This window comes from Blautia sp. OF03-13 (genome assembly GCF_003460685.1).
Classification (GTDB): domain Bacteria; phylum Bacillota; class Clostridia; order Lachnospirales; family Lachnospiraceae; genus Fusicatenibacter; species Fusicatenibacter saccharivorans.
The window spans coordinates 115344-173014 of record NZ_QTVR01000001.1; the positions used below are offsets into that span (position 1 = coordinate 115344).

The window sequence follows — 57671 nt, forward strand, 5'->3', positions numbered from 1 at the left end:
AACATCGCAAAAAACATGATCAGAAAGATTTTTGACAGCTCGGTCGGCTGAAACTGAAAGCTTCCGATCTGAATCCAACGGGTCGCACCAAACGTGTTTTTTGCGGTAGAACCGCCGAGATAAAGAACGCCAAGCATCATCAGATTTCCGATGTAAAGAACCCAGTAAAAATTCAGAAGCCAGCTATAGTCAAGCAAAGAGACAATAATCATGATGACTACGCCCAATACGACTCCGATGGCCTGTTTTTTCTGGTCTGCACTGTCTGCACTTCCGATCAGAAGCACACCAATAATGCTGATGGCAATCAGAAGAATGACCAGCCGGAAATTATAATTTTTCAGCTTATATCGTCTTAACATGATACTCCTCGTTTCTTTTCAATGGTATTTTCGCTGTCAGTATGACAGGGGTTGTTTGTGTAATGGTGACGGAAATTTCATCCGCCTCAACGGTAAGGTATTTTCCTGCAGCAGCAGAAAGATCATTTTTCAGCATCTGAAGCGATGCCGGAGAACAGTTCAGACGTTCTGCCATTAAAAGATTGGACAGACGTTCTTTTGCAACGAGGCCGGAGTGCGGCTTTCTGCCTGAAAATAAACCCATACCAGTTCCCTCCTATCGCCCGAATACGCGGCGGAAAAATCCCTTTTTGCTGTCAAGATCCAAGTAGGGAACACTCTCCCCGAGGATCCTGTGGCTGATATTCGTAAAGGCTTCTCCTGCCTTGGAACCGCTTCCAGCGATCGCTTCGCCCTGGTTGGTGGCGATTACTACCTGCTCATCATCGGGCAGAATGCCGAGCAGCGGAACAGCAAGAATTTCCTGTACATCATCCACCGACATCATTTCACCGCGTTTTACCATATCCGGCCGGATACGATTGATGACAAGAGAGATATCCCTCAGATCCTGCGCCTCCAGAAGGCCGATGATGCGGTCCGCGTCCCGGATGGCCGAAACCTCCGGCGTAGTCACAACAATTGCCTTATTGGCACCGGCAACTGCATTTGCAAATCCCTGCTCAATGCCTGCCGGACAGTCAAGAAGAACAAAATCAAAGCTCTGTTTTATTCATCGCAGAGTTTTTTCATCTGCTCGGGCGTTACGCTTGTCTTGTCCCTCGTCTGGGCAGACGGGAGAAGGTAGAGCTGCTCGTACCGTTTGTCGCGGATTAGCGCCTGCTTCATCCGGCAGTTGCCCTCCACAACATCCACAAGATTGTAGACAATCCGGTTTTCAAGGCCGAGCACGACATCCAGGTTTCGAAGACCGATGTCGGTATCTACCATCACAACTTTCTTTCCAAGCTGTGCCAGCCCGATTCCGATATTTGCTGCGGTTGTCGTCTTTCCGACGCCGCCTTTTCCTGATGTAATTACAATGACTTCACTCATCTGGAACCTCCTTGTTGAAAACTGTTCTGCATTTTCATGCCGCAGGATGCGTCCAAACCTTTGTTTAAAAACGCATCCTTTCTCTTTTGCAGCTTTCTTCCCAGGCTTCGTTTCTGCCGGAAAAATTCCTTAGTCTGCTCTCACGCTTGCAACACCGTTGGAGTTTGCCTGACCGGACAGAATATCGTCTGAGAGGCCATAGTAATAATCTAAGATATCCTTAGCTACCAACTCTGCGTTCATAGAAGAATATCCAAACGGAATGCGGACGGCAAGAGCAATATCGTCTCTGCTCTCATAGTGAGAGAAGCCGATAAACAGTCCATGGTTTGCACGTGTACGGTCTTCCTGCGCGGTACCGGTTTTTCCGGAAAGCTCTACCGGCCAGGATTCCGGGAAAATGGCCGCATTGGATACGCTGATTACTTTTCGCATGCCTTCGTGTACCAGATCCCAGATGTTGGAATCAACATCCATTTCTGAATTTACCGTCGGGCCGAAATCTGCGCCCATATCGATGTCATTGCCATCCGAATCCGTTGCTTTCTGCAGAAGGGAAAGATTATAAACCGTACCGGAATTTGCAATCGTTGTGACATAGCGTGCAAGCTGTGTCGTCGTATAGTTGTTGGTACCCTGACCAATCGAGGAAGGGATCGGGAGGGAATCGGTTACATTCGGATCGGTTTCCGAAATTTCGATTCCAGTCTTTTCATCCAGCTTAAACATATCGGCATATTTCTGGATCATTTCCAGAGAGCGCTTCTGTTTAAAGGTGCCGTTCTCATCGAGTCCCAGACGATATCCAAGCGTACAGAAGAACACGTTGCAGGAGTTCTGGATGGCACCGACAATGTTCAGATCTCCGTGGCCGCTCAACTGATGGCAGTGGACATAGTCAGATTCGTTGACAAGTCCTTCCCCGAACAGACCGTTGCAGTTGATGGTACTGGTCGGAGTAATTATGCCTTCGCTTAATCCGGCAACCGCCATCAGCGGTTTAAAGGTGGAACCAGGAGCCGTCTTCTGCTGGGTTGCTTTGTTGTACAGCGGGCTGGATTCATCGGTATTCAATTTTGCCCAGTATGCGGTATCCATCTGGTTTGCCAGGCGGTTGTTGTCGTAGCCAGGATAGGAAACACAGGCTAAAATAGCACCGGTATTCGGGTCCGTAATGACAGCAGAACCGGAACACGGATCGAGTGCAAGCTGTGCCGGGGTGATTTCCAGTTTGGCGATTTTATCGGACAGAAGCTGGAACGGTGTCATATTTCCTGCAACATAAGCGGCATAATCGTCATCCTCTTTCGTCAGAAGGTTCTGATCATACATCAGATTGCAGATATCATAGCCATCGAGCATATCCTGCAGCAGCATATAGTGATACATCTTTTTTGCAAATGTTGTATTGTTTGCCAGACGGTCCAGAATAACCTCCGTCAGCTTCTGATAAACCTCCTGAGAATCCAGGTAGGCATCATCCTGCGTCAGTGCTGAGACATCAATCCAGTTCTGGCTTGCCGCATACGTCAGATAATCACGAAGAGAAATCGTTCCGTCATTCCATGCCTGATAGGTGGCGTCTTTCTCATCAATTGCTGTTGAAGAAAGAATACCCATCGTACTGGAAAGCAGCTTATCCACGATGAAGGTCTCATATTCCTGCATTTCATCGCTAAGGTCGTTGTAAACGGTTGCTGTTTCAACGGTTAGTTCCTGCGTAATCTCGGCAAGCACCTGCTGGAGCTTCTGCTGGAACAGTGCATAGATCCGCTGCTCACGCTCCGTGGCATCCGCCGCCGAGAAATGGGAAATATCAATCGTGCTGTTTTCGATCAGTGCATTGTATACATCGTAAATTGGAATCGGAACGGCATCCGTATTGGCAAGTGTTGAGGTATCAACGGATTTTACATCACTCAGATACTGTTTCAGAATGCCGGCAATTCTCTGTTCCAGAATTTTATATACCGCAATCTGCAGGTCATAATCAATCGAAAGATAGACGTTATTTCCCTGTTTTGGCTCAACCAGGGATCCTTCTACCGTTTCCAGCTCTTTTCCGACGTTATTAACGATAATCTCTTCTGATCCGTCGGTTCCCTGAAGGATTGTCTCCATATACTGTTCCAGACCAGATTTTCCGACGATGGATTCCGTGGAATACGTTTCTTCTTTTCCCTGGCTCTTCAGCTCTTCATTCAGTTCTGTCAGCTCGTCTGAGGACGCCTGGCCCGTATAACCGATCAGAGAGGAAAAATACTTTCCGTCATAATATACACGCTCGGAATCTTCCGAAATGCTGACACCCTGCAGAACATCTTCATTCTCTGCAATCGATGCAGTTGTATTGCTGCTGACGCCGGAAGCAACTGTCACGCGGACATACTTCTGATAATTCGTCTGTTTCATCTTATAGCGGATCACCAGAATTTCCAGACGCTCCTGATTGGAAAGAGAAAGGACCGCATTTCCGGATTCGTCTGTCTGGTATGGAAGACCATACTCTTCAAAATCTTTGGCAGAATATGCGTATTTTTCATCGTCAGAATAGGCATCCAGGCCAAAGCCGTCCGGTCCGGCAAGAAATGTCATCAGCGTTTCGGCACTGGAACTCTTCTGTTCTGCCGTCATATCGTCGATTTTCTTCTGTCCATAAATGTCTGCACGGAAACGGTCGCGGGTCGTTCCCTCTTCACCTGTAAAAACAAACGCACCGTTCTCATCCACTTCAATCGGGAAGGTGCTGGTGTCAATCGAGTCTCCGTTTGCACGAATCAGCTTACAGAGACGATAGAGTTCTGCGTTCAGAGAGAGAATACGTTCTTTTGTCGTGTTGTACGTTCCGTTATCCTCGATGGTTACGGAGTAGGAAACCTTATTTCCAGCGATCAGTTTTCCGTTCCGGTCATAAATATTTCCTCTTGTACTATCAAGGGTTCTGGTTTTTGTGATTTGCAGTTCAAAATTATCCGCATACTCTTCTCCATGCACCACCTGCAGGATAAAAAGTCTTCCGATCAGGACGGCAAACATAGCAAGGAAAACCACACCAAGCAATAGGGTGCGGTTTTCACCGAGTCTGCGGAAAAGTTTTCTTATCTTCTTAGCCATGGCGACTGTTGTCCTTCCATTTCATTTTCGGTCAGTTTACGGTTGATGATAAATAAAAGCCGGTAAAGCAGAATGGAGAGCACTACCGTGTATACCATTTCCGGCAGAATAATATGCGCCAGATAATCGAAAAAGTGCAGGCGCACGCGCAGCAGGAACTGCAGCACATACATCAGCAGACTGTAGACAAGATCGCTGGCAGCGACCAGTACAATGTGTACCTTAATATCATCGTCATAGAAGACTTTGCAGAAAAAGCCATTCAGATAACCGATATACATGTAGAGCAGTGCGTAAAATCCAAACAGGCTGCCGTAGAACAGATCAATCATCAGACCGCTGAAAAATCCGACCATCAGTCCCTCTTTTTTTCCGCGCATCAACCCAAAGGCGGACGTCAGAATCAGAAGAAGGTTCGGCGTTACGGACGCGATCTGAAAATACTGAAATACAGTTGTCTGTAACAGGAAAGCTGCCAGAATCAGAAAGGCAAGCGTGATTTTTCTGCGCATTTACTCTCCTCCCTGCTGTTTTAATTCTTTGATCACGAGAACTTCCTGAATATGTTGAAAATCCACAACAGGAATGATGTATCCCTTTTTCGTCAGGTGATTGGAGTCCTCGGTGATTTCACTGACATAGCCGATCAGAATACCGCGGAGGTATTTATCACTGATGTTCGATGTCACAATCTTTTCGCCCTCAGCTACCGTGTCGGTTGTATTCAGCTGGGAAAAGGCAAGCTTTCCGTCGCTGATCAGGCGCAGATCACCCGATACAATACACGTATCCGAGGTAGATGCTGTCATGGCGCTCACGGAACTGGAGTCATCAATGATAGAGCGGACAGTAGCGGAATTGGAACTTACCTCCTCAACAAGTCCAACAAGGCCGCCGTCTGCAATAACGTTCATATCTTTCTGAATCCCGTCATTTGATCCTTTGTTGATGACAAAGGTATCATACCAGTTGCCCGGATCCTTTGAGATGACCTGTGCTGCTACTTTTTCATATTCCGAGTAGGACTGGTCCAGCTGATACAGCTCCTGAAGACGCTGCAGCTCCTGCTGCTCCTGTACAAGCTGATTGTTTTCCTCAGTCAGATCCGTGACCTTCTGTTCAAGCTCCTCTTTCTCGGCAGACAGTTTTTTGACGTTCTGGAAACCGGTCAGACAGTCTGTCAAATACGCACCGATCTGGTTAATTCCGTTCTGAAACGGGATGATCACAAAGCCTGCGGCTTCCCGGATCGGCGTGACCGGCATTTTGTCTGCTGCACTGCCTAAAATGCCGGAGAGACACAGGAACGTCATGATGAAAAGTAAATGTTTGCTTTTTAGCTGAAATTTTTTCTTCTTATTCATAGCGGGTCCTTTTTGATAGATTTACTTCTTTTTATTTACCGTGTAAGCCCAGCGATGCAGCGCATCGTGCGTGATCAGTTCCTTGAGCCCACAGATGGTACAGAGGTCATAATACTGGGAAAGCTGCACCGGACAGCCGAGCTGTCTCGAAAGATAGCGGTCAATGTTCGGAATCCTTGTGCTTCCGCCGGTGATGTAAATACCCTCTTTCTGGATATGATCGTGGATCTGCGGCGGTGTACGCTCCAGCGCATGCTTGATTTCCTCGCCGATCTCATTAACACCGGAAAGGAGTGCTTCGTTTACGAGGGAAGAAGTAATGATCCCTTCCATTGGAAGACCGGATGCACCATCTACGCCGCGCACCTTCCGCGCCTCTTTTTTGTCTGTTCCAAGATCCGCCAGCGCAATCTTGACACGTTTGGCTGTTTTGGAGCCAATCTGGAAATTGTTTTTGCGTCGGTTCAGATTGCATATCGATTCGTTGAACTGTTTTCCGCCTACCGGGATGATTCTGGAAAAAATAACCCTCGCGTTGGCGATAACAGAAATCTCTGTGCTCTGCGCTCCGATGTTGACAATCATGGAACCCTTCGTGCGGTTGATCGGAATGCCAAGTGCCAGCGCATCCGCGATTGGTTTATCCACAAGATACATGCGGCAGTTTTTTAAGGCTCCCTTATGTGCAATCGTATAATAAGAACGCCGTTCAATCTCTGTCATATCGCAGGGAACTGAAAAATACAGCTCCGGGCGGTATCCCATGTGGCGCGTACAGCGATGGAGAAGCGTGTGCAAAACGGCTTCTACCATCAATACATTCGCAATGCGTCCGTTGCTCATGGGGGTAATTACCTCGATATTGGAAGGCGTTCTCTCGTGCATTTCATATGCGTAATTTCCAACGGCAATCACCTGTTCGCGGTTGCGTATGGCAATCATATTTTTTTCTTTTGTGATTGTGTCTTTCTTCAGGTCATAGATTTTGACGGTACTGGTGCCAAGGTCTATGCCGTATACATTTCGAATCTGCATCGTGTTCCTTTAACTTGTTCCCTTCCTTTGGGCATTTCTGCCTCGGATTTTCGGGATCAGATTCCCTGTTCCAGCATACTGGTATAACAGTGATCCCCGATAATAATGTGATCCAGCAGGGTAATGCCGAGCATTTCGCCCGCCCGCCGGATCTGCCGTGTCACGGTAATATCGTCACCGCTTGGTTCCGGGATTCCGCTTGGATGGTTGTGAACCAGCAGAATATGAACCGCACGGAACTGCAGTGCCGCAAGAAAAAGCTCCCGCGGCGAAATCATCGTCGCATTGACCGTTCCTCTTGTGATTTCCTTTTCTCCGAGAAGCTGATTTTTTGTGTCCAGCATCATGCAGAGAAGAACCTCCTGATCCTCGTGGCGGAGACGTTCCATGTAATAATCCGCAATGGAAGCCGGATCATGAAAGCAGAGACCTTTTCTTGCTCCGGCCGCGGCCATTCGTTTGGAAAGCTCACCGATGCACTGGAGCTGGATCGCTTTTACTTCCCCGACTCCGCGGATCTGCAGAAGTTCCTGTCTTGTACAGTGATAGAGTCCTAACAGGCCCTCCTCTTTTCCGGGAAGGGAAAGAATTTCTCTTGCGAGCTCCAGGGATGTTTTTCCCCTTGCCCCACATCGTAAAATGACAGCCAGAAGCTCCGCGTCGGAAAGACTTTCCGGGCCGTTTTCCAGGCATTTTTCATATGGCTGTTCCATCGTCGGCAGGTTTCGTAATCCATTTTTTCTCATGTATTCCTCCCACCACTCTTCCGGGAATTTTCATGGAATACATTGGTTTGAATCACCCATCATTCTAGCACAACTTTCCGCAGATGTATAGGAATTATGAAAAATTCATATATTTTTTTGCAATTTCCTCTGCCGTTTTTAATCCGTCCATGGCTGCGGAAGTGATGCCTCCCGCATAGCCTGCGCCCTCTCCGCACGGGTAAAGACCGGTAAGCGACGGACTTTCGAGCGTTTCATTTCTTACAATGCGGACCGGTGACGAGGTACGCGCTTCCACGCCGGAAAGAACGGCGTCCGGACGGGAAAAGCCGTGGATTTTCCGCTCAGATGCACGAATGCCTTCCACAAGGGAGTCTCCGATAAACGTCGGAAGAACTTCCCGCAGATTGGCGAAAGTCCATTCTCCGCAGATGGAAGGGGTTACCTCTCCAAGTGCTGTAGAAACTCTGTTTTCACAGAAATCACCAAAAAGCTGCACCGGAACTTTGCCTTTTCCGGCTTCCCACGCAGCGTGTTCAAGCGCTCTCTGGAATGCCACACCATCGAGTACGTCCGGCGCTCCCTCTACATGGTACGGGCGGTAGTCTTCCGGTGTTACGGTGACAATCATAGCGCTGTTCGCATTTTTACCTTCCCGGTCAGAATAACTCATACCGTTGACGCAGGTGCGTTCCGCTTCCGAGGATGCGTTGACAACATAGCCGCCGGGACACATGCAGAATGAGTACACACCTCTTCCGTTTTCACACTGATTGGTGAGCTTATACGGTGCTGCCCCAAGGAAATCCGGTGCCTCCGGTCCGTACTGATCCTCCGTGATCATCTTCTGCGGATGCTCAATGCGGACGCCGACAGCGAAGGATTTTGCTTCCATGGAGATCTTATTTTCGCAGAGTTTAAAGAAGGTATCGCGTGCAGAGTGGCCGATCGCAAGGACTGCAGTCTCCGCGGCAATCTTCTCGGTTTCATTGACGGTTACAGAAGTGAGTCTGCCGTTTTCAATCCCAAAGTCCGTCACTTTTGCTCCGAAACGGACTTCTCCGCCCCATGCCTCGATCTTTTTCCGCATTGTTGTCACAATTCCGATGAGCTGATCGGTGCCAAGGTGCGGTTTCTGATCGTACAGAATTTCTTCCGGTGCCCCGCATTCCGTGAAGATCCGGAGTACCTCACGGTTTCTGCCGGATGGATCCTTCACCGAAGTGTTTAATTTTCCATCCGAAAACGTACCGGCGCCGCCCTCTCCGAACTGTACGTTCGATTCCGGGTTCAGAACGCCGGTTTTCCAGAACGCATCGACACTTTTCTTTCTCTGTTCTGCAGATTCGCCGCGCTCCAGAACGAGCGGACGGTAGCCATGCTTTGCGAGAACATAGGCACAAAAAAGTCCTGCCGGACCGCTTCCGATAATAACCGGCCGGTGAACAAGAGTCTGTTCTCCAGATTTTGGGAACACATATGGCTTTTTCTCCGCTTTTACGATCTGGTTATTTTTCGCCTTCCGCAGTACGGCATTCTCATCTTTTACTTTTACATCAAGCTGATAAACGTATTTTAATTCGGATTTCTTTCTGGCATCAATTGAGCGGCGTAAGAGCTCAATTTCCTGCAGATCGTGTTTTCCGATTTTCAGTGTTTTTCTTATTTTCTGTTCCAGTTCCTCCTGTGTGTGGGTGACTGGAAGCTTTAATTGCTGTATCCGAATCATGAATGTTCTCCTGCTGCAGCTCTTCCGGCTGCACTTCCGCTGGACCAGGCCCACTGGAGATTGTAGCCGCCGCAGACGCCGTCGACGTCCAGGGCTTCTCCCGCAAAGAAAATACCAGGGTGCTGTACCGATTCCAGAGAATCCGTAAGCTGGTCGAGCGTGATGCCGCCCGCACACACCTGGGCTTTTCCAAAGTCGGTCTGGCCGGTGATCTGTAAACGATATGATTTGATGGCGCCTGCCATTTCTTCCGGAATCTTTTTCTTTCCGATCAGAACCGGAATGAGTTTTTCCGGAAGAAGGCCGATCAGAAGCTCTTTTGGCGCTTTATACGGGCAGATTTCCTGCCGTCTGACAAATTCTGCAGTAAGCTCCGATTCCGTCAGTTCCGGAAAGAAGTCTACGAGAAGTTCAGCGCGTTTTTTCTGCATGCAGGCGCGCACAGCGAACCGGGAAATCTGGAATACCGGGATGCCGGAGACACCGTAGTCGGTAAGCTGCAGCTCTCCCTGTTCCGTCAGAATCTCCTGATTTTCAACCAGAAGCGTAATCTTCGCGCGCACCCGAACACCCGCCCAGGAGGAAAACTGGTTTCCTTTGCAGCGGAGCGGGCAGAGGGCCGGGAAAAACGGAATCGAAGCGAGCTGAAGCTGATCGGCAAATCGAAGTGTATCTCCGTCGGAACCGGCGATCTGGGAAGCACAGCTTCCGCAGCAGATGATGACGCTGTCAGCCGGGTACTGCCATCCTTCGGTGCGCACCAGATAACCATTTTCGGCTTTTTCCACTGCAACAGCCGTTTCCCGTGTCTTGATTTTTACCTTTCGGAATCTGGCTTCCAAAATCAGCAGCTCAAGAACGGACTGTGCCTGCTCGCTGGCCGGATAAAGCCAGCCTTCACGGCTCCGGATGCGGATGCCGAGCTGTTCAAAAAACTGTTCGGTGTCCTGTTCGGTAAACTGTTCGAGAACCCGTGATGCACGCTCCTGATTTCCCGTGCGGTAGCACGATGCATCCTGATAACGATTGGTAAAATTACACCGTCCGTTTCCGGTCGCAAGAAGCTTTCTGCCCGGTTTATCGTTCTTTTCCAGAACGGTGACCGCGGCACCGAGACGTGAGGCCCAAATTGCCGCCATCAGTCCGCTCGCGCCGCCGCCGATAATTACCACATCTTTTGCCATTATAATGTCACCATACCGGCATCGGCGAGTTTCTGAAGACTCATCAGAATACCGAATTTTGCGTGCTGCCACGTAAGCCCACCCTGGAAATAGACAGCATACGGCGGTTTGATCGGGCCGTCGGCAGAAAGTTCAATGGAAGAGCCCTGCACGAAAGCGCCAGCTGCCATGATAACTGGGCTGTCGTAGCCTGGCATATCCCAAGGTTCCGGGGAAACGAAGCTGTCGACCGGAGCAGCTGCCTGGATACCCTGGCAGAATGCGATGACGCCTTCTGGTTTTCCAAAGGTTACCGCCTGAATGATGTCGTGACGGCTCTCGGTTCCGTTTGGAACAACGGCAAATCCCAGTTTCTCATAAACATTTGCAGCAAAGACAGCACCTTTTAATGCCGCTGCGGTAACGGTCGGTGCCAGGAAGAATCCCTGGTAGAAGGAACCGTTCACACCGAGTGTTGCGCCAACCTCTTTTCCAAGTCCCGGGGAGAGCAGACGGTATGCTGCATTTTCCACGTACTTTTTCTTTCCAACAATGTAACCGCCGGCCGGAGCCAGTCCGCCGCCCGGGTTTTTGATCAGGGATCCGACCATCAGATCTGCACCGACATTGGTCGGTTCAATCGTCTCCACGAACTCACCGTAGCAGTTATCGACCATACAGATGACATCTGGTTTGATATTTTTAATAAATGCAATCAGTTCACCGATGCGGGTAACAGAAAGCGTCGGTCTGGTCTGATATCCTTTCGATCTCTGAATCGTCACCATCTTTGTCTTTTTGTTGATGGCATTTTTGATTCCTTCGTAATCGAAAGAGCCGTCCTCTTTTAAATCTACCTGGCGGTAAGTTACGCCATATTCCACAAGAGATCCGACGGACGGGCGGATGCCGATCACTTCCTCAAGGGTGTCGTACGGTTTTCCAACAGGAGAAAGCAGTTCGTCGCCCGGGCGGAGATTTCCGGAAAGCGCCGTTGCAAGCGCATGGGTTCCGCAGGCGATCTGCGGGCGTACCAGTGCATCCTCAGTGCCGAAGCACGTTGCATAGACCTGCTCCAGCGTATCACGTCCCAGGTCATTGTATCCGTATCCTGTGGTTCCATATAAGCATGCCTCGCTGACCTTGCTTGCCTGCATGGCGTGGATGACCTTTAACTGGTTGTATTCTGCGATTTCATCAATTTTTGCAAAACGCTCTTTTAATTCTTCCTCAATTTTCGTTCCAAATGCGAAAACCTCTTTGGAAATGCCAAGTGTGCTGTACATAGCAGCTTTTTCTGTCAACATGATTGTTCTGCCACTCAAAATATGATCAAATATACTCATATCGAGATATTGTAGTTCTCACGAATCCTACTTACTGTTTCAAACGTGTATGCTTTTGACCAGCCGGAGCTGTATCTACTCACAAGTTCTGGTACACTCCACAGTCGTTAATTCCCGAAATGGCCTTCGGTACATATGTATCTCTGCGTTTCTTACGCACTCTGATAAGTTTTCACATCTCTCAGGTTTAATGCCGCATTCAGATCCCTGTCCTCGCAATACCCACAGCTGCACTGGTAAACCCGATTCGAAAGTTTTAAATCTTTTCGAATCTGTCCACAATTATGGCAGCGTCTGGAGGACGGATACCAGCGGTCTGCTATTCTCAGTTCGATTCCTTTTTCTGCACATTTTCCCTGCAGTCTTGTGCGGAACTCATAGAATTTCTGCGATGCTGTTGCTTTCGAAAGATGCCGGTTCTTCATCATACCTTTTACATTCAGATCTTCAATCGTAACAAAGGATGGCTTGGTTTTCACAATCCCTGCAATTGTTTTCTTAATATAATCGGTGCGGATATTGTCAATCCGCTGATAAAGCCGCTGTACCTTTAACTTTTGTTTTTGTATATTCGCTCTTTGAGTGGACACTCCTTTCTTTAAACTTTCATATTTACGGGAAAGACTTCTCTGTTCCCGTCTTAACTGTTTTTCCAGTTTCTTTATTTTTGCTGACTTGTTGATGTTTTGATAAACAGTTCCATCAGAAAGCACAGCAAAACTTTTGATTCCTAAATCAATTCCAATCCCCTCATTCCGGTTTTCTTCTTTTGGTGGATCAGGTACTTCCACCAGAACAGAAACGTAATATCTTCCGGCACGCATGGAAACCGTGCCGCTTTTAATTACATATCCGTCTTTCGTTGTCGGAAGATATCCTTTTTCCTTGATCCGTACCCATCCCAGGGTGGGAATATTGACCCGGTGCCGTTCGCAGAAACAATCCGTACGGTTGTTTTTTACAAAGTACATTTTGACGTTGGATTTATTTTTCTTTTTGTATCTTGGAAAATGACTCTGCCCTTTGAAAAATCTTGAAAATGCCGTACATGCATTTTCAAGAGAACGTTTTACCGATTTGGAACTGACCTCTTTGATCCAGGCATACTCCGGATTTTGGGGCAGATACTCATTATTCAGCCAGACGCTGAAGGATTTTCCGCTCATAAACTTTTCACCCTTCTCGTAACGTTTTCTGTTCTGGTCCAGATAAAAGTTATAAACATACCGGCATGTCCCGATCGTCCGGCGGATTTTCAGCTTTTGCTCATCCGTCGGATTAATTTCCGTCTTGAAGCTCTTCTGCAATTTCCTCATCTCTTTCTATCTGTTTCTTATACTTGCGCAGTCCGTATAATCTACACGAAAATACATGAAGAATGGAAATAATATCCTGCACCAGCTCTTCCTGCGGTGACAGGGATTCATTATTCACAACGATGATTGTTGTATGAAACTTCATACAGAACTTTTCAAACCATTCATAGCCAAACCGGATAAAACGGTCCTTATGTGTAATCACAATGGTTTTTACTTTCTGTTCCATAACATCATCCAGCAGTCGGTTCCACTTCGGCCGGTTATAATTTAAACCGCTTCCATACTCTTCGATACACTGGCCGACAATCATTCCTTTTGCGTTACAGTACTGGCGCAGAAATGCTGTCTGGTTCTGTAAATCATCTTTTTGATTTCGGGTCGATACCCTGGCGTAAAGAACTACCTGCCGCTCATCCTCTTCTGTATGAATTCCTTTAAATTGAAGGTACTGATCATAAGTGTAATAGCGTCTGTCTGTTGGAGTACGGTTGGCTTTTAAAATTCCTTCCCGGTCCCATCGCTGCAGCGTTTTGACGGAAACCCCTAATAATTCAGCAAAATCTTTTGGTTTATAATTTCTGATATTTGACGTGTTCATCGTACACCTCCATAGGTATATTTAAACACTTATTATATCTTTTGTCAACTTAGTTAATCACTTAACACTTCCTCCTTCTTCCTTTGCATCGGCCGAAACGGTTTCGTTCCAGCAATCCAGCATATAGGATAATATTTTTTCTTCGTCGTAAGCAAAATCCGGCTTGTTCAGCCAGATTACATCTTTTTCCCGTCGGAACCAGGTGAGCTGCCGTTTGGCAAAATGACGGGTGTCCCGCTTGATGATATAAATGGCCTCTTCCAGTGAACATTCCCCTGCAAGATACGGGAACAGCTCTTTGTAGCCCAGACCCTGCATGGAGACAAGTTCTCTCGTGTATCCCATTTCTTTCAAACGGGAAACTTCATCAACCAGTCCGTCGTGGATCATCTGATCCACCCGCCGGTCGATCCGGTCGTACAGAATCGAACGTTCATCGTTCAGCACAAAATAAGCAGAACAGTACGGGGATTCCTTCTGTTTCTGCTCCTCGTTGTGCTCCGAGATTTTCTGTCCCGTTTCATAATAATATTCCAGCGCCCGAATCACACGTTTGACATTGTTCGGATGAATCGTCTCCGCGGATGCAGGGTCAACTTCCGATAATTTCTGATACAGCTCTGCTGCACCGTACACTGTCGCCGCCTTTTCTTCCAGTTCTTTCCGGATTGGAAGCTCGCCGTGTGATTCCGTGAAATCAACTTCTTTTAGCAGTGCCTGAATATAAAATCCGGTGCCGCCCGTCACGATCGGAATCTGTCCGGCGGCGTATATTTTTTCCATCGCTTCATGCGCCAGTTCCACAAACTTCACGACGTGAAACTCTTCGGAAGGATCGAGCACATCGATCAGATAATGCGGAACGCCGCGCATCTCCTCCGGGCGGATTTTGGCAGATCCGATATCCATATGGCGGTAGACCTGCATGGAATCCGCGGAGATAATGGCCCCATTCACCGCTTTGGCAAGCGAAATCGACAGCTTCGTCTTGCCGACAGCGGTCGGACCGGTCAGGATAATCAAAGGTTTTTTCAAAAAAATCACCTACACAATTCTCTTAAATTTCTTTTCCAGTTCCCGCTTCGAGAGGGAAATGATCGTCGGGCGGCCGTGCGGGCAGTGGTACGGATCTTCGAGCGTCAAAAGCTCGGCAATCAGCTGTTCCGCCTCCGCATAGGAAAGATGGTTGTTCCCCTTGACAGCGGCCTTGCACGACATGGTCGCCAGACGGTCTTTTAAGATCTCCAGCGGCTTTTCGCGGACCTCCTCGAGATTGTCAAGAATCTCGATAAACAGTTCTTCTGTCGCAATGCCGTACAGATTGTGCGGCACAGCGTTGATCGCATAGTCCTTTCCGCCGAACGGGGAAATTTCATAGCCGAAGGACTGGAAGACATCCATGTAACGGGTCACAAGATCTGCTTCCTGCGGCGTTAAGGAGACGATCAACGGAGGACTCACCATCTGGGATGTGACGTTCTTTTCCCGGTAATTCTTCATCATCCGTTCAAACAGCACCTTCTCGTGTGCGGCATGCTGATCGATGATGTAGAGATTCTCGCCGTACTGAATCAGCCAGTACGTATCGAAAACCTGGCCGATAATGCGGTGCGATTTCTCTGCCTCCGGGGTAAGAAACTGCTCATCAAAGAGCTGCATCTGGCCTTCCGGCTCAGACGAAGCGGATGCAGATGAACGTTCTTCCGGCATGGAAGGCGTCTGCGGAACCGTCTCTGGCTCCTGCGGATGCTGTATTGCTTCCACGCTTGAGCTGCCTGCTGGATTTGTAACTTCCTGCTCCGCATTGCTGCTCTCCTGCTGATCCCACGCTTTTACATCCTTATTCCGCGCTGCTGCCTGCTGTGATTCAGCCATACGATTCGGTGTCTCTGTTTGTTTCAGAAACGTCTGAGAGGTCTGCGGCAAAGCAGTCTCCTTTTGCATTGGCATTTCTGCTGCAGTTTCAGCTGAACTCAGAACCGCCGTTTTTTCTGTCTGCACAGAATGATCTGCCGTCTTTGGCACGTTTCCTGCACCCGGCTCAAACAGTTCTTCCTCTTCCCGCGTCATTCCCGTCATCTGCTGAACCGGCACATACGTTTTCGCTGCGCGGTATCCATTTCGTTCCACCTCCGGGAAAATCGGCATTCTTCTGCTCTGGCTGGAAACCGGCTCCACCGGAAGGGACTGCCGTGCAAAGCCTTCTTTTACCTGCCGTTTCTGCTCGAACGGTTCCGGAACAACAATCTGTTCTTTCCGTGCCGCTTTTTCCTCTGCTTTCCGTTCCCTGTCGGAAGAAAGCGAAACCTTCACAATCTGCTCCCTGTGATTCAGGGCATCCGAGATCATATCACGCATCTGGCGGTAAATCTCCTCCTGATGGGAAAATCGCAGTTCCATCTTCGTCGGATGCACATTGATGTCGACTGCTTCTCCATCCATCTGGACATAGAACAGCGTAAACGGATATTTATGCTGCATCATCGATGTCTGATATCCGTCCTCGATCGCGCGGGCCAGCAGCTTGCTCCGCACATACCGTCCATTCACGTAATAATTTTCAAAATTCCGGTTTCCCCTTGAAATCACCGGTTTTCCGATAAAGCCGTCGATCGTCATCAGCGGGCTTTCCGAGTGAATCTCGATCAGCTCCCTCGCGATGTCGCGGCCGTAGATATTATAGACCAGTTCTTTTAAATTCCGGTTGCCGCTCGTATGGAGCTTCACCTGTGAATTCACCATATATTTAAACGAAATCCCCGGGTGCGACAGCGCAAGCTGCTCCACAACGGAAGTCACCGCATTCGCCTCCGTAACCGGCGTTTTTAAGAATTTCTGACGAGCCGGCGTGTTGTAAAAAAGATTCCGGACCAGAAAGGTTGTTCCGGTCGGGGCACCGACCTCCTCATTGGCCTTCTCCGCGCCGCCCTCAATCACATACCGCGTTCCCGTCAGCGCATCCGGCGTTTTCGTAATCATCTCGACCTGCGCAACCGCCGAGATACTCGAGAGCGCCTCGCCGCGGAAGCCAAGAGATGCAATCTGCACGAGTTCTTCCACGGAACGGATCTTACTCGTCGCGTGGCGCAGAAAAGCGAGCGGCACCTGTTCGGCCGGAATGCCGCTTCCATTGTCCGTGATCCGCACCAGCGAAATACCGCCATCGCGGATTTCCACGGTAATTGCCGTTGCGCCGGCATCCATTGCGTTTTCTACCAGCTCTTTTACCACGGAGGCCGGCCGCTCTACGACCTCACCGGCCGCAATTTTATCAATCGTATTCTGATCCAGTACTGCTATGGTAGCCATGTTAATCCTTTCTGTTCCCAACCCAACTGCTTATTGCTTCACGCAAGGGAAGCAGGGGACTTGCTTGATTCGGTTAAATTTTCATTTACCGTGGTTTATTTCCAGCGGTTCTTTACCTTTCCCTGGAAACGGTACAGCGTATTTAATGCATCCATCGGTGTCATATTCGAAATATCAAGCTCCGAGAGTTCTTTAATGATATCGTCATCCTGTACCGTATCGAACAGTGACATCTGCGCCATATCAACCTCGTCGTAGTGAACCGGCTTTGCTTTTGGCTTCTTCTGCATTGTCAGATCCTTGACTGCTGCGGTAATATCGGCATCACTTAACTGCTCCACCAGCTCCTGGGCCCGGGAAAGCACCGACTCCGGCACACCTGCGAGGCGCGCCACCTGGATCCCGTAGCTCTTATCTGCACCGCCCTGTACAATTTTACGCAGGAACACAATATCGTCTCCCTTTTCCTTGACGGCGATACAGTAATTGTGTACTCCCGGCAGCTTTCCTTCGAGCTCCGTCAGTTCGTGGTAATGTGTCGCAAACAGCGTTTTCGCACCGAGCAGCTTCGGATTCGCCACATGCTCGATGACCGCCCAGGCAATCGAAAGACCATCAAACGTACTCGTTCCCCGTCCGATCTCATCAAGGATCAAAAGACTGTTCGCGGTCGCATTCCGTAAAATATTTGCCACCTCCGTCATCTCAACCATAAACGTACTCTGGCCGCTTGCCAGGTCATCGGATGCGCCGACACGGGTAAAGATCCGGTCCACAATACCGATGTTTGCCTTCGAAGCCGGAACAAACGAACCGATCTGTGCCATCAGCACAATGAGGGCCGTCTGGCGCATATACGTCGATTTACCGGCCATGTTCGGTCCGGTGATGACGGAAACGCGGTGGTCACCGTTGTCAAGCAGGGTATCGTTTGCGATAAACATATCGTTTGGAATCATCTTCTCGACCACTGGGTGACGGCCGTCCTTGATATCAATCTTTCCGCGGCTGTTCAGCTTCGGACGCACATAGTGGTTGTGCTCGGCAACATAGGAAAGTGATGCATACACATCGAGCCGTGCCAGAGCCTGCGCCGTGCGCTGAATCCGCTCCGCCTCACCGGCAACCGTATCGCGCACCGTACAGAAAAGATCGTATTCCAGCGCATACAGTTTATCCTCCGCACCGAGAATCGTATCCTCGAGTTCCTTCAGACGCGGGGTAATGTAGCGCTCCGCATTCGTCAATGTCTGTTTTCTCGTATAGTAATCCGGGACAAGATCTTTAAACGAGTTCGTGACCTCCAGATAATAGCCGAATACCTTGTTGTATTTGACCTTCATATTTTTGATGCCGGTTTTCTCGCGCTCACTTGCCTCAAGCTCACTCAGCCACTGTTTGCCCTCGGTCTTGGCGTGACGGTAATTATCGACCATCTCGTTGTAGCCGTCCTTGATCATACCGCCGTCGCGCATCAGATACGGTGGATCATCCACGATTGCCGCATCGACAAGCTGATAGAGGTCTTCCAGCGGGTCGAGATCCTCCTGAATCTGCGCCAAAGCGCCGCCGTCAAACGAGTTTAAGAGCTGCTTGATGTAAGGCAGCATCTGCAGCGACGATTTAAAGGCGATCAGGTCACGCGGATTCGCGGACTGGTAGCTGATTCTTCCGACGAGACGCTCAAGGTCATAAACCGGACGGAGGTATTCACGGATTTCCTCGCGGAGCATCGCCTGCCCCGTTAGAGCCTCTACAGCATCGAGTCTTGCATTGATTTCCTCCTCGTCGATCAATGGCTGCTCTACGTAGCTTCGCAGAAGACGTGCGCCCATCGCCGTGCGGGTTTTATCGAGAACCCAGAGCAGGGAGCCGCGTTTCTGCTTCTCACGCAGCGTTTCCACAAGTTCAAGATTCCGGCGGCTGGAGCTGTCGATCAGCATATATTTGTCTGTCACATACGGTGTAATCGAATTCATGTGAGACAGATCCGATTTCTGTGTCTCGTGCAGATACTGGAACAGCGCACCGGCTGCAATTGTTCCGCAGTTGTAATCGGCGATGCCAAGGCCTTCCATCGTAGCAGCATGGAACTGTTCCTGCAGCGTACGGCGGCAGATGTCATCATCGAAATACCAGTCTTCCAATGCATTCACGCAGATATGAAGGCGGGTCCGGAGATCCTCCACATCAATCCCGCAGAGCAGGAACGACTGATTGCAGATGATTTCCGCCGGCATAAACTTCGTGATCTCATCCACCAGGCGGCGCGGCTTGTCCATTTCCGTGACGAGGCACTGGCCGGTCGAGATATCTGCTGTAGAGATACCGAAGCATCCCTCCATGCAGACGATCGACATGATGTAGTTGTTCTTCGTCTCATCAAGTCCCTGCGGGATCAGCGTCGTACCCGGTGTGACAACGCGGATGACTTCGCGCTTTACCATGCCCTTTGCCTGTTTCGGGTCCTCCATCTGCTCGCAGATCGCAACCTTATGGCCGTTCTCTACAAGACGGTTGATATACCCTTCTGCAGCGTGATACGGGATACCGCACATCGGAGCGCGCTCCTCCATGCCGCAGTCCTTTCCGGTCAGCGTAAGCTCAAGTTCTTTGGATACCAGGGTGGCATCCTCGAAGAACATTTCGTAGAAATCACCTAAGCGGTAAAACAAAATGGTATTAGCCGGGTCAGTCAAGCCCGTCTTCGTCTGGCAATAATGTACCATCATAGGCGAAAGCTTCTCACACTGATCCAGCGCATCCTGTGCTGTCACAGGCCGCGTGGACATCAGTGCCGGCGCTTTTACCGCTGTGTTTTTTGTTTCTGTATCGTTCATTTGTATTTCATACCTTTTCTCAAGAATAAATATAAGAAGTATAACAAACGTCATACCTGCACAATTTTAGCATGAAACCAGAAATTGTGCAAGATTCACAAGCGTATAAAATGCCCCCTTCCTGTCAGTGGTTTTTTCTCAAAACCAGCCGTCCAGGAAGCGAGCATTCCCTTTAATTTTTCTTTTTTTGTCTCCATTTTGAGAAAGACGAACCAATCAACAGGATCAGCACAAAAACAACGGCAACCGTTTCATAAATCTGCACGCCGGTGTTGACAGGATTGTCGTCAATTGAGCGGTAATCGCGCTCCAGACGCCACAGCATCGCCATCCGGTCCATGAAATCAATCTGCCGCGTGCCGTCCGTCTCGGTCTTAAAGACGGCACAGTAAAGATTCGTGTACCACTGGTCAAGAAGACTGACCCCTGATCGCCCGATCTTTCCGCTGCCGATCTCCTCGTCATTTTCATCATACAGAATCCTGCCGCTTCTCGAACTCTGGTAATCGAGCGGCGTTTCATCTACATCAAGGAAAATCAGTCTTGTATCTTTTCCATAGGAGGTATCCACATACTGCTCCTGCGCATAGCCAAGACACGTACCGGATGCGTCGTAATAGCCGTACGTCGTGCCGGAGCCTTCTCTGTCATTGATGGGCTCATCCTCCACATAGTCAATCGAAAACCACTCCTCCTCGTTGATATAGACCGTATTCTTCTGAAGATAGCCCGCCACTTTTCCGTCTGCCACAATCTTCGTCTTTCGTTTACTTCCATACAGGTCAAAGTAGATTTCTATGGTTTCTGCCGATGTAAGCGCCTCTTTTGCCTCATCCGCAGTTGCAAACTCAGATTCCGGCACTCTTTCTTTTCCGCAGCCGCCAAGCACCAGAGCGGCGGCAAGAAAAAGACCAGCGGCTGTATATATTCTCTTTTTCAACTGCCTTTTTCCTCCGCCTTACTTGTTATCTTTGTAATACTCATTTGCCTCATCGTACATCATATCGAGCAAGGCGTATTTATCCTGGAAATCCATCACCTGCGTACCGTTATCCTCCAGGTTCACATAGAGATTGCACTGTGAACCGGACCAGTCCATCTCTTTTTTCGCAGAACCGATCACCGTTCCGCCCTCTGTATAAATGGTATGTCCATCCTCTGATGCGTAATATGGTTTTTCGTTCAGATCTGCATCGAGAAAAATAATGTAATACGCTTCCGGCATCTGATCCGGTGTCGTCACGCGCTCCTGTGCATAGCCAAGCAGGTTGTTGTCCGGATCATAGAATGCATAGGTAGTAGCGGATTTTGTCATCTTATTGATTTCTTCGTCCGTCACAATTTTCATATGGAACCATTCTTCGCCGGAAATAGAGATCGTCCAGGTCTGATCAAAGAGACCGCTGTTTTTCATATACGCGGCAGCCTTTTCATCCGCATAAATGTTTCCCGAAGCGTCAACGTTATCCAGATCACAGCGCATGCGGACGGACGAAGCCGATGCAAGGGCTTCTTTTGCCACATCCGCGTTTTCATACCCTAACTTTTCTTCTGCCGCCGAGCAGCCGCACAGAAGCAGAAGTCCTGCTGTAAAACCCAAAAACAATTTTGTCGTTTTTCTCATAGATTCCCCTCTCTTTCTTTTGTCAGGACCGATTGGAAAGACCGCCGTCTTTGTCGCGTGCCAGTTCTCTTGCCGCCATCACAGCGAGTGCGGTCAGCTGCGGCAGATATTTTGCATCGTAGACAATCAGAAACGCATTGTCGAACATGATGTTTCCGACGGTAAGATCCATATTGTCGACGATGGCGCCGATCATAGTTCCGTTCAGTTTTACCGAGTAATTGTGGCCGATGGAGCCGGCGTATTCCCGGAGTTCCAGTTTTCCCTCCGGCAGTTCCATCGAGAACTGATCCCGTACGAGTGCAAACTGCTTTTTCAACACACCATACGGCTCGCCGTACAGATAAAAACGGTACGTCGGCAGCGCGTGGAGCAGTTCCTTCGTCATACGGAAGATTTCGGTGTGCATCGCATCGTAGATATAAAATGTTTTCAGCGGCACGGTGCTGTCGATCTCGTAAACCAGGTTTCCGTCTGTATCCTCCAGATCGAAATGCTGGCCCGTCAGGCGGTAATCCTCCGTGAAAGTGTAAATCTGGGACGCCGAAATCTTCTGAAACGGCTGTACCGTTCCGGTTTTGACGAAATGCTCCAGATTCGCTTTTAATTCGCTCTGGAACATCATCAGATCGGAATGGTAGCTTAGATGGTCTGCGAGGTTCTCTGCAACATCCTCATGGATCGGATACACGGGTGTGGTGAGTTTCTTTTTGATAAAGCCTTCGATGAAGGAATATCCCAAATAACCGACATGACCGTCTTTGGTCAGCCAGAAGTAGAGATATTCTCCCTTGGCGTCCGGTCCGAAAACGAGTGCTTTCTGCCGCATCGTGTAGAATTTTGCAAGCCATGCAGAACCGAACGGTGTATCGACGTTCTTGTAAGCCTCATAAAATTCTTCGATTTTCCGCGGCTTCTCCATGGAGATCACGGCAATCATATCCGTCATGGAATTGTAGTTCTCCGGGGTTGCCATGGACCAGATGGCAATGCCGAAAATCAGGACAACCGTGGCGATGGTGAGTGTGATCGTCTCTCCGTAGCCGACCGCCATCAGATAGATGCCCAGCAGCGTGACAGCGCCGCCTGCGATGCGGAATTTCCATTTTCTCTTTTTCAACTGAATACCGCCTCCTCTCTTTTCGTTACTTTTATTGTACTTGCTCCCCTTTTTTGTGTCAATTGAAACTCGCTCCTCCGCTCTATTTTGTTCTGCCTGGCGGGACAAAGAAAGCGTGTCGGCGCATCTTTTTTTGTCAGAATGCATCCGGCACGCTTTGTTTCAAAAATTTAATGAACGAAAAGAAATTATGAAATTGGAATCACGCGTCCCGTTTCTGCCATAGTTCGGTGGGAAATGGAAATTACGGTACGGTTTTTGGAAACCCTTTGCAATGCATTTAATACCATTTTTTCCGTCTCTGCATCAAGGTTTGCGGTAATCTCATCGAGGAGCAGAATTTCAGGCTCCGCTGCGGCTGCACGGGCAATCGAGAGGAGCTGCCACTGACCCTGTGAGAAGAGATCCTGTGTACAGATCGTATCATATTGGTCCGGAAGCGCCTCGATGGTCTTTGCAAGTCCGGTCAGCTCTGCTGCTTTTTTTACATCTGTATCCGAAATCTTTGCATCATACAAAGTAATCTGGTCTTTTACCGATCCCGGCACCATGTGGAACGACTGCTCCACATAGCCGAAAACCTTTCGTTTTTTTGCATCCGGCAGATCGACAGATGGAACACCCCAAATCAGAACCATTCCTTTCTGTGGTTCATATAAACCGAGCAGCAGTTTGAAAATAGTACTCTTTCCGGCACCCGTTCGTCCCAAAAGTGTTACCTGCTCGCCTTTTTTGATCTGCAGACTTACATCGTTTAAGATGACCTGGCTTTCGTCATATCCAAACGTCACATTTTTTAGCTCAGCCGCTATGCCGTAATCTGTATTTTCAGTCAGCGCAGCCGGCTCTTTCTTCTCTTCCAGGCTGTAAAATTCATTGATTCTTTCCATACCGGCAAACGCAGACTGAATTGTCTGGATTTCCATACCAAGACTTTCGACCGGAGCAAAGATCTGGGAAATATAGTTTATAACAGCAACGGCGGTTCCGGCGGACATGCCGAACAGCTTTAAAACGGTCGGATTGCCGGAGGCCGAAAGCAGCATGACAACAGCAACAACAATGGCATTTAAAATCAGGATGACCGGAGAATAGACGGCATCGTAAAAATTGGTCTTCTCCATTGCGCTGTAGCTGTCATCAATATAGTGCGCATACTGCTGCTCCATATACGTCTCTTTCTGCAGACAGTGAATGGTACGGATGTTGTGCAGCGTCTCTGGAACGTGACCCGAAGCACGGCTGACTGCACGGCGGTTGGCAATCTGGGAGGCCAGCATGTTTTTCTGAACATAACGGGTAAAGAGGAACAGAACAGGGAGTAAAATAATCAGAACAATCGTAAGTCCACGATTAGTCACCCAGATGACGGCAAGAATGCTTAAGATTTTGCACGCATCGGCAAACATACTGATGATCCCGGAGGTAAACAGGTTTTCCACTGTGTCGATGTCACCGACAAATCTTGATACGAGAGCGCCCGGCTCCTGGCGGTTCAGCTCGTTGGCGGAAAGGCGTCCGAACTTTTCCATCAGACTGCTTCGGAGTGCATGTGTAATTTTCTGGCCGAATACCGTCAGAAGACTCTCTCGTGCCGACTCCAGAAGACCCGTCAGGGCAAGAAGTCCGAAATACAGCAGAATTCCTTCCATCCAGAGGGTATGCTTCTTTGTCAAAAGGTCAATCAGCTGTGCCAGCACAAGAGGCGGGAGCAGTGCGAAAATAACCGCACCGCAGACGACTCCCAAAAGTGCGGCTGATAAAACGCCGTGTTTTCGAACGGTTTCTTTGATTACCCGCAATACAGATTCTTTCTTTCGCATCAAAAGCTGCCTCCCTTCGTCTGGTTGCTGCAGAGCTCTGCGTAGGACGGAACCGTTGCAAGGAGTTCCTCATGTGTGCCGACCTTCGTATGGCACTCATCCATCCAGATGACCTGATCCATCTGGTCGAACAGATAGAGGCGATGGGAAATGAGGATTATAATAGAGTCTTTTGCCAGCTCCTTTAAATTTAAAAAAATTTGTGCCTCCGTCTCTTTGTCGAGTGCCGAAAACGGATCGTCGAGAACCAGAACCGGCCGTTTGTGGTACAGGGTTCGCGCAAGGGCAAGGCGCTGCGCCTGACCACCGGAGAGGCGGATACCGCCCGTTCCGACCAGAGTATGGATTCCGTTTTCCATTGCTTTCACTTCATCTTCCAGGCAGACGACTCGGATCATCTCCTCTGCGCCCTCTTTTCCCCCGAGACGGATATTCTCTTCCACGCTTCCATGGAACAGCTCCGGGTCATGGCCAAGATAACCGACCATGCGGTTCCGGTCTGCTTTTTCCATTTTTCCAAGTTCTTTTCCGCCGAAGGTGATGCTTCCCTCATACGGCGACTCGCAGAGAAAAGTCTTTCCAAGCGTTGACTTTCCGCATGCGACAGGTCCCGTTACACCGATGATCTGGCCAGGAGCCGCCTGAAACGACAGGTCATGGATGATCTCTTTTCCGTTTGGATAGGCAAAATGCAGGTGATCGACGTTAAGCTCTGCAGGTGCTGCGGCCGGAAACTCCGGTTCGGCTTTCGAATTTTGCAACAGAGGTTTGATTCGTTTCCAGGAAACCTGCGCTTTATGTACCGCATTAAAAAGCTTTGCTGCGCTCGATGATTTGGTGGCAAGCTTCGTGTAGCAGGACAAAAATGTGGTAAATACAGCAATGGTCCACGGTGTCCAACCCTCATGCAGGACGTTTCTGCCTCCAAAATACAGGATAAACAGAATGCTCGTCATCGAGATCATACGGTAAATCGGCGGCATAGCTGTGTTCCAGATATTGGCGCGCACAGCGGCAGATTCGTAAGCCGAAAGATTCTCCTCATAAGCGGCCTTTCTGTCCTCCTCACAGCCAAAGACACGATACGTGATGGCATTTGTCGCACGGTCCAGGGTTGCAGCACTTAATGCACCCGACTGTACCTTATAGGCAGCGCCCGTTTTCTGTACCATGACCTTCATCTTTTCGGCAATCACGTAGGAAATGGGTGGAAAAATCATGCAGAGAAGAGCCAGGCGCCAGTCGTACCAGAGCAGCATACACGCATAGGCGAGAAGAGCAACACCGGTATCAAAGATTTCCGTTGTAAATTTCCGCATTCCTTCTACGCAATCGTCTACATCGAGAATGGCCTTCGTCAGTACATTTCCGGTACCTTCCGCTTCCAGCTCCAAACGGCTTTTGCGAACCAGCGTTCCGTAAAGAATCTGCTTCATATGCCGGTTGACGTTGTTGGCAAATCTTCTGACATAGAACCGTTTGAAATAGCGGGAAACCTGCACAATGCCAATACTCACGACATAGGCCGTGACCAGCATCAGCATCTGGTGGAAGGTTCCTGTGCCGCCGAGGAGATCAACCAGCTTTCCTGTCATTTTTCCCTCAAACCAGGGGCCTGCAAGAAGTCCCAGATTATAGATGAGACCGGAAACCGTAACAAAAAAGAGAATTTTCCATTCTTCCTGAAAGTAAGAGAGCATCCGGTTCGGGCGAAAGGTTTCATCCTTCATCGCTGCTGCCTCCTTCTGCTGTTGCTTTTATTGTTTTATCTGCTTTTTCACTTAAAATTTTTGAAAGTTCCGCAAAATGATTCTGCCGTTCTCTCTTCGATTTCCAGTACAGCTTGTCCAGTGTTTCGCAGAAGCTTTCTGCCTCCTTTTCCGGAAGCTCCAAAAGCAGCCATTCATAAAAAACCGTTTCAATTTCTGCTTTGGAATTTTTCAAAGTTTCTGCTTTTTCCGTAGCATACAGAAGCTGGCTTCTGCCGTCCCACGGATTCGGTTTCCGGATCAGATATCCCTTTGCCTCAAGGCTTGCAGCGCGTCTTGCAGCGGCTCCTTTATCAATCTTTAACTGTTCGCGCACTTCCGTCTGCGTGATGCCCGGATGATGGCGCACCAGATGGATAAAGTCAAATTCTGCCGTACCGATGCCTTCTTCTTTCATTGCCTGCACCGTAAATTTCCCGGCTTCCCGCGCTATTTTTGTTATTTTCCGTTCTGTTGGATCCATTTTTCTGTTCCTCCTGTCCATTCTCGATCTGTTTCAAATAGATGCATATACAACTAATTAGATGATAGTACAACTAATCGAAATTGTCAATCTATAGATCTTCTGGTTGACGAAGTATCGTCCGAACTTTATAATAGAAGTATTCGGCTGTTAAAAACAGTCAGTCTATCAATAAGGAGATGTATCTTATATGGAAAAGAAACATACGCGCGGCAGCTTTACCGGATCGATCGGCTTCGTGCTTGCTGCTGCAGGAAGCGCGGTTGGACTGGGAAATATCTGGCGTTTCCCTTATCTTGCCGCAAAAGACGGAGGCGGAACCTTTATTTTAGTTTATATCGTACTGGCTCTGACCTTTGGATTTACCCTGCTGACAACTGATATTGCCATCGGAAGAAAAACCGGACAAAGTCCGCTTGTCGCTTACGGTAAAATTCACCCGGGCTGGAACGGTCTTGGCTTTCTCGCCAGTATCGTGCCGGTTGTCATCCTGCCTTACTACTGCTCCATTGGCGGCTGGGTATTAAAATACCTGTCTGTGTTTCTCACCGGACATGGCACTGCTGCTGCCGAGGATGGTTACTTTACCGGCTATATTACCGGTACATGGCAGCCGATTGTGTGGTTGGGAATCTATCTTTTTCTTACCGCATTCGTTGTATATCGTGGTGTCAATAAGGGAATTGAAAACTACAGCAAAATTCTGATGCCGATCCTTCTGATTTTAATCATCGGAATTTCCATTTTTTCGCTGACACTGACCCATACCGATGCAGACGGTGTCGTCCGTACGGGACTGCAGGGTATGAAAATTTATCTCGTTCCGAATTTTAAAGGAATGACGCCGCAGAAATTTTTCACCGTCTTTGTCGATGCACTCGGACAGCTTTTCTTTTCGATCAGCGTTGCGATGGGTATCATGGTTGCCTACGGTTCCTACGTAAAAAAAGAAACAAACCTGATGAAATCGATCAACCAGATCGAAATTTTCGACACCATTGTTGCGCTGCTCGCCGGTTTGATGATCGTTCCTGCCGTATTTACCTTTATGGGGACAGAGGGTATGTCTGCCGGCCCTGGTCTGATGTTTGTCTCCCTGCCGAGGTCTTTCAGTCCATGGGAGCAGCAGGCGGCGTAATCGGAACCATTTTCTTTCTTATGGTCTCCTTTGCAGCCATTACATCTTCCGTATCGGTCATGGAATCCATTGTTTCCTGTATGATCGACAAATTTCACATCAGCAGAAAGAAAAGCACGGTTATTGTAACCGTTTATGCATGTCTCGTCGGTATCATCGTATGCCTCGGCTACAATGCGCTTTATTTTGAACTGAAGCTTCCAAATGGCGCAACGGCTCAGATCCTGGATGTCATGGATTTCATCAGCAATAACCTTCTGATGCCGCTTGTCGCACTTCTCTCCTGTATTCTGATCGGATGGGTTGTAAAGCCGCAGGTCATCATCGATGAGGTGACGCTGGGAGGATATAAGTTCGGTCGAAAGAGGCTGTATATCGTCATGGTGAAGTTTATTGCACCCGTGCTCCTTGCCGCACTGCTGCTGCAGTCGTTCGGTATTTTAAACGTCTGATCACTGCGATACCAGATTGCTATGTGCTTTGCACTCACGCAATCTTCAAAAACATTCGTAATCCGCTCATTTTCCTTCGAAAAATGGCTCCTTACTTATGTTTTTGGCGAGGCAAGAGATCAAAAAAGCATGTTTTCCGGTGGCTTTTCCAGAAAACATGCTTTTTTTGTGCCTGTCTGCACATATTTCTAACAGGTGAAACCCTTACATCCTGCGAATTAACGTTCCATTTACACCAAGTATCTCTCCATCAAATTCCCGGGCAAAAAGTACTTCCCCGTCTCCTTTTACTTTTATCTCCTCATCCGATGCGTTGAGCAGAACTTCGATTTTATTTCCCTCTTCGTCTAGTTTAATATACTCTACACACCGATCATTTTCATAACCATTCGGAAAATGGAAATGCAGGCTTCTGCACACTTTTTCATTTCTTCGAAGCATGATCAGTTTCCGCATCGTTGCAATTTTTTTCTGATTCTCTTCGCTTTCAATTTCACTCCAAGGCATACATCTTCTGCAGTCCGGATCATGAGCGCCTTCCATTGCGATCTCCGTTCCATAATAAATACAGGGGCTTCCCGGAAGCGTAAAAAGGATTGCAAGCTGCTGGTAGAACTTGTCCAGATCGTGAAAACGGTTCATCAGCCTCTCGGTATCGTGGGAATCCAGGAGATTAAAAAGTACATCGTTATTCTGCTGCATATACATAGTATAGCAACGGTTTACCATATATTCAAATTCTTCTTTTTTCATTGTTTTATCAAGAAAGAAATCATGGATTCCACTCAGCAGCGGGTAGTTCATGACAGAATCATATTCATCTCCCTGCAGCCACTGGCTTGCATCATGCCAGATTTCCCCCAGAAGATAAATATCCGGCTTTATCGTTTTTAAATGCTCTCTTATCCGCTTTAAGAACCTGTGCGACACTTCGTTTCCTACATCGAAACGAATTCCGTCGATATCAAACTCCCGTACCCAGTCCTCACAGATTTTACAGAAATACTGTATCACCTCTTCGTTGTTTGTGTTCAGCTTTGGCATCCCGTCTGTAAATGCAAAGGAATAGAACCGTCGGTCTCTGGTGTCTCCCCTTTTTTGAACCTGTTCCCAGTCCTCTACCATAAACCAGTCCGCATAACGAGACTCTTTTCCATGCTCCAGGATATCTATCCATGGCTCAAATTTTCTTCCACTATGATTAAACACTGCATCTACCATAATGCGGATTCCTTTTTCATGTGCTTCTTTGCAAAGCACTTTCATTGTATCCGCATCGCCAAAAAACGGATCTATTTTTGTATAATCGGTCGTGTCATATTTGTGGTTGGACTCTGCTTTCATGATCGGATTCAGATAAATACCGGTAATCCCAAGTTCCTGCAGATACGATAATCTCTGACGGATCCCTTCCAGGTTTCCTCCGAATTTTTCTTCGTTTGTTACGGTTCCGTGATTTCTCCAGGGTGTGATATCATCTCCGTTTTTTTCCGGTGTCCCGTTGCAGAACCGATCCGGGAAAATCTGATACCAGATCGTTTCGTTTACCCATGCCGGTGTGCGATTGATATCTGCCGGGTTCATCCAGGGTACAATAAAGCACTGCTGCATACGGCCATCCATCCGGAGCTGTTCTTCTGTCAGGAAACCATCCTCAAAATAATACCAGACTTCCTTTTCCGTCCGCAGCTCGAAATAATATTTGCATCTTTTGTATTCCGGAAGAAGCGTTGTTGTCCACCAGATCTGATAAGGCAGACGTTTTTTATATATCATTTCCTCTCTTTTTCCGATCCACTTTTCTTTTCCGCCCAAAATTCCGGCTTCATAAGGATCTCCGTAATGGATAAAAACCTGTTTTACATCATATCCTGTCTTGATATTGACAATCAGTCTGTCCTCATCCAGGGCATAACTCATCTGTTCTGAAGTTTTATGGTATACACCGCTAAATTCCATCTCATTTTCCTCCCGTATAGCTCTAAAGCTGTTTTTTGCATCCTTGTAAGAAACACGATCACTTTTTGTTTCGCATTGTTTCGTAACTTTACTATAAGCCTTTTTTATTTCTTCGTCAATCAATTTCCATTTTTCCCTGCGCTTTCGTAAAATTCAGATAATTTTCAGGATGATTTTTGTGCAGGATGCTTTCTTTTTTCGAAACTTAACGAAACATTTCTTTTTCAAGGTATTGATTGCTTTTTATCTTATGATTTTATATAATGATACCGGGATCAAAAGGTCTTTTGACACCTATGATAGCTGGGAGTTTACATTTTTTGTTTTGTGAAAGGATTGCCGATTATGACTACCATTCAGGATATTGCTGATAAAATGGGAGTTTCCAAGAGCACGGTATCTAAAGCGCTCAATGACGCGCCTGATATCAGCGAAGCTTTACGGAAACAGGTTTTGGAAACTGCCGTGGCTCTGGGTTATACGAAGCTGCGGCGTTATAAGAAACCGACGAAAAAAATCTGTATTATAATAGAAAAAGAGAATATGCGGTATCAGGAACCGCATCATTTTGCCTATGATATCCTGGTAGGTTTTCGTCAGATGGCAGAACCTGCCGGATTTGATGTTGAAATTGTACCCGTTGATATTAAGACCCAAAGAAACCGGCATTATGATGTTTTCATGCTGGAGCATGATTATATAGGAGCTTTTGTGATCGGCTTTTCCCTGAGCGATCCCTGGATTCAGGACTTTAAAATCAGCCGCACACCGGCTGTTCTTTTCGACAACTATATAGTAGGGAATCCTTCCACCGCTTATGTAGGTATTGATAATGAGGAGGGAATGGAGCTTGCCGTCTCTTATCTTGCCGGACTTGGACACCGGAAGATCGCCTATCTGAGCAGCTCCCTCGGTGCCCGGGTTCTCCAGGCACGCCATGCTGCCTTTCTCCGTTCCATGCACCAGCATGGACTGAAGACTTCTCCTGCTGCGATCGGCTGTTCTTATTATCTGTCAGAATGTATGGAAAAGCATCTTCCCCGTTTTCTGGAAAACGGAATCACTGCTATTATTTGCAACCAGGATACCCTTGCTAGTGCAACGCTCACGCAATGTCAGCAGCTGGGATTCCAGATTCCTGATGATATCAGCATTATCGGATTTGATGATCTGCCGATTGCTGCTTGTACGTCACCGCCCCTTACAACCATCAGACAAGATCGGCTGGAACTTGGGAAAAGTGGATTTTTTGCATTGTCAAGTCTTCTCAATCACATCCCAATCAGTACGTATTTGTTGCATGCACAGCTGATTCAGCGGAAATCGACAGGAAAGGTTCCTTCATAAATTTATCTCATCAACAATATTTGCCGGTTTTGCAGTCATTTCTACCCATGTTGGTATAAAACCGCTTTTGACAGCGTTTCTTACAGATCTGACATTAGACCAGGCGGTACAGTAAAAAGGTACTTTGCCCCTGTTTATGATTTCTTTTGTAAGTCTGCTTGTCAGTGCAGAGGCAATCCCCTGTCGTCTGTATTCCGGCAAAACATCCACACCGATCTGCCACATATCGTCACAATCGGCAGAACAGGCGGCAAGTCCGATCAGAGTATTTCCATCGTATGCGCCAACGCCAAGTACATCCAGATTTTTCCGAGCTTCGCAAAGCGCATTGCTCCATTCCGGTCGATACAAATCCGCAAAATCTTCCTGTGTCAATACTCGTGTCTCATAGGCGCAGGAAAGAGTCGGTATCCGGCTGATGTCCGGCAGATAGTATTCTGCCATGAAACATATTTTGTGACCTTTTTCAGCTAAACGTTCATTCAGCCAATGCATGTTTGGTGTCTCAAAACAGTGGTAAAATTCGAATTTGTCTACATACGCAGACACTAGATCCATCGTCTCCGGTATGGAAGCCGCCATGATATTATTTCCATAGGAAACCAGATTGCAGGTAATAGGCTCTTTCAAATATTTGCGGGCCTTCTTTCCTAAATTTATGGGAACAACAACATTTTTGTCCGCCTTGAAATCTTCCACGCGGCACCCCATATCTTCCGCAGACTGCCTCATGGCAAGCTCCATCATTTCACGATTCATCATATGCTTTTCTCCTTTATGAGTTTGTAATAGAAACTGCTGGGCATCAGAGAAGCTCATTCCCTGCAGTTATTTCTGTGGATCAATTTATGATTATTCCTGGCTCTTTTTCATCTCTGCCTCAAATGTGTTTTCCGTCATATGCGCCCGCAGAATATGAAGCAGCACTCCCGCCGCCCGCTCCATTGCAGCCGGATCGATAGAGGAATAGTTCATGACATACGTATTTTCCTGCTTTATTGCCTCCGCCGCATCCGCGTAATAGCCGGAGAGCGGCTTTAATTTCACACCACGGGATTTCGCCTGCGTGACAATCGACTCTTCTTTCAAATCCGTGCGAAGATGCATCAGAAAATGAACGCCTGCTTCTTCCTCCTCGATGGTCACGTAATCACCGAGCGGCTTCTTTTCGAGTTCCTGTAAAATCAGATCTCGTTTGTTCTGATAATAGTTTCGCAGCCGGTTGATATGTTTTTCGAAACTGCCATTCTCAATAAACTCTGCCAGTGTGTACTGCTCAAAGTTAGAAACGGTGCAGGAATAAAACGACAGCTCGCGATAAAATTTCTCCGCTAATGTCTGCGGAAGCACCATATAGCTGATCCGTACCGTGGAGGCAAGTGTTTTCGTAAACGTATTCATATAGATGACCTTGTCCGAAACGTCGATACTCTGCAGTGTCGGAAACGGCTTTCCGCCGAGACGCAGCTCACTGTCATAATCGTCCTCAATGATATAGTGATGATCTGATTTTGCTGCCCAGCCGAGCAGTTCATAACGGCGGCTGACCGGCATGACTGTCCCGGTTGGAAAGTGATGGGACGGGGAGGTATGAATAATATCAACCGATCTTTTTTCCAGCTCCTGCACCGAAACACCGTCCTGGTCGAGCGGCACTGGCTCGTACCGCACCTTCATACTCTCATAAATCCGCGCAATTTTGTGATACCCGGGATCCTCTACTCCATAAACAAGATCGTTTCCGAGAAGCTGAATCAGAAGGTTATGCAGATACTCCGTTCCTGCGCCGACAATAATCTGCTCCGGCAGCACCTGCATTCCACGAAACTCTCGCAGATATTTTGCAATCGCACTGCGCAGCTTTAAAATCCCGGCGCACGGGGAATTGATCATGAGCTGGATCCGGTTGTCATTCAGGACAGCACGCACCGTCCGCGTCCAGATTGTAAACGGAAAAATCTCGCTGTCCGTCTGGTTACTGGAAAAATCCGCAAAATAGGAAGTCTCCCCGTTTGCTACCTGCAGGATCTCTTTTGGCACCGCATCCCGCATGGAATCCTCAATTTCCAGATCAGCCGCATAGAATCCGCGCTTTGGCATGGAATACAGATAGCCTTCCGCAACAAGCTGCGCATAGGCATTCTCGACGGTAATGACGCTGATACCCAGATTTTTCGCGAACGTCCGTTTCGACGGCAGCTTCTCTCCAGGGCGGATATTTCCCAGCAATATGTCATTTTTGATACATTTATATAAATATTCATACAGGGAATCTGACCCTATATTGGAAAAATTATACGTCAGCATCCGACCGCTCTCCTCTCATCTGACCTTACTGAATATATTTGTTTTGGCAATTTTTTTATAGTCACTTTACCAGTATACTGTGAGGCAGAGCAAAAGTAAAGCCAAAACAGGAACCAAAATTTTTCAGACACGGAGGAACTTATTATGACAGCAGCAAATGAGAGATACAAACTGAACAAAGAACTGGCACAGATGTTAAAGGGTGGCGTGATCATGGACGTTACCACTCCGGAGCAGGCGCATATTGCCGAGGAAGCTGGTGCCTGTGCCGTTATGGCACTGGAGCGGATTCCTGCAGACATCCGTGCAGCCGGCGGCGTTTCCCGTATGAGTGATCCGAAGATGATCAGCGGCATTCAGGAAGCCGTTTCCATTCCGGTTATGGCAAAATGCCGCATCGGCCACTTTGTAGAGGCACAGGTTCTTGAAGCCATCGAAATCGACTACATCGACGAGAGTGAGGTTCTCTCCCCGGCGGATGATGTCTACCATATTAACAAACGAAATTTCAAAGTACCGTTTGTCTGCGGTGCAAAAGATCTCGGCGAGGCACTCCGCCGGATCAACGAGGGAGCGTCTATGATCCGTACCAAAGGTGAGCCGGGAACCGGCGATATCGTACAGGCGGTCCGCCATATGAGAAAAATGAACAGCGAAATTCAGAAACTGACCTCAATGCGTGAGGATGAGCTGTTTGAGGCAGCCAAGGTCCTGCAGGTTCCATACGATCTTGTTCAGTATGTTCATGATAACGGCCGTCTCCCGGTTGTCAACTTTGCAGCCGGCGGTGTGGCAACTCCTGCCGATGCAGCACTGATGATGCAGCTTGGAGCAGAAGGCGTCTTCGTCGGATCCGGTATCTTCAAATCCGGCAACCCGGCAAAACGTGCCGCTTCCATCGTAAAAGCTGTTACCAACTACACCGATGCCAAACGGATCGCAGAACTCTCCGCTGATCTCGGCGAGGCTATGGTCGGCATCAACGAGCAGGAAATTGCCTTACTGATGGCAGAAAGAGGAAAATAATGAAAATTGGAGTGCTTGCATTGCAGGGCGCATTTGCAGAACATGAAAAAGTATTAGAACAGCTTGGCGCCGAATGCATCGAACTGCGGCAGGCCCGCGATCTTGCCGAGCCTTACGATGCACTTGTACTGCCGGGCGGCGAGAGTACCGTTCAGGGAAAGCTTTTAAAAGAGCTTAGCATGTTCGATACGATCAAAAGCCAGATTCAAAATGGCATGCCGGTCCTCGCAACCTGTGCCGGTGCAATTCTTCTGGCAGAAACGATCGACGGACAGATGAAGGGACAGCCAGAGCAGTATTTCGGCACGATTCCCATGTGCATCAAGCGGAACGCCTACGGCCGACAGTTAGGCAGCTTCCACACAGAAGCATCGGTTGTGGGCATCGGAACAGTGCCGATGACGTTTATCCGTGCGCCGTATATTGCATCTGTGGGGAACGGCGTGGAAGTGCTCGCGGTTGTGGAAGAGCGGATTGTCGGTGTAAAATATAAAAACCAGATGGCCTTCTCCTTCCATCCAGAACTCGACCCGGATATGAGGATTCATAAGACATTTCTTTCGATGATCAGCAACGTATAAAGCAAAAGACTGTGCAAATCATAAATTCATTTGCACAGTCTTTTGCTCTGTTTTCGTACCGCAATGCAGCCTCACTGAATATCTTCCTTCTAACAACGTCAGGAGCTTTTGTATTATTCCGGGCAAAGTACAAATCGGCTTCGCCAGATATTTTCTTTTCCGTCAGCTTCCCATTGAATCAGAAACACAGTTCCATTTTTCCTTGATGATCTCTATGAATGCATGGAATAATTTGAATCTTTTCCGGAGAAACACCATCTATTTTCAGAGTTCCCCTGTCACCGATTCGAATCCGGTCTTTTTCCCGACTTACGTTCTGCCGTGTGACAAGATTTTCCGTGAAGCCATTATCCAAAGGAGCGGTCTTCAGGCAATCTTTGATCTGAAGTTCACCGGTTTCCCTGCAAAAAACAGCAGTCCGTATCAGTTTTTTCCTGCTTTCTTTCTCATATGCCCCAGCAAAGGAAATCGAAATTTCTCCTGTCTCGGAGTAATTCACTGCATCGGCACGATATGTTTCCCCTTTGCACTGTTCCTTTCCATCCAAAATCGGAACGCTATGGCCACGTGAACTACAGCAGAGTACGGAATATCGTTCGGGGCCAAAATATGCTTTCGTGTATTCTCCGGCTCCAAGATCACTGATAATTTCTTCTTCCCCGATAAAATACAGAAAGCTGCCGACATCGTTATGATTGTGCGGCTCCCCGTTGTTTCCACCTTTGATTGCGAATGCGGTCTGATGCTTTCCAGTTGCAATTGCCCATTCGGCATCCGCCAGATAAGTAAACGTGCCGGAACATACCCGTTCCTCTGCAGCATTCTCGGAACCGTCCGACCTGCTTTTTAACACATTCAGATATTGCTTCGTCCAGATCCAGTCCCTATATGCGGCATTCCAGCGATAACACGGATCTTCCCCAAAATGCATTGCCCGTACCAGCGGCGGGATTTTAACATTTGGATCCAGCATTGCAAAATGGCAGGTAAGTCCCATCCGGTAACGGCTTTTGCTGTCTCCGTCAGAAAAGCTTAACGTATTTCCGCCCGGGAAATAGCATTTCTGCTGAAATTCCATGATTTTCCGCTGCTTTTTTCCATCCAGCAAGTCAGTTTTCCCGCCCGTTTTTTCTTTCAGAAGTTCCGCGAACATGGAAAAATAACTCATTCCATATTCCCAATAGCCAAGACCTTCCATGCAGGCGCCGTCCTCGCCGAAGCTCGCAAGAAAGCAGGAAAGATCCCGGGTCACGCGCGTCAAGATCTGTTCACAGTTTTGATTGATACTCTCGATGCTTTCCGCATTCGGAAAAAGAACAGGAAAAAGCTCAGATGCATAGCAGGCGGCTGCTCCTACGGATCCACAGCAAACAGCATTCCAGTTACTTTTACTCGTTTCCCACCAGAATGCACCGTTTTCCTGTATAAGAAACGGCTGCAACACTCTCCTGCTGCTTTCCTTCCAGATCCGACACAGTAACTCCGGCCGCAGATCGTTTCGAAGTAGAAACGCAATTTCCAGAAGTGACTGTGCAGTCTCGCACGCAAAAAGATCCAATGTAATCTTCCACTTTTCATCCTTTTTCCGGTTCACATGTGCCGGCAGCGCCCAGCAAGTTTCCGCACAAATCTGCTCCAGAACCCATTCCAGGCCGGAAAGATCCATAGAAATGTCCCTCTCTTTTGCAAACAATGCATTGAACGCAAAAGCAACGAGGTATTTCCGGCGTCCAAAGTAAGCTTCTTCATACCGCAGCCGGTTCCCCGTCTTTTCAAACAGAGAAAAAAGCTCCTCTGTCAAAACAGGGAAATCCAAAAGAGAAAGCGTTTCGGCTTCTCTTGAAAGCTCTGTTTCATATTAGAAAAGATACTGCTGCAATTCTTGTTCTGTTCTTCCGTTCATATATTTTTTCTCCGTAAACCTAGACAATCACTTCCATCATTTTTCCGGCTTCGTCAAACTCCAGCGGGGCCACGCAGGTTTCCCGGTGGAATCCCTTTCCCTCCGGATACTGCGCAAGCGGTGTGCCAAAACGATGGTAAGCAATCCAGTATGCATCTTTTCCAGGCACCTTACAGATGCTGTGATGACCCGTTCCAAGAACACCTTTTTGCACATCTTTCTGAAGAATCGTCTTTTCAAACCGAACCGGTCCGTACAGGGAATCGGACGTTCCATAGTTTACATGATAATTTTCACTTCCTGTATCATCACAGGACCAGGTAAAATGGTAAATTTCATCCCGCTTCAGAACCGTAACCGCCTCACGGAAATCGTACAGTCCTTCCAGATTTTTCATCGTCTCCGGAACAATATGCATCATATCCGGTGTCAGTTTTGCAATGGCCGCATAACCATTTCCAAACAGGAGATATGTTTCGCCGTTTTCCTGATAGATCGACGGATCAATCGTCTGACTCATCTGGATCTGATACGTTTCCATCATTTCCATGGTGATCATGGGTTCTGCTGCAGGCACAAACGGTCCCTCCGGATAATCAGATACTGCTGCTCCAATGCAGGATTTGCCATCAACACGCTTTCCACAGAAATAGTAGTAATACTTTCCATCTTTTTCTGCAATGCACGGCGCCCAGGCACTTCCTACCGCCCACGGAACATCTCCATCTGCCATGTCGAAAATATCAGCAGCCTTCTGAAATTTTCTCAGATCCTTCGATGCAAAAACAGAAAATTTCGTACCGGACCAGTCGGTAAAGCCATCCGTTGTCGGATACAGGTAATACGTTCCGTCAAAACAGGCAAGATCCGGATCTGCAAAGAGCCCTTCTACGACCGGCTTTTTGTGATCAAAAAATCGTTCCAGCAAGGCAAGCTCCTCGTCAGTAACTGCAAGAACGCCACCGTGGCGTTTTTTTGTTTTTCCAAGAGCATATTCCTTTTCCTTTAAAATACGGAATTTTCCCGAAGAAAGATCATCCGTTAAAAGAGGAAGATATCCTTTTCCCTCCGCAAACTGATCCGCAATCAGACACCATGTCTTCTGATCCGGTAGCAGATAACATTCCGGTCCTTCTACGCCAAACAGCGAAGAAAGTGTTTCTGATGGGATCTCCTGAAAATTGCCCGTCAGGGAGTCACAGGACTCCAACAGCAGACATTTATTCGTCTCATCCTTGGAAATCCGATAGTATACACCTTCTGATTCTACCATCGTTGTATCAATCACATGTTCTTTCCGCTCCATGTAAATAAATGGCTCGGAAAAACTTTGAAAATCAGATGTCCAGGATGCATAGATCCGCTGTTTGGCTTCCGTATCACCGGAAAGTTTTACCATAGATGCCCAGAAAACCAGAAACTGCTCTCTTTTTGAGTCATAGATTCCTTCCGGTGCCCAGACGCATCCGGCTCCCGGAACACCTATGGTACTGGCACGCTCCGCACTCCAGTGAACCAGATCCTTCGATTCCCAGACAATCAGATCACGGCTTCCGCGATATTGTGCCGTATCCCAGCCTTCTCCTGCTTCGATCCGTAAATCGGTTGCTATCAGATAAAATTTCTTCTGCTTTGGATCACGCAGCAGAAACGGATCGCGAACACCTTGCATTCCAAGATGAGAATATAAGACTGGCTGTCCGTCATTCAGATCCTCCCAGTGAAGTCCATCCCTGCTGATGGAAAAATAAATCTGTTCTCCATCCTTTTGTTCTCCGGTAAAATGTACAAATAAATAGCCTGCCATATTTTGTTCTCCTTATCTGCTTTTCATATAGTTCATAGGTGTCATTCCAGTCATTTTTTTAAAGACTTTACTGAAATAACTTTCATCGGAAAATCCGACTTTTTCGCTGACCTGCGAAATTTTAAGCGAAGTTGTACCAAGAAGCTCCTTGGCATGGGAAATTCTGACTTCCGTCAGGTACTGAAAAATCGTTTTTCCTGTTGTCTGACGAAAAATCCGATTTAGATAATCAAAGTTTCCACCAAGCTGCTCTTCAATCAATACTCCGGAAATTGGCTCGCGATAGCAGTTATTCAGATAATCCAAAAGATCATATATTTTCCGGTAGCTTCCGACCACTCCGGTTTTTTCCTGGGCAAGCGATGTTACAAACTGTCTGGAAACCAAAATCATCATCTCCAAAATCTGACAGGCACACAAATTGTAATAACCTTCCATACGATTTTTCTGACAGGTAATTCCATCATTGATTTTCTGCAGAATTTCAGAATAAGAAGAAGTGTCGGAAAGATGCATATATTTGGGCAACGCAAGAAGCGAAAGACTGACGCGTTCCTGTCCGGAAAGGGTACAGGAATCACTTTGCATGGACTGCGTTCTCTTTCTTAAAATTATCTCAGTTGTCTGCTCATTTGTCATCTTGTTTTTTTTTATGGATTTCTGATGGAAATGAATATAATGGTATTCACAATGTGTTGCTCTTTCCCCCACATGTATTTTATCCGGATCCAGAATTAAAAAATCCCCCGGTGTTAAATGATACCGTACACCATCCTCCAAAAGAAACATCTCACCCTGACGCACCAGATAAATAATGTATTCCAACGGCATTCTTCTTTTATGAATATACGGCGGTTCAATCACCGCCGTATCTGCCAGGCTAATTTCCGGTAGTTGACTGCTGTCATACTGATAATAAATGTTTTCCTTCATTCTTTTAGCCAAGATCCGGTTCATCGCAGAGTGTAATGATTCCCGGCACTTTTCCTTCTGTTTCAAAAATCAGAATCGTATTCGTTCCTTTTTTTAAAAGCGGACCCGGAATATATAATCGTTTCTGTGGCCCAATTTCCCAGAATCTTCCAATATTAAATCCATTTACAAGAATGCAACCTTTTCCCCATCCGGTAAAATCAAGGAAGGTATCTCCCGTCTCATCTGCTTCGAAGCTAAATTCATAAAATCCCGGTGTACCAGGAACGGATGGAATTGTAAAATCAAGATGTTCCAGATGTTCCATCGGAAGCGTATATTCTTTCCAATAATAGTGATTATGACCATTAACCTGTACGCTTCCATCAATCCCTTTCCTCTGTCTTTCGAGATTCGGACCGAAATTTACTCTTCCCATATTTTCCATCAAAATAGAAAGTTTCTGTCCTTCCGGTTTATTCTCCTCCCATTTTATTTCATCAAGAAGTTCTCTGTCATACAGTGTAACAGTTGGGATTTCATCCACAAAAATGTTAGCTCTGTCGTTAGCTCCCCACAGCCGCAGTGTTTCCAATGGCCCTTCATCTTTCAACTGGCTTTCGTATAAAATATATCCGTATCCCTGATCCAGTTTTTCCATTGACACCGGGTATACACTCTCCATCGCTTTACTAATCCGGTCTTTGTTTCCGAATAAAGATGTGCTTCTTTTGACACGAAGTTTTCCATATGATTTTCTGCGAATTTCTGTACTAAGTTTTACTTCCGGAATTTCGGTATATTTCCGGATTACATTCTGGAATGCCGTATACTTCGCCGTAATCTGACCGTCTTCCGTCAGCAGTGCATCATAATCATAAGAAGTAACATCCGGTGTCAGCTCATCATAGTAATTGGATCCATTCGTAAAACCAAAATTGGTTCCACCTTCAAACATGTAGATATTCACATGGCCCTCGGAAAGAATTTCGTCCAGATCTTTTGCATGTTCTTCTAAATCACCGGTCTGATGCGTTTCTACACCCCAGTTATCAAACCATCCAACCCAGAATTCCATACACATCAGCGGTTTATCGCCGATTTTCTTTTTCATGACGGCAAACTGCTCTTTTCCTTTGGAACCAAAATTTCCGGTCTGTAAAACACCTTCCACTTTTCCGCAGTCAAAAGCATCTCCCCAAGGACCATCCGATGTAACCATCGGCACTTCACAGCCGCAGTCAATCATCAGCTGTTTCATGTAATCCAGATACGATTTGTCATCTCCGAAATATCCATATTCATTTTCCACCTGCATCAGAATAACAGAACCGCCCCGTGTAATCTGAAGCGGTGCGATCACTTCAAATAATTTTTCATAATATTCTTTCACATGTTGTAGAAATGGCGGATAGAAACAGCGAAGGCGCATGCCGTCTTCCTTCAGCAGCCAGTATGGCAATCCGCCAAACTCCCATTCTGCACAAATATAGGGAGATGGCCGGAGAATCACCATCAAACCAAGCTCCTGGGCCAGTTTTACAAATCTGGTAATATCCAGAATTCCGGAAAAATCAAACTTTCCTTTCTCTTTTTCGTGAAGATTCCATGGAATATACGTTTCCACCGTATTGCAGCCCAGAGCTTTTAATTTTTCCAGTCGGTCGCGCCAGTATTCCGGCACAGTACGAAAATAATGCATACCTCCGGAAATGATTTTTACTTTCTTTCCGTCCAGATAAAAATCTTCTTTTACTTCAAACGTCTTCATAGTTCCTCCTGTTTCTGAAATTTCCATCTTTTTTATGTTAAAAATAATATGTCTGCCAAATTTCCCGTGACCGGAACGGAAACATTTGACTCGCAAAAGGGAGACACCAGAGGCATCATGTCTTTTCCGGTATCTCCCTTATCTTGCTTATCATGAAATCACAGAATTATCTGCCAGGTTTTGTCGCTAACCTTTCTTGTTCTACGGTCAAGTGAACACCTTTTTTATTCACCTCTTGTGAAATCCGGTGTTCCATTTTCCTCTACAAAAGCATCTAAATCTTTCTGAATTGCTGCCTTTACATCGTCATAACCGGCCGCTTTCAGTTCTTCTCTCATCTGATCGACAGTTGCCTTCGGATCATCTACCTGACCATATGCCAGCTGCGGGATATATTTTGCGAGAACATTAGCCAGTGCTGCCTGCTTTGCCTCAATTGCAGTTGTATCAACAATCAGGTTTTCAAATGGATAATCATAACCGATTTTATCCAGCGACTGATCAGATCATCGGTTCCATCCCACCAGCTTTCATCCTGCAGTTCCAGATCATCATTACGTCCCATCCAGAAATTGGAATCCAGGGCATCTGTACTGGAATCAAATCCATCTGGTCTGCCCAGCTTGCCATCTTCTGTTACAATATAATCCTCACCTTCAATACCATAGTTTAACAGACGATAGCACTCTTCATCATTTCTTAACAGATCATATACCATCAGGGCGCGTTCCGGATGTGTGGAGTTTGCACTGATAGCACATGCACCATGCTCTTTCAGCGGATGCTGTACGTTCTGATTTTCTTCGCCCCAGTAATAGAACTGCGGATCGGAACCCGGCTGTTTCTTCTCCATATTCGGAACAATCGTAGAATAATAGGTCTGGGCATGATGCTGATCCGCACCGGTTGTTCCGGCATAAAACTCTTCTCTGGTGTCTCCGTCAAAGTTCAGGACATCTTTTCTCCATACACCCATGTCATTCCATTCTTTCATCAGCTCTGCCGCATCATAAAGGCTGTCATCCTCTACATACGGAGACATAACGGTTGTCGGATCGTCCTGCATAACACCCCAGAAGTCTGTGTAAATACCAACACTGGCGCAATTGAATGCCGTATATTCCTTTTTCGAAGTAATATAGCCGCCAAGAATACCTCCCGTCTGGTTTTTGCCAGCGATATCCCACGGAATAACATCTTCCTTATTATCTTTAATATACTGGAAATACGTCGTCAGATCTTCAAATTTTGTAATTTTTCCATTTTCCAGACCTGCTTCTTTTGCCCAGTCTCCACGATAGAACATACCATGGTTCGTATACTGTGTATAGTGATCTTCCGGTATGAAATAAATTTCATCGTTATATTTGCAGATATCCCAGTCTCCGTCTGCGGATACCTGTTCCCAGGTCTTTGGCGCATATGTTTTCAGCATATCCTCGGAAAGTGGAAGAAATGCGCCCTTCTTTGTATTTTCCCATCCGTACAGCCAGTCCGTTGCCGTACAAATCAAATCCAGACTGCTGTCTCCACTCAACAGCTTCAGATTATACTGTGTCTGCCAGTCTGTCCATTCTATGTACGTAAACTCGAGTTCTGCATTTACTTTTTCCGTCAAAATCGGATTCAGTTTGTCCAGCATGGCTTCCAGTCTGCCATTGGTCGGTTTGTTTCCCAGCACCAGCATGTTAATTACTTCATGCTTGGAAGTATCAATACTTCCATCTTCCTTTACGCTTGTGTTGCCGGATCCGCTGCTTTCGGACCCACTGCTTCCGCATCCTGCCATACTTGCAATCATCAGGGAAGCCATTACCAGTGCTACTGCCTTTTTACCTGTTACGCGTTTTCTCATAGCGTCCTCCTTCTTTTCCTGCTTTTTCGGAATTTTATGTGAATCCCCATCAAAACACAGGGGAATCTCACATCATACTTTTTCCATGGTCAGCCTTTGACCGCGCCTACTGTAATACCGGAGATAAAGTATTTCTGTACAAACGGATACAGAAAGATGATCGGCCCGGTTGCAACAACTGCTGTTGCCATTTTCAATGTGTTAGATGGAAGGTCTGCCACACTGACATTTGCACCTGCTACAGAGTTTTTCAGTGCATTTGCTGTATTGATGATCTGATATAAGTAGTACTGTAATGGTTTATAGGTTACAGAACTGTTCAGATACAGAGAAGAAAGATACCATTCATTCCAGTATCCCAGTGCCAGAAAAAGTCCTACCGTTGCAAGTGCCGGCTTTAACATCGGGAAAATCAGTGATACGAAAATTTTAAAGTCTCCCGCTCCGTCAATTTTTCCGGATTCTGTAATTTCATATGGTACCGATTTTGCAAAATTCTTCATCAGAATGATCAGCCACGGAGACATTAACAGCTGTAAAAATACTGCCATATAACTTCCGTTTAATTTCAGGTACCTGGAAACCCAGATATAGGTTGGTGCCATACCGGCGGAAAACAGTGTTGTAAAGTAAATAAAAAATGACAATGCATTTCGAAACGGAAAGTCCTTTCTTTGTAATGCATAACCGGTCATCGCAATGATAAACAGACCAACAACTGTTCCGCATACCGTCAGTGCAATGGTAACTCCGTATGAGCCAAGAATCATTTTAGGTGAACGAAATACCAGTTCATATGCACTCAGAGTAAACCCTTTGGGTAAAAGCCCAAATCCCTCTTTCGCTACAATACTCTCGGTACTGAAAGATGCAGAAATAACCAGGATAAATGGAAGTAAGCAGATGAGCGCCCAAATACTCACAAATACGTAGGAGATAATTCGTAAAGCTCGCGTCCCTGGATCCAGTTTGATTTTATTACGATTTTTCATTTTCTTCTCCTCCTAAAACAGTGCATAGTCCGGATCAAGTCGTTTTACCACCCAGTTGCTGAACATAACCAGAACAAATCCAAAAATAGACTGATACAAACCTACGGCAGAAGATGTTGCAAAGTTATTCTGTGTCGTCATTGTACGGTATACAAAGGTTTCAATGATATCAGTTGTCGGGAACAACTGTGAATTCGCACCACCTGTCAGGTTCCAGAACAAACCAAAGTTTCCTTTCATGATTCCGCCAAGCGCAAACAGAAGCAGAATGATAAAGGTTCCTTTCAGGGAAGGAAGAATGATGTAACGAATTCTCTGCCAGCTGGTAGCGCCATCTACCTCTGCTGCTTCTACCATACTGGAATCAATACCGCAGATTGCCGCGAAATAAACAACAGAACCATAACCTGTTTGCTGCCACATGTTACAGAAAATAATGATGAAAGGCCATAAACCAGCTTTGCTGTAAATCTGTATTGGGTCAGCACCCGTTTCACGAAGAAGTGCATTTAATGCACCCGTGTCATAATTCAGAATATTAAATGCGATCGCCCCAATCAGTACAGCAGAAATAAAATACGGAAGGAACATGATTGTCTGTGATACCTTTTTAAAAAATTTACTTCTGATTTCATTCAGCATAAGAGCAATTACGATCTGAAAAACATTTCCAAGAAGAATAAAAACCAGATTGTATAAAATTGTATTTTTCGTTAAAGTCCACAATTCACCGGAAGAAATCAAAAATTCAAAGTTTGATAATCCTACAAAAGGGCTTCCAAAAATACCATCCCGAAAATTGTAACTCGTGAATGCAATCCATACGCCCGGCAATGGGCAATAGTTAAACACGATAAAAAAGATGACTGCTGGCAAACACATCAGAAGAAGTGTTTTGTTGTTGCGAAAAGTCTTCCATGCTCGATTCTTTTTACTGGGGACAGCCGGAAGAGCTGCTGTCGTTTGGTTCCTTTTTCCTTTCACGTTGCGTTCCTCCTATTTTGCAGTTTGTGAAAATTTGTCTGCACATAATTTGCAGCCTTTATATGAAACCGTTTTCACGTTTTTCCAAAAATAAAAGTGATCATGATGAATGTATCTTTGTTTTTACTGCTTTTCCTGTATATTATAACGATAATTCCATCTAAAAAGCACTTAACTTATACATCTTCCCAAATCACATATCTTTTTAATTGGCACTTTCGTGAAACCCTTTTCATATTTCGTACTATACTCCTTCCGCTTTGATTTGTCAACTTGTTTTTTGTATAATTTGCTTTCTTTTTTTTAAAGCCATCTGAATTAGTTGACAATTTGACAAATCACCCCTTTATTCCTCTATGTATATCCACTTTTTTCTTTCTGAAAACGCGCTATTTACCGCCATTTTGATCTGTCGGTATCTCTCTTACAAAAGCCAAAATCTGTTCCAGGATCAATATCACCATGTCTGCAAACATTCCAAAATTAGTGCAAAAAAATTCTTCTCTCTGATGGTCTTTTAAAATCAAAGAGAAGAATTATCTGGCTATATGAAATTACATGCTTCTGAATCGATAATGTGATATTATTGCAATATCGTGGATTCGCGTACGATTAAACGCGACACACATTGCTGAATTTTCGGAATCTCTTCTCCTGAAAGAAGTTTTACCGCAGACGCAGCCAGCATTTTTCCAAAAGAAGCATAATCATAGCAAACGCTGGTAAGCTTCGGGTTAACAATATCTGACAGAAAGGTTCCGTCAAAGCTGACAAGCGATATATCCTGCGGAACAGACAAATGATGTTCCTCAATACACCGAAGAATTCCGATTGCGCTGAAATCATTGATTGCAATTACGGCAGTCGGCATCGTACGATTTTCCTGAAAGAGCTTTTCCATACACTGGTACCCCCCTTCGATGTTGTAATCCGAATCCGTTACATAGCGTTCTCTGTATGTGATTCCATTTTTACGAAGCAGCATACGATACCGCATTCGTTTATCATATGTTGACCGGATGTGATTTTTCCCGCCGATCAGTGCAATATGCCGATGGCCAAGCGAAAAAAGATGCTCCATGGCAAGGTCTACACTCGCCATTTCATCAATGCATACCTGATAACAAAGAGATCCTTCTATTTTTCCAGTTGTAATAATCGGTGTAGTGTCTGTGATTCGATCAAGCAAATCCACATATTCCAAATCTGTAACGAGCTGGTCTGATTTTCCTCCCATTAAAATAATTGCATCCACACGCAGGTCAAACATCTTCTGCAAATACTGTTCTTCCATTTCATAACTGCTCTGAGATGAAAATATCATGGGAACATATCCACTTGCACCAATTTCCTTTACGCATTCGTCCACAAGCTGTGCATAAAAGGGATTCATCATATCCGCTGCAAGAATGCCAATGATTTTTGTTCTTGCATTTGTCAGCCCCTGTGCTAGCGCATTGGGGCGATAATCATATTTTTGTATGATTTCCTCCACTTTTTTTCTTTTTTCCTCGCTTACCCGGGCATTTTTCGTCATGACCCGAGACACCGTCGCCGGCGAAACGCCTGCTTCTTTTGCAATAGTATAAATGTTTTTTTCTTTTTTCATAAATCGCCCTCTTGAAACTCTTACTCTATTCCAATTTTTTGAAACCCTTTTCATTTCAAATTCAAGGATAGACTTTTTGCACGTAAAAGTCAATCCTAAAGTCGCTATTTTACAAAAAATCCCTCTCTTTTCCATGGATTTTTCAGATGAACTCTTTATAATAAAAACCATAGGAACGTATAAAAATTGAAATATCATGATAAAAACAGGAGGTTATAAATCTATGAATACCCAAACAATTTATCTCCATCATTCCTGGAAATTTCACTATGGCGAAGAGCCGGATGCCTGGAAAAAAGACTATGATGATACTGGCTGGACAGCTGTCGAGCTTCCACATGACTGGTCTGTTGCAATGCCATTTTCCAGATCCTATTCCAGCGGCACCGGATATGCAGCCGGCGGCATCGGATGGTATCGTGGAACCTTTTCCCTGCCTGAGAAGTATCGTGGAAAACGCATCGTGCTGCTGTTTGACGGTGTCTACAAAGAAAGCCAGGTCTGGTTCAACAGTTATTATCACGGCTTTCATCCCAATGGATACACACCTTTTTTCTATGACATAACATCCCAGGCTGTTTTTGGTACAGATGGTATCAATGAAATCAGCGTCCGTGTAGACCGGACAGAGATTTCAGATTCCCGATGGTTTACCGGTTCCGGAATCACAAGAAAGGTAACGCTCCTTGTTACAGATCTTCTTCACGTTACACCATATGGCACCTGCTTTTCCATAAACAGGGCAGATAAAATCTCAGCGGATCTTTCTATCACAACAGAGATCTGTAATATGGAAGATCAGGAAACCTCTTTTTCACTGGTCCAGTATCTGCGTGATCAAAATGGAAACACGGTGTTTTTCGCCGAGCAGAGAGCCACTCTTCTTCCTGGAGAAACCGCAAAACTAAAGACTGAAGGAACGGTAGCACAGCCAACACTGTGGTCTCCGAAACATCCATCTTTATATACACTCGAAACATGGCTCCACAAAGCCAAGGATGACTCCGCCTTTCTTGCAGACAAGTTCCGTGTAGGTATCCGCACCTTCCGTTTTGATGCCGATTATGGATTCTTTCTGAATGAAATCCCCATGAAAATTAAGGGGGTCTGCGTTCACCACGATGCCGGTGCACTCGGTGCCGCCGTTACAAAAGAAATCTGGATACGCCGCCTTGAAAAGCTCAAAGAAATGGGCTGCAATGCCATCCGTATGAGCCATAATCCGCATATGCCGGAACTGTACGATCTATGTGATGAAATGGGCTTTCTTGTTATGGATGAAGCATTTGATGAGTGGGAAGGGCCAAAAAACAAATGGTCTACCGGTCATAATGTTTATCCTCCAAAGCATCAGGGATATTACAAGTACTTTCCTCAGTACCAGAAAGAAGATCTGTCTGCTATGGTATTGCGCGACCGAAATCATCCAAGTGTAATTCTCTGGAGCATTGGAAATGAAATTGATTATCCAAATGATCCTTACTGCCATCCTCTGTTTCAGACCATGACCGGAAACAATGATGCAAACAAGCCTGCCGCAGAGCGCGTATACAATCCGGATCGGCCGAATGCAGAGCGATTAAAAGCACTGGCTTCCATGCTTGCTTACGAAGTACGCGCAGTGGATCCTACGCGCCCGGTTACACTGGCTGCCGCTTTTCCGGAGCTCTCTGCAAAGATCGGTTTTCTGGATGCCCTCGATGTTGCCGGATACAATTATAAAGAACATTTATACGAGGAAAGCCACTGTGATTTTCCTTCGCTCCCATTTTTAGGCAGCGAAAACGGACATGATCTTGCTGCCTGGCATGCGGTAACCGAAAACGAATATATCAGCGGACAGTTTCTCTGGACAGGCATTGATTATATGGGAGAGGCACACGGATGGCCGCTTCGAGCTTCTGAAGCCGGGCTTCTTACGATGGCTGGCTTTGAAAAATCCGGGTTTTACCGGCGGATGAGCTTCTGGTCATCCAAACCGATGTGCCATCTTTCCACACAGCGGGCAGACTCCATGAGAGAAAGCTGGCAGCCATTATTCGAAAGCTGGAATTACTGTGATGGAGAAGATATCGAAGTCCGCTGCTACACAAACCTTTCCGAAGCGGAATTATTCTTAAACGGAATCAGTCTCGGCAAAAAGGAGGCTTCCTATACTGAAGATTCGATTCGCTGGATCGTTCCCTTTCAGCCGGGCACGCTGATGGTTCTTGCTTCTGGAAAGCTTGCGGCACAAAAGGGCGGGGCTTCCTGTACTTTTGAAGCAAAGGATGAGCTGAAAACGACTTCTATGCCTTGTGCCCTGCAGATCCGACCCTGGAAGCCGTCCAAAGAAAATTCCGCTGTTTTACCGGAAAATCCGCTTCTGCAGTTCGAAGTTTATGCCGCCGACAGAGATGGTGCTTTCTGCTTCGGAGATTCCTCCATGGTTCAGGTAACGACAGACGGAGGCGTCCTTCTTGGAATTGAAAACGGAAATGCTGCAGACTGCACCGAGTATGCTTCTTCCTGCCGCCGGTTGTACCATGGACGACTGATTTTCTATGTCCGCCGCTCTTTTGCAGATCACCCGGTTACCGTGCAGGTTTCTTCAGAACTGCTAAAATCCAATTCTGTTACTATTTTCTGAAAGGAGTAACGACAGACTTTATGTGGAAATCCTTTTACAATCCAGATCTGGGCAAAGTAGAAACGCCACAGGGAACGATGACTCTCCCAAAGATTTTTCTTCCCCTGTTTCTGGAAATGTTTTTGATGAATCTGATGAGCACCGTCAATACTTTTACTTTGTCCTTTTATTCCGATGAAGCAGTTGCTGCCGTTGGTTCCGCCGGACAGTTTATGGGCATGATTCTGAATTTCTATTCCGTAATCAGTACCGGTGCGTCCATCGTAATCAGCCAGAATCTTGGTGCCAAAAAGGAAAAAAATGCATCCGATGCTGCTTTCTGTGCGCTGTTTGCAGGTGCCGGGTTAAGCGTTCTCCTTGGTGCTACACTTTCGTTCTTTTCCATGCCCCTGATGCGGCAGATGAATTTATCCGGCCAGGTATTAACATATGCCTCTTCTTACCTGAGAATCTGCATTCGTGTTTCCTTTTTTGCCGCGTTCGTGTCCATCTGCAGTGCCATATTTAAAAGCTATGGAAAGCCCAAAATATCGGTATTTGTTACCCTTGGAATGAATGCGCTGAATGCCCTTTTAAATTATCTGATCGTCTTTCAGCCGGTCGAACTGCCGCTTCACGGCGTAGAAGGGATTGCCTGTGCCTATGCCTTCAGTGAGGGCTGTGCCGCTTTTACCATGCTTCTGCTGCTCCTGGTTCTTCCGCTTGGCCTTGACTTCCGTCATAAGTCCATACGCAGCAGTTTCCGGATTTTACCAAAAGTGCTTCAAATCGGAATTCCAGGCGGTATCAGTACGCTTTCCTATTCTGTATCCCAGGTAGTGACAACCTCCATTATTGCACTTGTCGGTGTGCAGGCTGTTTCCGCCAAAATTTATGTTTCCACACTTGTTTTTTACGTGTATGTCCTAGGCCTCTCCCTTGGTCTTTCGACCTCGTTGCTGATCAGCTGGCTTACCGGCGCCGGAAAATACGAACAGGCTTATCAGCTGAATTTGCAGAATTTAAAAATCACAATTTTGCTGAATGCCTGCCTATCCACGCTCCTTGCCTGCTTTGGTTCCGTGCTGCTGCGGATCTTTACAGACGATCCTGCGATCCTTTCGATCGGACATACCATTTTGTTTTTTGATATTTTCGTGGAAATTTTTCGAGGCTTTAATCACATTGAGGAAAATTCCTTGCGCGGAGCAGGCGATGTGGTTTTCCCTATGGGTGTTTCCATTCTCTCCTGCTGGCTGATGAGTGTATTCTTCTCCTATCTGCTTGGTGTAAAAATGGGATTCGGATTATTCGGATGCTGGATCGCTTTTGGCATGGATGAGGCGTTCCGTGGTGTAAATTATCTGATCCGGTGGCGATCACGCAAATGGATGAAAAAAACCGTTGTTATTTCTGAAGAAAATACAATCTGGCCTTAAAAGGCTCCAGCTTCTCGTTGATTTTTCATTCGAGAAGCTGGAGCTTTCCGCTGTTGTTCATCTGCCCTAAAGCATTTTTTTGTATTATTATTTGATACGTTTCAGTTCATACTGTCTCGTACCAAGACCAATTTTCTCTGCCTGGTCAAGGGTTGCCTGCCATTCAATATTCGGATTGGAATCCTTGAAATGATCGTGGTGGCAATGCCATCCCGGCTCTGCAAGATGCTCGCCAAGCTGACTGTTTTCGATCGGAGTTGCCTTCAGGCAGGCATCGGCACACGCCTGGTCAATGGCAACCGGGTCGAAGCTTGCAAACATTCCGATATCCGGCAGGATCGGAGCATCGTTCTCCCCATGGCAGTCACAGTTCGGCTGATATCCTGTACCAGAGAGATATGGAAACACGGACGTCCATGACAGACAGCCTGTGCATACTCAGCCATTTTCCGGTCGAGAAGCTCGTTTGCACTGCTGTTTGGATTATAAACCGCATCAAAACTGCAGGCACCGATGCAGCGGCCGCATCCTTTGCATTTGTCATAGTCAATGACTGCTTTTTTATCCACATAGGAAATTGCATCGCTTCCGCATTCTTTTGCACAGCGGTGGCAGCCACGACAGACATCCGTATTGATCGCCGGTTTTCCACTGGCATGCTGCTGCATCTTTCCGGCGCGGCTTCCGCATCCCATACCGATATTTTTCAGTGCACCGCCAAAGCCCGTTGCTTCATGGCCTTTGAAATGGCTCAGACTGATAAAAATATCTGCGTCCATGATCGCATGGCCAATCAATGCTGTTTTGCAGTATTCTCCGTTGACAACCGGAACCTCAATTTCATCGGTTCCTCGCAGTCCATCTCCGATGATAATCTGGCATCCTGTGGTAATGGTATTGAATCCGTTCAGATTTGCGCAGTCAAGGTGCTCCAGGGCATTTTTTCTGCTGCCCGGATATAACGTATTGCAGTCTGTCAGGAACGGAAGACCTCCCTGCTCTTTACAGAGATCTGCAACCACTTTCGCATAATTCGGACGAAGAAACGCCATGTTTCCCAGTTCGCCAAAATGCATTTTGATTGCAACAAATTTACCTTCCATATCAATGTCTTTGACGCCAGCAGCGATACAGAGTTTTTTCAGCTTGTCAAGCTGACTCGTTCCCACAGGACATCGAAAGTCGGTAAAATAAACCGTTGACTTTTCCATTCTGTTATTCCTCCTAATTTGTCCTTTTTTATCAGAATAGCACTTTAAGCTTACTTGAAGTCAAGTGTGATTGTAATATGCATGGATCCAGTCATGCCCGAATGTTACAGTTTACTGCTACCCAGCAATCTGTAATATTTGCAGTCCTCATAGAAAGTTTTGCTTCGTAAAAGGAAGATTTGTAGTATTCTGTAAAGTTCATGCACTTGTCTTTTTTCAGGATTTTTCGTATACTGAAGGTAGTTTTAAAAAAATCAGAGTACAGAGTAAACGAAAACCGTCTGTTTTCTTTTACTCCCTGGGAGGTCGCATTTATGATAAAGGCAGTATTATTCGATATGGATGGTATCCTGTTTGACACCGAGATTGTAATGAAAGAGGGCTGGCAAAAAGCTGCCCGGGAGCTGAATTTTACGCTCACGGAGGAACATCTCTCACAGATGCGCGGCAGCGCGCTTCCACGGAGCAGAAAGCTGTTTGAGGAGTGGTTTCACGGAAAGGTGACATACGATGAGGGACGCGCGATCCGCTCGGCGTATCTGAATGATTATATTCAGCGAAATGGTGTACCGGAAAAGCCGGGACTTCACGAGTTTCTTTCCTGGCTGAAGGAACATTCGATTAAAGTTGCGGTTGCCACTTCCACAACACGGCGCGTTGCGGAAGGATACTGGAAACAGTCTGGCATTGACCAGTATATCGATGCTTCAGTCTGCGGGGATGAGGTAATCAACAGCAAGCCGGATCCGGAAATTTTCTTAAAAGCAGCGTCTCTTCTGAAAGTTCCGATTGCTGCATGCATAGTAGCCGAAGACAGCATCAATGGTCTGAAGGCCGCGCGTGCAGCTGGTGCCATCTCCTGCATGATCCCGGATCTGACACCGTATACAAAAGAGCTTTTTCCATTTTGTGATTATGTGAGTCCTTCTCTTTTGGACTGTAAAGAAATTCTGCTGCAGACTCCGGAAGCGGACAAACTGAAAAGCTGGAAGTAAAAAATCATACATAAATTCAATTATTTTACTGTAAGAAAGTCCTCCACACAGAATCTTTCTGCTGCGGAGGACTTTCCTTAACACGTCTTCATCATCTGTTCGTTTATTCTACATCTACCGGCGAATCATACGATTCCATAACATTGTAGATCTGTTCTGCTGCTGTTGTACGCAGTTTCTGCTGTGTGCTCTGGTTTGCGCATTTTTCGTATTCACGCATGAAGGCAGTTGCTGCGGTGTCAACATCTTCGGCATTTTTCAGTCTGTCCAGCAGATTCGGATTGTAGTCGGAAAGGTAGGCCATCAGACTGTCGAGCTGGCCGGACAGACTTCCAAGGCTCTTTCCAAGATCAATGGTATATCGGCACAGATACTCTTTGATCGTTGGATCTGTAAAACCACAGAGACCATATCCATATCTTCCGCCACTGTAAAGGCCAAAACGGGAACTTCGGATCACTTCGTCACGGGAAATGATTCCGGCATCAACAAGGTTCGTGTACTGCTCTCCGCTCAGGCTTGTGCGGCTGGTAGAGCCATACTCAAGCAGTGTCGGATTGAGGTCTGTGGATGCCTCGTTTGCAATATTTCCCATAATACCGGCGGCTCCTTCTTTTGTAAATCCGTGCATCAGGAAGTAATTCCAGATCTTTTCTGCGTTCGTTTCTCCGATTTCATCGTCGGCTGCAAAACGACGGATCGTCAGAATCGTGTCACAGTCCACCGGGCGGTCGCAGGTGATACCGGCGTTTTCATTCAGCGCTTCTACGATTTTTCCTTCTCCGTCATACAGCGCCACATGGCCATTATAGCAAATAACATCGCCTGTACGCGCTTCATCGAGGCTTGTAACCTCGGTTCCAAGACTGCGCCAGCCATCAGATGTTGTATATTCACCATCGTATGCACCGCAACGGGTCAGAATCTGCCATACAAAATGAGAGCAGTCAATACCGTCCGTCAGGGAGTTTCCACCCCAGACGTATGGTCTGCCAACGAACTGTTTTGCAAATGTGATAATACCGTTTCCGGTTGAGGTTTTTACTTCATAAACCGTTTCTTTTTTATAGGGAAAGGCTTCATTTTCAGACGGATCGATCACCTGATCCGCCAGTTTCATCTGATCCTCTCCGGTGCCGGTTACATATTCCAGCGCCTCTTTTCCCTGCTGCAGATAATCCGTACGGACAAAACCGCGGACGTCGCCCGATTCAATATAAACCCACTCCTGATCCGCATCGGCGATCACAAAGCAGAGTGCCTTTGCCGGAAGTGTTCCCACGATCCGTGCGCTGGTGGAACCGCTTTCGCGGACGTTTAATCTGGTATCGACCTTTGCGTAGGCGTACGCTTTGTCGACCTGTGCGAAACCTGCGCGGAGATCTTTTTTCATGGAGCTGATATATTTTCCGTAATCAATCGTCTGAATCCAGTCATCCGCCTGTGTCTCATCATTTTTCGGTGTTTCTGTCGGTGCTGGTGCAGGTGTCTCGGTTGGCACCGGTGTTTCTGTTGGTTCCGGGGTTTCGGACGGAGCTGGAGTCGGCGTTTCACTTGGGGATGGCGTTACCGACGGTTCTGGAGTTTCGCCTGGAGTTGGTTCCGGGGTTTCACTTGGAGATGGCTCCGGCATCTCGCCTGGATTCGGGTCTTCCGGTGTCTCCGTTGGAGTCGGATCCTCTGTCGGTTCTGGCGTTTCCGGTACTTCTGGCTCCTCTGTGGAAGCGGCATTTTCATCCTGAGATGGTACGGACGGTTCTTCTGCTGGTGTCTCGGTTTCCTGTGTTTCTACAGCCGGAACAACGGCTTCTTCTGTGTTTCCGTTTTCCGTTTCACTTTGCGTGGCCGGTGCATCCGCCTGATCTTTCTGCGTTTCCTGCACCGTTTTCGCTGTCTCCTCTGCATGCGCCGGTGCAGCCGAACCGAGAAGCATTCCGGCTGCCACGCCGAACGCTGTTACCGTTGTGCCAAATTTTTTCTTTGAAATCATATATGTTTTGCTCTCCTCTCTGCTGTTTGTCGATTTCTGCCTGCCATTTTCTGCTTTTGAGGCCGTTCGGATGAAATCACAAAAATGTATCGTTCCTGTAAAGTCTGGCCTCTTTTTTTGAAGATAAACCAAAAATGATATCATTCGTTTTCATTGTGCAAAAAATTTCACGTATTTTCTATATTGTATCACAGACAACAGCAGATGCAAAGAAACAAATCACATATTGAGGAATTTTTCTGTTTAACGCGTGAAATTGAGAGAGATTCTCTGTAAATTCTCAGGAACCGGACGGAATGCGGATCAGAAGCCGTTTTCCATTCTGCTCTGATACCGTCAGAACCGGAATATGTTTCTTGCGGAGCTGGTGCATGACCGGATAGGCCGCAAAGAGATCACCGCTGACACAGACAGCCTCCGGCTTTTCTTTTAACAAGTCCGACAGGTATTCCCGCAGGCGTATCTTCCATTCTGCTTTTTCAAGTGATGACACGGCATAACTGCCACAGATGTTCAGTTCCGGGGCCTCCGGCAGCGGTTTATGAAGAATAACTGCATGCTCCATGCCCGGCATCTGCCGCAAAAGCGCGTCATCCGCATCGATCGCATCGGTACCGATGTGGATCAGAACCGGTGCTTTTGGCATTCCCGCAAGGCTGATGCGACAGGCAGCGACGGCAGCGTCAAGCGTTTCTGCGGTGAGAAGAAATCCTCCTTTGTGGCAGAAAGACACATTGGAAAGCCCCGTCGCTTCCTGCAGTGCTTCTTTTTCCAGGCCAAGCCATGTTTCCGGAAAATCATACTTGTAATTGAATGAATTTTCTTTTCGAACCGGCTGCACGCAGCAACCGCCGCGGTTCGATGGGAATATCAGAAATGCAATTTCAGTCGCGGAAAGCTGTTTCTGACATGGAAAAAATTCCGACAGAATCAGAATCTTTTCATCCATTGTTCCTGCCTTTTTCTCCGCTGCGATCCGCTTCCTGTGTTCGGCAAGAAGAGCTGCAAACTGCTGCTCCGCCCGCTCATCCGCACGAAAACGCTCCCATTTATGTTCCAAAATCCGTCCGGCCACTGCCACCGCTTCCAGGAAAGCTGCATCGCTTCCGCTGTTATCATCCCATACCGGATTGAACATGCCGATCATACTGGCGAGTTCATTCTTTTCTCCTGTATTATCATTGAGATCGAGCGGCTGTACAAACTTCTCGTCAAACCGCGCGGCCATCTCCGGACTTAAAATTTCTGTGCCAAGTGCCTCCCATAAAAGGCCAAACGCCGCGTACGGAACCTGGTTTTCCCGGATCCGGCTGTCTTTCTGGTGATGGTCGTATTCTCCTCTTCCAATATCAAAAACAATCCCGTCAAAATCCTCCGGCACACGATTTCCGCGCTGGATAGTAAGCTGTGGATTAAAATGCAGAAGCAGTGCCGCAGAGAACACATCATCCGCATGAAATTTTCCGCCGTGCGTAAAAGCAGCGGCATGTTCTTTTTGTATCTGTTCTAATAATGTCATAAAATTCCAACTTCCTTTTTCTTAAGATCTGCTCTATTTTACTCTATCTGGCGGCTGTTTCGCAACGGTTCTATGTAAAGAAAAACTTGAAAACTTCCTGGCACATCTTTATTAAAAATCATTTCCGTAGTCTGCACACTTATCTACGAAAATTCTTTTGTGGGTATTTGGAAAATCAAAATGAGCGGCTCCTCTTCCAAGGTTCCGCTCATTTTGATTTTTCTTCCTTTCATACCTGAATCCGGTCTGCAGCTGCATCACACATTGCAATCCGTTTTCCATCCATGCCAAGGATCAATCCACCGTTTATTCTCTGGATGACCTGTACGGTGCTGCCTTCTTTGATTTTACGGCTTCGGAGGAAATCCAGAACATCAGGGATTCCAAACATCCATTTGATGGTACAGATATCACCGGTTTTTTTCTTTGAAAGTGCCTGCATGGTATCCCTCCTTTTTACTTTTTCTATATTGTATTCCCTGAGAAAATATTTAGTCAATAAGAACAATTGGGATACGCTTCTAACTA

At 46.8% G+C, this 57671-nt stretch carries 42 protein-coding genes and 4 pseudogenes (2 of these 46 cut by a window edge); 7 read left to right on the forward strand and 39 right to left on the reverse strand.

What is annotated here, in order from left to right; translation table 11 throughout:
* From DXA55_RS00590 to DXA55_RS00695, 22 genes and pseudogenes are all read right to left on the reverse strand, one after another.
* Positions 1-362, reverse strand: the start of a protein-coding gene (locus DXA55_RS00590) for an FtsW/RodA/SpoVE family cell cycle protein (RefSeq protein ID WP_022462854.1). Its footprint begins 835 nt before the window's first position; 362 of the gene's 1197 nt are visible here — the first part of the coding sequence; its start codon is at positions 360-362; its stop codon lies off the left edge, out of view.
* Positions 346-606, reverse strand: a complete 261-nt coding sequence (locus DXA55_RS00595) for a cell division topological specificity factor MinE (RefSeq protein ID WP_022462853.1) — start codon at positions 604-606, stop codon at positions 346-348. Before DXA55_RS00595 ends, DXA55_RS00590 begins: the two co-directional genes overlap by 17 nt.
* A 12-nt stretch (positions 607-618) precedes the next feature.
* A pseudogene (gene minD / locus DXA55_RS00600) lies at positions 619-1397 on the reverse strand (septum site-determining protein MinD).
* Between the two features lie 129 nt (positions 1398-1526).
* On the reverse strand, positions 1527-4511 hold the full coding sequence (locus DXA55_RS00605; RefSeq protein WP_117801154.1) for a penicillin-binding transpeptidase domain-containing protein: 2985 nt from the start codon (positions 4509-4511) through the stop codon (positions 1527-1529).
* Positions 4496-5023, reverse strand: a complete 528-nt coding sequence (gene mreD / locus DXA55_RS00610) for a rod shape-determining protein MreD (RefSeq protein WP_022462850.1) — start codon at positions 5021-5023, stop codon at positions 4496-4498. The genes DXA55_RS00605 and mreD overlap by 16 nt, the downstream gene beginning before the upstream one ends.
* A complete protein-coding gene (gene mreC, locus DXA55_RS00615; RefSeq protein WP_055228139.1) occupies positions 5024-5875 on the reverse strand; it encodes a rod shape-determining protein MreC in 852 nt (283 codons plus the stop codon). It lies immediately after the preceding gene.
* A 21-nt stretch (positions 5876-5896) separates the two neighbouring features.
* A complete protein-coding gene (locus tag DXA55_RS00620; protein ID WP_055217830.1) occupies positions 5897-6910 on the reverse strand; it encodes a rod shape-determining protein in 1014 nt (337 codons plus the stop codon).
* Between the two features lie 56 nt (positions 6911-6966).
* The gene (gene radC / locus DXA55_RS00625; protein ID WP_022462847.1) at positions 6967-7656 is read right to left on the reverse strand and encodes a RadC family protein; all 690 of its coding nucleotides are present in this window, start codon (positions 7654-7656) and stop codon (positions 6967-6969) included.
* 94 nt (positions 7657-7750) lie between these two features.
* The gene (locus tag DXA55_RS00630) at positions 7751-9364 is read right to left on the reverse strand and encodes an NAD(P)/FAD-dependent oxidoreductase (protein WP_117812791.1); all 1614 of its coding nucleotides are present in this window, start codon (positions 9362-9364) and stop codon (positions 7751-7753) included.
* On the reverse strand, positions 9361-10548 hold the full coding sequence (locus DXA55_RS00635) for an NAD(P)/FAD-dependent oxidoreductase (protein WP_199605729.1): 1188 nt from the start codon (positions 10546-10548) through the stop codon (positions 9361-9363). Before DXA55_RS00635 ends, DXA55_RS00630 begins: the two co-directional genes overlap by 4 nt.
* Positions 10548-11834 (reverse strand): methionine gamma-lyase family protein, encoded by a 1287-nt coding sequence (locus DXA55_RS00640; RefSeq protein WP_117812792.1) that lies wholly within the window; start codon positions 11832-11834, stop codon positions 10548-10550. The genes DXA55_RS00635 and DXA55_RS00640 overlap by 1 nt, the downstream gene beginning before the upstream one ends.
* A gap of 191 nt (positions 11835-12025) precedes the next feature.
* Complete coding sequence (locus DXA55_RS00645; RefSeq protein WP_117812793.1) at positions 12026-13189, reverse strand: RNA-guided endonuclease InsQ/TnpB family protein; 1164 nt, start codon at positions 13187-13189, stop codon at positions 12026-12028.
* A complete protein-coding gene (locus DXA55_RS00650) occupies positions 13152-13775 on the reverse strand; it encodes an IS607 family transposase (protein ID WP_173815434.1) in 624 nt (207 codons plus the stop codon). The genes DXA55_RS00645 and DXA55_RS00650 overlap by 38 nt, the downstream gene beginning before the upstream one ends.
* A gap of 72 nt (positions 13776-13847) precedes the next feature.
* A complete protein-coding gene (gene miaA, locus DXA55_RS00655; RefSeq protein ID WP_117812849.1) occupies positions 13848-14825 on the reverse strand; it encodes a tRNA (adenosine(37)-N6)-dimethylallyltransferase MiaA in 978 nt (325 codons plus the stop codon).
* Between the two features lie 9 nt (positions 14826-14834).
* A complete protein-coding gene (gene mutL, locus DXA55_RS00660) occupies positions 14835-17099 on the reverse strand; it encodes a DNA mismatch repair endonuclease MutL (protein ID WP_117812795.1) in 2265 nt (754 codons plus the stop codon).
* Positions 17100-17194: 95 nt separating this feature from the next.
* On the reverse strand, positions 17195-19831 hold the full coding sequence (gene mutS, locus DXA55_RS00665) for a DNA mismatch repair protein MutS (protein ID WP_117812850.1): 2637 nt from the start codon (positions 19829-19831) through the stop codon (positions 17195-17197).
* Positions 19832-20111: 280 nt separating this feature from the next.
* Positions 20112-20879, reverse strand: a complete 768-nt coding sequence (locus DXA55_RS00670) for a hypothetical protein (protein WP_117508922.1) — start codon at positions 20877-20879, stop codon at positions 20112-20114.
* Between the two features lie 18 nt (positions 20880-20897).
* On the reverse strand, positions 20898-21563 hold the full coding sequence (locus DXA55_RS00675; protein WP_055228134.1) for a hypothetical protein: 666 nt from the start codon (positions 21561-21563) through the stop codon (positions 20898-20900).
* Positions 21564-21585: 22 nt separating this feature from the next.
* On the reverse strand, positions 21586-22683 hold the full coding sequence (locus DXA55_RS00680) for a hypothetical protein (RefSeq protein ID WP_117812796.1): 1098 nt from the start codon (positions 22681-22683) through the stop codon (positions 21586-21588).
* 188 nt (positions 22684-22871) lie between these two features.
* Positions 22872-24506, reverse strand: a complete 1635-nt coding sequence (locus DXA55_RS00685; protein WP_117812797.1) for an ABC transporter ATP-binding protein — start codon at positions 24504-24506, stop codon at positions 22872-22874.
* A complete protein-coding gene (locus tag DXA55_RS00690; protein ID WP_117812798.1) occupies positions 24506-26236 on the reverse strand; it encodes an ABC transporter ATP-binding protein in 1731 nt (576 codons plus the stop codon). The genes DXA55_RS00685 and DXA55_RS00690 overlap by 1 nt, the downstream gene beginning before the upstream one ends.
* The gene (locus tag DXA55_RS00695; protein ID WP_022461532.1) at positions 26226-26738 is read right to left on the reverse strand and encodes a MarR family winged helix-turn-helix transcriptional regulator; all 513 of its coding nucleotides are present in this window, start codon (positions 26736-26738) and stop codon (positions 26226-26228) included. Before DXA55_RS00695 ends, DXA55_RS00690 begins: the two co-directional genes overlap by 11 nt.
* A 190-nt stretch (positions 26739-26928) precedes the next feature.
* Between DXA55_RS00695 and DXA55_RS00700 the strand changes: the two are divergent.
* Positions 26929-28328, forward strand: a pseudogene (locus tag DXA55_RS00700) (sodium-dependent transporter).
* 204 nt (positions 28329-28532) lie between these two features.
* Here DXA55_RS00700 and DXA55_RS00705 read toward each other — a convergent pair.
* Positions 28533-30287 carry a glycoside hydrolase family 13 protein gene (locus DXA55_RS00705; protein ID WP_117812799.1) on the reverse strand — a complete coding sequence of 585 codons (1755 nt, stop codon included), beginning with the start codon at positions 30285-30287 and terminating at the stop codon, positions 28533-28535.
* Between the two features lie 345 nt (positions 30288-30632).
* On the opposite strand from DXA55_RS00705, the gene DXA55_RS00710 reads away from it, so the two are divergent.
* On the forward strand, positions 30633-31634 hold the full coding sequence (locus DXA55_RS00710) for a LacI family DNA-binding transcriptional regulator (protein WP_117812800.1): 1002 nt from the start codon (positions 30633-30635) through the stop codon (positions 31632-31634).
* On the opposite strand, the gene DXA55_RS00715 is transcribed toward DXA55_RS00710, so the two are convergent.
* Both DXA55_RS00715 and pdxR read right to left on the reverse strand, forming a co-directional pair.
* A complete protein-coding gene (locus DXA55_RS00715) occupies positions 31629-32396 on the reverse strand; it encodes a GNAT family N-acetyltransferase (protein ID WP_117812801.1) in 768 nt (255 codons plus the stop codon). The two genes, DXA55_RS00710 and DXA55_RS00715, sit on opposite strands and share 6 nt — an antisense overlap.
* Before the next feature lie 90 nt (positions 32397-32486).
* A complete protein-coding gene (pdxR, locus tag DXA55_RS00720; protein ID WP_117812802.1) occupies positions 32487-33941 on the reverse strand; it encodes a MocR-like pyridoxine biosynthesis transcription factor PdxR in 1455 nt (484 codons plus the stop codon).
* 144 nt (positions 33942-34085) lie between these two features.
* On the opposite strand from pdxR, the gene pdxS reads away from it, so the two are divergent.
* The gene (pdxS, locus tag DXA55_RS00725; protein WP_117761520.1) at positions 34086-34967 is read left to right on the forward strand and encodes a pyridoxal 5'-phosphate synthase lyase subunit PdxS; all 882 of its coding nucleotides are present in this window, start codon (positions 34086-34088) and stop codon (positions 34965-34967) included.
* Positions 34967-35548, forward strand: coding sequence for a pyridoxal 5'-phosphate synthase glutaminase subunit PdxT (pdxT, locus tag DXA55_RS00730; protein ID WP_117804959.1), 582 nt, complete (start codon positions 34967-34969; stop codon positions 35546-35548). Before pdxS ends, pdxT begins: the two co-directional genes overlap by 1 nt.
* A 178-nt stretch (positions 35549-35726) precedes the next feature.
* On the opposite strand, the gene DXA55_RS00735 is transcribed toward pdxT, so the two are convergent.
* From DXA55_RS00735 to DXA55_RS00770, 9 genes are all read right to left on the reverse strand, one after another.
* Positions 35727-37349: a heparinase II/III domain-containing protein gene (locus DXA55_RS00735; protein WP_117812803.1), complete on the reverse strand. Its 1623-nt coding sequence runs from the start codon at positions 37347-37349 to the stop codon at positions 35727-35729.
* 121 nt (positions 37350-37470) lie between these two features.
* The gene (locus tag DXA55_RS17435; protein ID WP_117508909.1) at positions 37471-39258 is read right to left on the reverse strand and encodes a family 43 glycosylhydrolase; all 1788 of its coding nucleotides are present in this window, start codon (positions 39256-39258) and stop codon (positions 37471-37473) included.
* A gap of 12 nt (positions 39259-39270) precedes the next feature.
* Positions 39271-40191, reverse strand: coding sequence for an AraC family transcriptional regulator (locus DXA55_RS00745; protein WP_158565001.1), 921 nt, complete (start codon positions 40189-40191; stop codon positions 39271-39273).
* 4 nt (positions 40192-40195) lie between these two features.
* Complete coding sequence (locus DXA55_RS00750; protein WP_117508907.1) at positions 40196-41941, reverse strand: glycoside hydrolase family 35 protein; 1746 nt, start codon at positions 41939-41941, stop codon at positions 40196-40198.
* Between the two features lie 224 nt (positions 41942-42165).
* A complete protein-coding gene (locus DXA55_RS17440) occupies positions 42166-42435 on the reverse strand; it encodes a DUF3502 domain-containing protein (protein WP_330415036.1) in 270 nt (89 codons plus the stop codon).
* Positions 42396-43796 carry an extracellular solute-binding protein gene (locus tag DXA55_RS00755; RefSeq protein ID WP_242998323.1) on the reverse strand — a complete coding sequence of 467 codons (1401 nt, stop codon included), beginning with the start codon at positions 43794-43796 and terminating at the stop codon, positions 42396-42398. Before DXA55_RS00755 ends, DXA55_RS17440 begins: the two co-directional genes overlap by 40 nt.
* Before the next feature lie 89 nt (positions 43797-43885).
* Positions 43886-44788: a carbohydrate ABC transporter permease gene (locus DXA55_RS00760; RefSeq protein ID WP_117508905.1), complete on the reverse strand. Its 903-nt coding sequence runs from the start codon at positions 44786-44788 to the stop codon at positions 43886-43888.
* 12 nt (positions 44789-44800) lie between these two features.
* The gene (locus DXA55_RS00765) at positions 44801-45670 is read right to left on the reverse strand and encodes an ABC transporter permease (RefSeq protein WP_118700447.1); all 870 of its coding nucleotides are present in this window, start codon (positions 45668-45670) and stop codon (positions 44801-44803) included.
* A 685-nt stretch (positions 45671-46355) separates the two neighbouring features.
* Entirely contained in the window at positions 46356-47516 is a 1161-nt protein-coding gene (locus tag DXA55_RS00770) for a LacI family DNA-binding transcriptional regulator (RefSeq protein WP_242991094.1), read from the reverse strand.
* Positions 47517-47604: 88 nt separating this feature from the next.
* Here DXA55_RS00770 and DXA55_RS00775 point away from each other — a divergent pair, with 88 nt between their 5' ends.
* Positions 47605-50010, forward strand: a complete 2406-nt coding sequence (locus DXA55_RS00775) for a glycoside hydrolase family 2 TIM barrel-domain containing protein (protein ID WP_117804956.1) — start codon at positions 47605-47607, stop codon at positions 50008-50010.
* Between the two features lie 20 nt (positions 50011-50030).
* Positions 50031-51428, forward strand: coding sequence for an MATE family efflux transporter (locus DXA55_RS00780; RefSeq protein WP_117508901.1), 1398 nt, complete (start codon positions 50031-50033; stop codon positions 51426-51428).
* 87 nt (positions 51429-51515) lie between these two features.
* Here the strand turns inward: DXA55_RS00780 and DXA55_RS00785 are convergent.
* Positions 51516-52639 (reverse strand): annotated as a pseudogene (locus tag DXA55_RS00785) (DUF362 domain-containing protein).
* Positions 52640-52953: 314 nt separating this feature from the next.
* Here DXA55_RS00785 and DXA55_RS00790 point away from each other — a divergent pair.
* Positions 52954-53634 carry an HAD family hydrolase gene (locus tag DXA55_RS00790; protein ID WP_117804954.1) on the forward strand — a complete coding sequence of 227 codons (681 nt, stop codon included), beginning with the start codon at positions 52954-52956 and terminating at the stop codon, positions 53632-53634.
* 103 nt (positions 53635-53737) lie between these two features.
* On the opposite strand, the gene DXA55_RS00795 is transcribed toward DXA55_RS00790, so the two are convergent.
* The 4 genes and pseudogenes from DXA55_RS00795 to DXA55_RS19080 form a co-directional block, all read right to left on the reverse strand.
* Positions 53738-55624 (reverse strand): phage tail tip lysozyme, encoded by a 1887-nt coding sequence (locus DXA55_RS00795; protein ID WP_117812804.1) that lies wholly within the window; start codon positions 55622-55624, stop codon positions 53738-53740.
* A gap of 280 nt (positions 55625-55904) precedes the next feature.
* The gene (locus DXA55_RS00800; RefSeq protein ID WP_117812805.1) at positions 55905-57143 is read right to left on the reverse strand and encodes an MYG1 family protein; all 1239 of its coding nucleotides are present in this window, start codon (positions 57141-57143) and stop codon (positions 55905-55907) included.
* Between the two features lie 229 nt (positions 57144-57372).
* Positions 57373-57585, reverse strand: coding sequence for a ferrous iron transport protein A (locus DXA55_RS00805; protein ID WP_022461118.1), 213 nt, complete (start codon positions 57583-57585; stop codon positions 57373-57375).
* Positions 57586-57664: 79 nt separating this feature from the next.
* Positions 57665-57671, reverse strand: a pseudogene (locus DXA55_RS19080) (DUF6783 domain-containing protein) (its annotated part continues 113 nt past the right edge of the window); the annotation flags it as partial.

Excerpts from the sequence above, each read along its gene's own strand:
- DXA55_RS00595 (WP_022462853.1), bottom strand. The coding sequence starts at position 606 with ATGGGTTTATTTTCAGGCAGAAAGCCGCACTCCGGCCTCGTTGCAAAA.
- DXA55_RS00605 (WP_117801154.1), bottom strand. The coding sequence starts at position 4,511 with ATGGCTAAGAAGATAAGAAAACTTTTCCGCAGACTCGGTGAAAACCGC.
- mreD (WP_022462850.1), bottom strand. The coding sequence starts at position 5,023 with ATGCGCAGAAAAATCACGCTTGCCTTTCTGATTCTGGCAGCTTTCCTG.
- mreC (WP_055228139.1), bottom strand. The coding sequence starts at position 5,875 with ATGAATAAGAAGAAAAAATTTCAGCTAAAAAGCAAACATTTACTTTTC.
- DXA55_RS00620 (WP_055217830.1), bottom strand. The coding sequence starts at position 6,910 with ATGCAGATTCGAAATGTATACGGCATAGACCTTGGCACCAGTACCGTC.
- radC (WP_022462847.1), bottom strand. The coding sequence starts at position 7,656 with ATGAGAAAAAATGGATTACGAAACCTGCCGACGATGGAACAGCCATAT.
- DXA55_RS00630 (WP_117812791.1), bottom strand. The coding sequence starts at position 9,364 with ATGATTCGGATACAGCAATTAAAGCTTCCAGTCACCCACACACAGGAG.
- DXA55_RS00635 (WP_199605729.1), bottom strand. The coding sequence starts at position 10,548 with ATGGCAAAAGATGTGGTAATTATCGGCGGCGGCGCGAGCGGACTGATG.
- DXA55_RS00640 (WP_117812792.1), bottom strand. The coding sequence starts at position 11,834 with ATGTTGACAGAAAAAGCTGCTATGTACAGCACACTTGGCATTTCCAAA.
- DXA55_RS00645 (WP_117812793.1), bottom strand. The coding sequence starts at position 13,189 with ATGAGGAAATTGCAGAAGAGCTTCAAGACGGAAATTAATCCGACGGAT.
- mutL (WP_117812795.1), bottom strand. The coding sequence starts at position 17,099 with ATGGCTACCATAGCAGTACTGGATCAGAATACGATTGATAAAATTGCG.
- mutS (WP_117812850.1), bottom strand. The coding sequence starts at position 19,831 with ATGATGGTACATTATTGCCAGACGAAGACGGGCTTGACTGACCCGGCT.
- DXA55_RS00675 (WP_055228134.1), bottom strand. The coding sequence starts at position 21,563 with ATGAGAAAAACGACAAAATTGTTTTTGGGTTTTACAGCAGGACTTCTG.
- DXA55_RS00685 (WP_117812797.1), bottom strand. The coding sequence starts at position 24,506 with ATGCGAAAGAAAGAATCTGTATTGCGGGTAATCAAAGAAACCGTTCGA.
- DXA55_RS00690 (WP_117812798.1), bottom strand. The coding sequence starts at position 26,236 with ATGAAGGATGAAACCTTTCGCCCGAACCGGATGCTCTCTTACTTTCAG.
- DXA55_RS00695 (WP_022461532.1), bottom strand. The coding sequence starts at position 26,738 with ATGGATCCAACAGAACGGAAAATAACAAAAATAGCGCGGGAAGCCGGG.
- DXA55_RS00705 (WP_117812799.1), bottom strand. The coding sequence starts at position 30,287 with ATGGAATTTAGCGGTGTATACCATAAAACTTCAGAACAGATGAGTTAT.
- DXA55_RS00710 (WP_117812800.1), top strand. The coding sequence starts at position 30,633 with ATGACTACCATTCAGGATATTGCTGATAAAATGGGAGTTTCCAAGAGC.
- DXA55_RS00715 (WP_117812801.1), bottom strand. The coding sequence starts at position 32,396 with ATGATGAATCGTGAAATGATGGAGCTTGCCATGAGGCAGTCTGCGGAA.
- pdxR (WP_117812802.1), bottom strand. The coding sequence starts at position 33,941 with ATGCTGACGTATAATTTTTCCAATATAGGGTCAGATTCCCTGTATGAA.
- pdxS (WP_117761520.1), top strand. The coding sequence starts at position 34,086 with ATGACAGCAGCAAATGAGAGATACAAACTGAACAAAGAACTGGCACAG.
- pdxT (WP_117804959.1), top strand. The coding sequence starts at position 34,967 with ATGAAAATTGGAGTGCTTGCATTGCAGGGCGCATTTGCAGAACATGAA.
- DXA55_RS17435 (WP_117508909.1), bottom strand. The coding sequence starts at position 39,258 with ATGGCAGGCTATTTATTTGTACATTTTACCGGAGAACAAAAGGATGGA.
- DXA55_RS00745 (WP_158565001.1), bottom strand. The coding sequence starts at position 40,191 with ATGAAGGAAAACATTTATTATCAGTATGACAGCAGTCAACTACCGGAA.
- DXA55_RS00750 (WP_117508907.1), bottom strand. The coding sequence starts at position 41,941 with ATGAAGACGTTTGAAGTAAAAGAAGATTTTTATCTGGACGGAAAGAAA.
- DXA55_RS00755 (WP_242998323.1), bottom strand. The coding sequence starts at position 43,796 with ATGAGAAAACGCGTAACAGGTAAAAAGGCAGTAGCACTGGTAATGGCT.
- DXA55_RS00760 (WP_117508905.1), bottom strand. The coding sequence starts at position 44,788 with ATGAAAAATCGTAATAAAATCAAACTGGATCCAGGGACGCGAGCTTTA.
- DXA55_RS00765 (WP_118700447.1), bottom strand. The coding sequence starts at position 45,670 with ATGTGTTTGCCAGCAGTCATCTTTTTTATCGTGTTTAACTATTGCCCA.
- DXA55_RS00770 (WP_242991094.1), bottom strand. The coding sequence starts at position 47,516 with ATGGAAAAGAGAGGGATTTTTTGTAAAATAGCGACTTTAGGATTGACT.
- DXA55_RS00775 (WP_117804956.1), top strand. The coding sequence starts at position 47,605 with ATGAATACCCAAACAATTTATCTCCATCATTCCTGGAAATTTCACTAT.
- DXA55_RS00780 (WP_117508901.1), top strand. The coding sequence starts at position 50,031 with ATGTGGAAATCCTTTTACAATCCAGATCTGGGCAAAGTAGAAACGCCA.
- DXA55_RS00790 (WP_117804954.1), top strand. The coding sequence starts at position 52,954 with ATGATAAAGGCAGTATTATTCGATATGGATGGTATCCTGTTTGACACC.
- DXA55_RS00795 (WP_117812804.1), bottom strand. The coding sequence starts at position 55,624 with ATGATTTCAAAGAAAAAATTTGGCACAACGGTAACAGCGTTCGGCGTG.
- DXA55_RS00800 (WP_117812805.1), bottom strand. The coding sequence starts at position 57,143 with ATGACATTATTAGAACAGATACAAAAAGAACATGCCGCTGCTTTTACG.
- DXA55_RS00805 (WP_022461118.1), bottom strand. The coding sequence starts at position 57,585 with ATGCAGGCACTTTCAAAGAAAAAAACCGGTGATATCTGTACCATCAAA.